Raw genomic sequence first — 40941 nt, forward strand, 5'->3', positions numbered from 1 at the left:
GGCTCGTCGTCGAGATGACTCCCGACGAGGCCACCGCGCTCGGTGACGCGCTGAAGGCGGCTGCGGGCTGATTCGAGGAGTGTCCCGCGCGGCATCCGCCGCGCGGGCGGTTCGTCCTACCCTGAGCCACCGGGCTGCCCGGTGGCTCAGGGTCTTTCCTCGACGGGTGCGTGGTGAAACGTGCCTGTTCACCCCTTCTCGGAGGTACGGTCCAGCGTGCTGGTCATTCGTCTGGTGAGCGGGCCCGCGGGGCCCGACGCTCTCGTCCTGCCCGTCCGCTCCGGAGGGCCGGACTCGCCGGACCCCCCGGACTCCCCGGCCCGACTGGTGCCGACCGCCGTGCCGGTCGGCGACGACGTGCGGGCCGAGGCCGCCGCCGTACTGCCCGTCACCCGGCTCACCGGCGCGGCCGGCGAGGTGCGCGAGCACCTGCGTCCCGGCGGCTCGCCGGCGCGGCTGTGGCTCCTCGGTGTCGGCGACGGCGACGAGCGCGACTGGCGTACCGCCGGGGCAGCGCTGGCCCGCGCGGCGAAGGATGAGACGCAGATCACCATCGCGCTTCCCGGTGAGGCGACGGCGGCGCTACGCGGACTGGCCGAAGGGCTGCTGCTCGGCTCGTACCGTTTCCGCCTGACCGAGGCCGGCGGGCGGTCCGCCCTGGCCGGGGTTTCGGTCCTGGTCGACGACCCGGACGCGCTCGCCGGCACGCTCGCCGCCGCCCGGGCCACCGCCGAGACGACCCGGCTCGCCCGGGACCTCACGAACATGCCCTCGTCCATTAAGAACCCGGAGTGGTTCGCCGCGCAGGTGGCCGAGGCCGCGTCCGGGCACCCCGGCCTGCACCTGCGGGTGCGCGGCCCGGAGGAACTGGCGGCCGAGGGCTTCGGCGGTCTGCTGGCCGTCGGCGGCGGATCCGCGAGCGGCCCGCGCCTGGTGGAGCTGGACTGGCGGCCCGAGGGCGCGCGTACCCACGTGGTGCTCGTCGGCAAGGGCATCACGTTCGACACCGGCGGCATCTCGATCAAGCCGGTGCCGGCCATGAAGCTGATGCGCAAGGACATGGCCGGCGCCGCGGCGGTGATCGCCGCGACGCTCGGCGCCGCCGAGCTGCGCCTGCCGGTACGGATCACCACGCTCGCCCCGCTCGCCGAGAACATGGTCAGCGGCTCGGCGTTCCGCCCCGGCGACGTGATCCGGCACTACGGCGGGCTGACCAGCGAGAGCACCAACTCCGACGCCGAGGGCCGGCTGGTGCTCGCCGACGCGCTGGCGTACGCCGCCCGCGAGCTGAAGCCCGACCTGCTGATCGACCTGGCGACGCTGACCGGCGCGAACGCCGTCGCCCTGGGCAAGCGGCACGCCGCGCTCTACAGCGACAACGACGCGCTCGCCGCCGGCCTGCTCGACGCGATCACCGCGGCCGGCGAGCGGGCCTGGCGGATGCCGCTCGCCGACGACTACCTGGAATACCTGGCCAGCGACGTCGCCGACCTGCACAGCTCGCCGGCGCAGGGCGCCGGTTCGGTGGTGGCCGCGCTGTTCCTGCGGGAGTTCACCGGCGACCTGCGGGACCGGTGGGCGCACCTGGACATGTCCGCGCCGTCCTGGTCCGACGACACGCACGGCGAGCTGGTCAAGGGCGCCACCGGCTGGGGCGTGCGCGGGTTGCTCCGCTGGCTGGCGACGCTGGGCTGAGTCGGGCGTGCCGGGGCACGTGGGGGCCGAGTCAGGCCTTCACCGCGGCGAGCAGGCCGTGGCCGACCGGCAGCAGCGCGGGCACCCACTGCTCCGACTCGCGGATCGCCTTGATCGTCTCCCGCACGGTGACCGTCTCGACGTCGCGCGCGGCCGGGTCGCTGATCCGGCCGGCCGCCAGCGCGCCGTTGAGCGCGAGCACCCCGCCGGGGCGCAGCAGCCGCAGCGCCGCGTCCACGTACGCGGCGAAGCCGGTCGCCACCGCGTCCACGAAGACCAGGTCGTAGGCGCCGTCCGCGAGCCGGGGCAGCACGTCGAGGGCCCGGCCGGTGATGATCCGGGTACGTCCCGACGGAAAGCCCGCCTCCTGGAACAGCCGCCGGGCGATGCGCTGGTATTCGACCTCGACGTCGATCGTGGTGAGCACCCCGTCGGGGCGCATGCCGCGCAGCAGCCACACGCCGCTCACGCCGGTGCCGGTGCCGATCTCCACCACCGCCCGGGCGTTGCCGGCGGCGGCGAGCAGCCGCAGCGCGGCGCCCGACCCGGGCGTGACCGCTTCCACCCCCACCTCGTGGGCGAGGGCGCGGGCCGTGCGCAGCACGAGATCCTCGGGGACGAAAGACTCGGCGAAGTGAAGCGCCTGGGCCGTCGAACTGCCGTGACCGGCGACCGTGGCGATGGGACACCTCCGAGGGGCGGACTGGTGCGAGGGGCGGTATGCACTGTGAGCGTAGAGGCGGGCCGGTACCGGCGCAGCCGCGAGTCCGTCGCCGGGTGCTCACCGACGGCAACCCCTGACCCCATTCGCGCCATCCGTGTAATCCTGGATGGGTCCCGCGCGTCACTGTCGTCCGGCTCCGCCGGCCGCCGGCGCGGGGCCAGCGGGACGGAGTGGGAGGCACCGACGTGACCGACGGCTGGGACTGGCGGCGGCCCGGCGGATCGCCGGCACCGGGTGGGCCGGCGTCCGGACGACCGCCGCAGGACGCCCCGGGTCAGGTGCCGTCGCCGTGGTGGTCCGACGCGCTGGCCGACCCCTGGCGGGACCCGTACGCGCCCGCCGCCGTGGTGGTTCCGGCGACACCGGCGCCCGGTGCGGGGGAGCCGGAGCCAGTCACCGACCCCGATCTGCCGGCCCGGCCGGGGCTGCGGCAGGTGGTGCTGATCTCGCTGGTCACCGCGCTGCTGGCCGGTTCCCTGGGCAGCGCCCTGACGTACGCGTTCCTGCGCGGCGGCGACGTGCCGACGATCGGCGCGCAGTCCGGCCAGGCCCCGGCGCTGGCGCAGCGCAAGCCCGAGTCGCTGGCCGGGGTGGCCGAGCGGGTCCTGCCCAGCGTGGTCACCATCCGCGTGGTCAGCCTCGGCGGCACCAGCGAGGGCTCCGGCTTCGTGGTGACCAGCGAGGGCCACATCGTCACGAACGACCACGTGGTCGCCGACGGCCCGGGCAAGGCCACTGTCGTGTTCAACGACGGCAGCACCGCCGCCGCCACCGTGGTCGGGCAGGACCCGGAGTCGGACCTCGCCGTGATCAAAGTCTCCCGCGGCGGGCTGACCCCGGTGCAGTTCGGCGACTCCGACGCGCTCGCCGTCGGTGACCCGGTGCTCGCCATCGGGTCACCGCTGTCGCTCGCGAACACCGTCACCGCCGGCATCGTGAGCGCGCTGGACCGGACCATGCAGGCCGGCGAGCCGGGCGGGCCGACCCGCTACTACGCGGCGATCCAGACCGACGCCGCGGTCAACCACGGCAACTCCGGCGGCCCGCTGGTGGACGGCGCCGGGCGGGTGGTCGGGGTGAACTCGACGATCAAGTCGCTGGTGGCCGACGGGCAGGAGGCCGGCAACATCGGCCTCGCCTTCGCCATCCCGATCAACCAGGCGAAGCGGATCACCGAGGACATCATCGGCACCGGCAAGGCCCGGCGTACGGTGATCGGCGCCCAGGTCGGCGGCACCGGCGCCACCGGCGGCGGGGTACGCCTCAACGCGGTCGAGCCGGCCGGCCCGGCGGCGGCTGCCGGACTCCGTACCGGGGACGTGGTGCTGCGGCTGGACGGCCATCCGATGACCGATCCGACCGACCTGGTGGCCCTGGTGCGCAAGTACGCGCCCGGTTCGGTGGTGACAGTCGAGTACCGGCGCGGGTCGTCGCGCCAGAACGCGTCGGTGACGCTCGCCGCTGACGCGAAGTAAGCACCCGTCACCCCCTCCCGGATGGTCACCTGACGTGCGTAGTCTTGCCCTCACACGGACGAGGAGGCCGCGGTGTTCGAGAACCTGAACTGGTGGGAGATCGGCGTCCTGCTGCTCCTGGCGCTGTTGATCTTCGGGGACCGGCTGCCCAACGTGATCAGCGACGGCCTCCGGATGGTCCGCAACCTGCGCAACATGGCGCGCAACGCCACCGGCGACCTGAGTCGCGAGCTGGGCACCGACATCCAGCTGGAGGATCTGCACCCCAAGGCGTTCATCCGCAAGCACCTGCTCAGCGAGGAAGACGAGCAGGCGATCCGCAAGCCGCTCCAGAGCATGTACGACGACCTGCGCTCGGACGTCACAGGCGTGCACGACGAGTTGAAGGACGTGGCGAAGGCCGCCGACCTGCGCACCCCGAGCGTGGCGACCAGCACCCCCGCACCCACCCCGACGCCCCCGGCCCCCCGCCCGTCCTACGACGACGCCACCTGACCGCTCGCCCTCTCGCGCGCCGTCGATCATGAAGGTGGCGGCGCGTCGGCGACCGCCAACCTCATGATCGTCCGCTGAAACGGGCGCCGCCCCCTCCCGCATGGCGGGAAGGGGCGGCGGAGAGCGGGAGCGGTGCGGGTCAGCGGCCGGCCGGCTTGAGGCCCAGGGGCTTGCCGAGCAGGGACTCACGGCGCACGGCCAGGCGGTCGGCGACCTCGAACAGCGCCTTCGCGGCCGGGGCGTCCGGCTGGGCCAGCACGATCGGCTGACCGGCGTCGCCGCCCTCGCGTACCCGGGTGTCCAGCGGGATCTGCCCCAGCACCGGCACCTGCGCGCCGATCGTACGGGTCAGCGACTCGGCCACCGCCGCGCCGCCGCCGGCCCCGAAGACCTCCATCCGGGAGCCGTCCGGCATCTCCAGCCAGGACATGTTCTCGATCACGCCGACCACCCGCTGGTGGGTCTGCAACGCGATCGCGCCGGCCCGCTCGGCCACCTCGGCGGCGGCCGCCTGCGGCGTGGTGACGACCAGGATCTCCGCGTTCGGCAGCAACTGGGCCACCGAGATCGCGATGTCGCCGGTGCCCGGCGGCAGGTCGAGCAGGAGGACGTCCAGGTCACCCCAGTAGACGTCGGCGAGGAACTGCTGGAGCGCCCGGTGCAGCATCGGCCCGCGCCAGACCACAGCGGCGTTGCCGGGGGTGAACATGCCGATCGAGATGACCTTCACGCCGTGCGACTGCGGCGGCATGATCATGTCCTCGACGCGGGTCGGCGCACCGTCGGCGCCGAGCATCCGGGGCACCGAGTGACCGTAGATGTCCGCGTCCACCACGCCCACCGACAGGCCCCGGGCGGCCAGCGCGGCGGCCAGGTTGACGGTGACGCTGGACTTGCCGACGCCGCCCTTGCCGCTGGCGACCGCGTAGACCCGGGTCCGCGAGCCCGGCTGGGCGAACGGGATCACCGGCTCGGCGGTGGCGCCGCCACCGCGCAGCTTCGACTGCAGCTCCTGGCGCTGCTCCGGGCTCATCACCCCGAAGGTGATCTCGACACCGCTCACGCCGGGTACCGCGCCCACGGCGGCGGTGATGTCGCTGCGCAGCTTGTCCTTCAGCGGGCAGCCGGCCACGGTGAGCAGCAGCTCCACCCGGACCACGCCGTCCTCGTCGCGCTCGGCGGACTTGACCATGCCGAGTTCGGTGATCGGCCGGCGGATCTCCGGGTCGTTGACGGTGGCCAGGGCGGCCTGGATCGCGTCGGAGACGGTGCTGACGGGTGCTGACATGCCCGCAATGCTACGTCGCGGGTCATCCGCCACCGCCGCTGGCGGGGGCGGTGTGAGCGATTCGATGACCGGTCAGCGGTCGCGCGCGTAGTCGCTGTCCAGCTCGTCCCGGGGCTCGTCCAGCGGCTCGCCGCCGCCCGCCCGCCGGCCCTCACGCTCCTGCTGCCGCCGCTCCAGCTTGCGCCGCCGCTCGGCCGCCTCGTCCAGCTCCTCACCCAGCCGGGTCAGCTCCGAGCGCAGGAAGTCCCGGGTCGCCACGTCACCCATCGCTATCCGCAGCGCGGCGATCTCCCGGGCCAGGTATTCCGTGTCGGCCTTCTGCAGCGTGGCCCGCCGCCGGTCCTCGTCCATCGCGATCCGGTCCCGGTCCGCCTGCCGGTTCTGCGCGAGCAGGATCAACGGCGCGGCGTACGACGCCTGGAGGGAGAGGATCAAGGTCAAGAACGTGAAGGTGTACGGGTCGAAGCGCAGATTCGCCGGCGCCAGCGTGTTCCACAGGAACCAGGCCACCAGGATCAGCGTCATGTAGACGAGGAAGTTCGCCGTACCCATGCCCCGGGCGATGCCCTCGGCCCAGCGGCCGAACGTCTCCGCGTCGACCCGCGGCAGGTGCAGGCTCCGCGGGGCGCGCGGCTGGTCGAGCCGGTCGCCGCGTCGCTGGTCACTCATCGTCGCCGTCCAGGGTGCCGTCGTCGGTGGCGGACGAGGTGGATGCCGCGTCCCGTTCCCGCCAGTCCCGCGGCAGGGAGTGGTCCAGCACGTCGTCCACTGTCACCGCGCCGACGAGCCGGTTGTTCCGGTCCACCACCGGCATGCCGACCATGTCGTACGTGGCCATCCGGCGGGTGATCTCGGGCAGCGGGGTCGACGTGCGCAGCGGGTCGATGTCGTTCACCACGATGCCGCCGAGCAGGTCGGCCGGCGGTTCGCGGAGCAACCGCTGGAAGTGCACCATACCCAGGTAGCGGCCGGTCGGTGTGGTGAGCGGGGCACGGGCCACGAAGACCTGGGCCGCCACGGCGGGGGACAGTTGCACCTCCCGGATCCGGGCCAGCGCCTCGGCCACCGTGGCGTCCGGCGGCAGGATCACCGGCTCCGAGGTCATCACGCTGCCGGCCGTTCCGGAGGCGTAGCGCAGCAGCTGGCGTACCGGGTCGGCCTCGTCCGGCTCCATCAGGTCCAGCAGCACGTCCTGCTCCGGCGGGGGCAGCTCGTTCAGCAGGTCGGCCGCGTCGTCCGGTTCCATCTCCTCCAGGACGTCGGCGGCGCGCTGGCGGTCCAGCGCGGCCAGGATCTCCACCTGGTCGCGCTCGGGCAGCTCGCTCAGCACGTCGGCCAGGCGTTCGTCGTCGAGCGCGGCGGCCACCTCGTTGCGCCGGGCGTCGGGCAGGTCCTGGAGGGCGTTCGCCAGGTCGGCCGGGCGCATGTCCTCCAGGACGGCGAGCAGGTTCGCCGTACCCCGGTTGTCGCCGACCGTGCCCAGGCCGCGGACCCGGTCCCAGTCGACCTGGTGGAGGTGGCCGCGGCGGGTGAGCCGGCCGGTGTGCTCGCGGACGGCGACCCGGCCCAGCGCCCACTCGCCGCCGCGGCTGCACTCCATCGCCACGTCCACCACCGAGCCGGCCTGCCCGCTGTCGAGCTGGACCCGCCGGTCGAGCAGCTCCTGGAGCACCAGCAGCTCGTTCGGGCGCTTCTCGAACCGGCGCAGGTTGAGAGTGCCGCTGCCGAGCACCACCGCGTCCGGGTCGATGGAGGTGATCCGGTTGATGGACAGGAAGATGCGTCGCCGCATCGGCATCTCGGCGACCAGACCGACCACCTCCGGCGGTCGCTGCGTCGCGCGCATCCGGGCCACCGCGTCCCGGACACGGCCGACCTGGTCGCCGTTCGGGTCGAAGACGGCGACTCCGGCGAGTCGAGCGAGGTAGACCCGGTTCGGCGTGCTCACGGGCACCAGCCTAAGGGCCTACTCTCTAACAGCATGTCGACCTTGGGCTACGAGATCGTGGACGTCTTCACCGACCGCCCGTTCGCCGGCAACCCGCTGGCCGTGGTGTTCGGCGCGGAAGGGCTGGCCACCGAGCAGATGCAGGCGCTCGCGCTGGAGTTCAACCTGTCCGAGACGGTCTTCGTGCTGCCCCCGACGCAGGTGGGCGCCACCTACCGGGCCCGGATCTTCACCCCGGCCGACGAGCTGCCGTTCGCCGGGCACCCGAGCGTCGGCGCCGCGGTGACCGCGAGCCGGCGCGGCGTGTTCGGCACCGGCCGGGTCACCCAGGAGTGCGGCGTCGGCGTCCTGCCGCTCGAGGTGACGGCCACCGGCGCGACGCTCACCGGCGGCACGCCCACGCTCGGCCCGGAACTCGACCCGGAGCCGCTGCTGGAGATGGTCGGCCTCGCCGGACCGGACCACGTCGGCCCGCCACCCCGGGTCGCCGGGTGCGGTCTCGAATTCCCCTACCTTCCGGTACGCCCGGACGCGGTGGCCCGGGCACTGTTGAACACGACGGCGGCGCAGCGGTACGGAGTGGAGCACGTCAGCCTTTTCTCCTGGGACGCCGATTCGCAAACCGCGCACGCCCGGGTCTTCGTGCCGGGGCTGGGGGTACCCGAGGATCCGGCGACCGGCTCGGCCGCCCTGGGACTGGGCGTGTGGCTGGTCGCCAGCGGCCTGCTTCCCGGCGACGGCCGCGCGGAGTACACCGTCCGGCAGGGCATCGAGATCAACCGCCCGTCCACGCTCCACTGCACGGTGACCGCCTCCGGCGGGCTGGCGATGGGCGCGACGGTCTCCGGCCAGGTGATGCCGGTGGCCCGAGGCGAGATCACCGTCCCCCCCTTCATCGGCTGAGCCCACCCACCCCCCACCCCATCCCTCCTCCCTCCTCCGCCCCCCGCCCCCCGCTCCGGTGATCAAGGAGTTTGTGCCGGCGAACGGGCCGGGGAAGGACACAAACTCCTTGATCACCGCGGGCGGGGGTGGGGGCGGCGGGGGCGGGCGGGGTGGCGGGGTGGCGGGGTGGGGCGAGTTGGGGTGGGGATGGGGGAGGATGGCGGGGTGAGCGACGAGGTGGACGAGCGGGTGACGCCGCCGCTCGTGGACGAGGCGGTGAAGAAGGCCGCGGTCTGCTGGGTGAGCACCGGCGGCGGCCCGGCGTACGCGCTGTGGTGCCTGCCGGTGGAGGGCACGCTGCTCGTGGTCACCGGCCCCGGCGAGCAGGCCGCACCGGGGCTGGCCGGCAGCGACACCGCCGACGTGACGCTGCGCGGCGATCACGGCGGGCGGATCGTCACCTGGCCGGCGCGGGTGACCCGGCTGCGACCGGGCACCGAGGAGTGGGAAACCATCGCGCCGCTGGTCGCGGCGAAGCGGCTCAACGCCTCCGGCTCCGCCACGGAGCTGGTCGAGCGGTGGGCGGCGCAGGGCTGCGCGCTCAACCGGCTCGCGCCCGCCGGCACCGCAGTGACCGGCGCCGACCTGCCGGACGGCTCGCTCAGTGAGCAGCCCCGGCCGGCGCCTGTGGTGCGGGCCGCCCGCAAGCCGTTCCGCCTGCACCGCGTCCGCCGCCGCTGACCGTGTGAAGCCGTTGACGAGCCGGTCAGGCGACAGGGACCGGGTCGAGCAGGCCGAGCACCTCCGTCAGCGAGGTCATCGACGGCCCGTGGAAGCCGTGGTCGGCGTTGAGCACCACGTGGTCGGCGAGGTCCGGCGCGGCCAACCGGACCGCGCTCAGCCCGGCCCGCTCCGCCCCGGTGAGTTCCTGACTGTCGCCGTCGCCGACGTAGAGGCAGTCGGCCGGCTCCTGGCCGAGCCGGTAACACGCGGCCAGGTAGAGCGCCGGATCGGGCTTGCAGCGTCCGACCCGTATCGAGAAGACCTGGGCGTCGAGCAGTGGCGCGACGGCGAGCTGCGGCAGGAACGCCGGCAGCTCGTGCGTGCAGTCGCTCACCAGCCCGGTGCGTACGCCCCGGTGGCGCAACGCGGCCAGCACCGGCACCGCTTCGGCGCGTAGCCGGGCGCCGGCCCGCACGGCCCGGTGGCGGGTGGCGACGGCGGCGCGTACCGCCGCGTCGGACGGGTGGACGCCGAGCCGGGCGCACACCCACCGCATCGTCGACTCGGCGTCGCCGAAGGATCCGCTGGCCCGTTCGTAGTAGCTGCTGTCCAGCACCTCCACCAGGGACTCGGTGGAGCAGCCGAGCGCCTCGGCGGTGGCGCGGTGGGCGGCTCCGCGCCGCGCGCCGTGGGTCAGGGTGCCGAAGAAGTCGAACAGCACCGCCTGGAACCTGGGCATGAGGGACGCCTCCGGACGTCTGTCAGGGATCGCCGGGACGTGCATGATCGTAACGGTTCGTTGACGGTGCGTGTCTGTCGGGTGTCCGGGTGAGGATTACCGACCGTTCCGCACCCGCCACTCGACGCGTCGGCTGGTCGGCGATCCTCGCCTGGGGCGGCTCTGGCCGGCCCGACGCCGCCGGGCGGCTGAGCCGGTCGGGGCGAAGTCGCGCCGTTCCGGCCACCGGGCGGTCCGGTTTGCACGAAAGTGCTCAGGGTGGGGGCGGACCGGGACGACGCGGCGGAGGCGGGCACCGTCGTCACGCCCTCGGCCGAGTTCCCGCCGCTCGGCGACGAGGACCGGGCGGCGCTCGGCCGGATCGGCGAACGCTGGCGCGGCCCTCGCGACGCCGACGACCTGCCGGTGGACCCGGCGCTCGGGCGGCACGACCGTCACCCGGCGCCGACCCGGTTCGGCCGGCTGGCGCCGATCGACATGTTCACCGTGGCGCAGCCGGGCGAGCTGGTCGCCACCGGGGCGGCCGACCTGCCCGGTGGCCGGGCCGGGCGGGCCGCCACCCGGGTCCGCCGGGCCCTGTTCGGTCCGCCGTTGTCCAGCGCTTCGGTGCTGTACGAGCGGATGCGCAAACTGGTCGCGCTGCCGGTGCTCTCCTCGGACCTGCTCAGTTCCGTGGCGTACGGGCCGGAGGCGATGCTCGCGGTGCTGGTGCTGGCCGGGAGCGCCGCGCTCGGCCTGGCGTTGCCGCTCGCCGCCGTGCTCGTGGTGCTGATGGTCGCGGTCGGCCTGTCCTACCGGCAGACCATCCCGGCCTACCCGCACGGCGCCGGCTCCTACATCGTCGCGGGGGACAACCTCGGGCGTACGCCGGGACTGGCCGCCGCCGCCGGGCTGATGCTCGACTACGTGCTGACCGTGTCGGTGTCGGTGGCGGCCGGGGTGCACGCGGTCACGTCGGCGCTACCCGGGCTCGGCCGGTGGACCGTGCCGCTCGGGGTGCTGGTGATCGCCGTGCTGCTCGCCGGCAACCTGCGCGGCGTACGGACCGCCGGGAACATCTTCGTGCTGCCCACGTACGCGTTCGTGGTGGTGCTGGTCGCGGTGCTGGCGGTCGGGTACGCGAAGGCCGCCTCGCGGGGTTTCGCGCCGCTGCCGCCGCCCTCGGTGCCCGCCGCCGAGGGCCTTGGCGTGCTGCTGGTGCTGCGCGCGTTCTCCTCCGGCGCGGTGTCGATGACCGGCATCGAGGCGGTCTCGAACGCGGTTCCCGCGTTCCGGCCGACCGAGTGGCGCAACGCCCGCACCACGCTCGGCTGGATGGTCGCCATGCTGGTCACGCTGTTCGCCGGCCTGGTCGGGCTGATCCACCTCGACGGCCTGGCGCCCCGGGCGGACGAGACGCTGCTGTCCCAGCTCGGCCGGGTGACGTTCCCGAGCGGGCCCGGGTACGCCATCCTCCAGGCCACCACCGCGCTGATCCTGCTGCTCGCCGCGAACACCGCGTTCAACGACTTCCCCCGGCTGCTGTTCTTCATGGCCCGGGACGGCCACGCGCCGCGCCGGTTCCTGCACATGGGCGACCGGCTGGCCTTCAGCAACGGGCTGGTGGCGCTGGCGCTGACGGCCGCGCTGGTGTTCGTCGCGTTCGGCGGGCACACCGAGCGGCTGATCCCGCTCTACGCGGTCGGTGTGTTCCTCGCCTTCACGCTGTCCCAGACCGGGATGGTGGTGCACTGGCGGCGCCACCGGGGGCCGGGATGGCGTCGCCGGCTCGCCCTGAACGCGGCGGGTGCGGCGCTGTCCGGGCTGGTGCTGCTCACCGCGGCGGTCGCCAAGTTCACCGAGGGCGCCTGGGTGGTGGTGCTCGCCGTGCCGCTGCTGGTGCTGCTGTTCCGCCGGATCCACAGGCACTACGACCGGCTGCACCGCGCGCTGGCGCTGCACCCGCCGCCGTCGGCGCCGCCCGCCGAGGGCGACGAGCTGCCCCAGCAGGTACGCCATCTGGTGGTCGTGCCGGTGGCCCGGCTGAACCGGGCGTCGCTGCGCGCACTGGCGTACGCCACGTCGCTCGGGCGGCCGACGCTCGCCGTGCACCTCGCGCCGGAGGAGGCCGAGGCGGACCGGTTCCGGGACCAGTGGCGGGCCTGGGGCGACCACCTGCGGCTGGAGACGATCGTGTCGCCGTACCGGTCGGTGATCGGGCCGCTCGCGCACTACCTGGAGGCGCTGCACGCCGCGCACCCGGAGCTGACGCTCACCGTGATCGTGCCGGAGGTGGTGCTGCGCCGACGGCGGTACCGGTTGTTGCACAGCCGCGCCGAGCAGCGGCTGCGGGCGGCGTTGCGGGCGCTGCCCGGCGTGGTGGTCACCAGCGTCCCGGTGCACGTGTCGCGGTGACGCTCAGAGGTACCCGGCGAAGTGGTCGGCGACCAGCGCGGCGACCGCCTCGGCGTCCCGGCCCAGGTCCACCTCGATCACGCGTACCCCGAGCGTCCGGGCGCCGGCGACCGCGTCGGCGGCGACCAGCTCGTCGCGCGCGATCCGATGACGCCACGCCCGCTCCGGGTCGCTCACGCCGGGATGCCGGGCCGTCGCCCGCGGCAGCCGTTCCACCTGGTACGCGCGGAACTCCGGCGTCGGCACCAGCACCACCATCTGCCCTGTCGACTCGACGACCGGGGCGACCAGTTCGGGCCGCAGCCCCCAGCCCTCGGCGACCACCCGGCGGCCGCTCACCAGCGCGCTCAGGTCGTCGAGCACCCACTCGAAGCGGCGCGGAAACCCGGCGAGGGTCTCGGCTGCCATCCGCTCCGGGTCCGTCGTCACCCAGGTCGCCTCCGCGTCCGGGCCGTCCGGCGGCTCACCCCGTCGGATCCGGTCGGCGATCCGCCGGTCGTCGTGCCCTCGCGCGTCGTGGCGGTCGTAGAGGTACGCGGTCAGCCCGTACCGCAGTGCCAACGTGACCGCGAGTGTCGTCTTGCCGGCCCACTGCGCGCCGCCGATCCAGAGTGCGCGGCGGGCGGTGGCCAGGGGATCGAAGTCCACGCCCCGACACTGCGCCTCGCCAGCCTCAAGATCAAGTCTTGTTCTCGGCGTCCCCGCGTGATGAAGTGAGGGAGAAGGCGCAGCTCAGACGTCGCGTACCTCCAGCACCCGGGTGGCGGGCGCCGCGTCGCCCAGCTCGGCGCGCAGCGCGACGCGGTCCGGGTCGACCAGGAACGCGTCGAGCCCGGCGCGGGCGGCGAACCGGATGACGTGCACCTCGGTCTCCCCGTCGCCGGTGCGCAGCCGCCGTTCCAACTCGCCGCCGTGCCGGCCGAGCAGCGCCAGCACCCCGTCCTCGTAGCGCCGCCCGGCGTCCATGTCGGCGCTCAGGTCGACGAGCGCGACCAGCAGGACCTCTTGCTCTGTGGTCATATGTCCCCTCGGTGTCGTCAGGCGTCGAGCCCAACCGCCTGCGCGCTGGCGGTCCAGAGCCGCGCGGCGAGCGCCGGATCGGCCGCCTTGGGCCGGGGCCGGTGCGGCTTGCGGTCGGCGTAGTAGCCGCCGTCCGTCAGCCGGGACGGGTCCTGGCAGGCCAGCCACACGAGCGTCTCCGCGCCCTTCTCCGGGCTGCGGAACGGCAGCAGCCGCATGCCGAGCGCCACGATCCGGCTCTCGTTGCCGAAGCGGGTGCGCACCACGCCGGGGTGGAACGCGTGCGCCGGCACCTCCGGCCAGCGCCGCGCGGCCTCGGCGGTGAACAGGATGTTCGCCTGCTTGCTGGTGCCGTACGCCCGGAACGGCCGGTACGAGCGCAGCGCGGAATTGAGGTCGTCCGGGTCGAGCACGCCGCTGCGGTGCGCGTCCGAGGCGGTGACCACCATCCGCCCGATCCGGTCGGCCAGCAGGTTGCTGAGCAGGAACGGGGCGAGGTGGTTGGCCTGAATGCTCAGCTCGAAACCGTCGACCGTCGTGATCGGTTCCAGCACGATCGCGCCCGCGTTGTTGGCGAGCACGTCGATCCGGTCGTACCGCTCGCGCAGCCGTTCGGCGAGCCCGCGTACGTCGTCGAGCACGGCGAAGTCGGCGCGGAACAGCTCCGGCTGCTCACCGCAGCACTCGCGGACCCGCTCGCCCGCGGCGCGCAGCCGGGCCGGGTCGCGGCCGACCAGCACGACCTGGTCACCACGGCGAGCCAGCTCCTCCGCGGCGGCCAGGCCGATGCCGGAGCTCGCCCCGGTCAGCACCACGATCCGACGGTCAGTGAGATCTTCCACAGGTCCATTCACCCCGGTCACGGCACGAGGTTACCGTGGCGTCACCACGCCCTTTGGGATCGTTAAGTTCTCGAAATCCACCGCTGCGCCGGCACCGCGCCGGACGCTGGAAGGAGCGCATCCATGACCGCTGTCGGTCGTCCCCGCCGATCCTGCCTGGCGGTACCCGGCTCCAGCGTCAAAATGCTCGGCAAGGCCCAGGGCCTCCCCGCCGACCAGGTCTTCCTCGACCTGGAGGACGCGGTCGCCCCGCTGGCCAAGCCGGACGCGCGCAAGAACATCGTGGCCGCGCTGAACGAGGGCGACTGGACGGGCAAGACCCGCGTGGTCCGGGTGAACGACCTGACCACGCCGTGGACCTACCGGGACGTCATCGAGGTGGTCGAGGGCGCCGGGGCGAACCTGGACTGCATCATGCTGCCGAAGGTGCAGAACGCCGAGCAGGTGCACTGGCTGGACCTGCTGCTCACCCAGATCGAGAAGACGCTCGGCCTGGAGGTGGGCCGGATCGGCATCGAGGCGCAGATCGAGAACGCGGCCGGGCTGGTGAACGTGGACGCCATCGCCGGGGCCTCGCCCCGGGTCGAGACGATCATCTTCGGCCCGGCCGACTTCATGGCCTCGATCAACATGAAGTCGCTGGTGGTCGGCGCGCTGATCCCGGACTACCCGGGTGACCCGTACCACTACATCCTGATGCGCATCCTGATGGCCGCGCGGATGCACGACAAGCAGGCCATCGACGGCCCGTTCCTGCAGATCCGGGACGTGGACGCGTTCCGTGAGGTGGCGAAGCGCTCGGCGGCGCTGGGCTTCGACGGCAAGTGGGTGCTGCACCCCGGCCAGATCGACGCCGCCAACGAGGTCTACTCCCCGGCGCAGGCCGACTACGACCACGCCGAGCTGATCCTCGACGCGTACGACTACTACACCTCGGAGGCGGGCGGGAAGCTCGGCGCGGTGATGCTCGGCGACGAGATGATCGACGAGGCGTCCCGCAAGATGGCGCTGGTGATCGCCGCGAAGGGCCGTGCCGCGGGCATGTCCCGTACCTCCTCGTTCACCCCGCCCTCGGAGTGACCGGCCCGGGCCGCCCCGAGTTCGCGGGGCGGCCCGCCGGGTTCAGTAGGTCGTGCCGCTGTAGCCGGACGACTCCTGGTTGGCCGCCCAGACAATCAAGATCACGATGGCGGCGGTGGCCAGCACGGCCAGCGCGGTGGCGATCCAGCCGACGATGATGCCCGCGGTGGCGAAGCCCTCGCCGCCCTCACCGCGTTCCCTGATCTGCTTACGGGACACGTGACCGAGGATCGCGCCCACCACGCCGATGTAGCCACCGAGGCCGTAACCGCAGAGGCCGAGCGCGCCGATGATCGAAACGATCATCGCGGCGATGGCCAGGCCGTTCTGCTTCGGTCCGGCGGGGTACCCGTATCCGGGGTAACCCCCCGGGGGCGGGTACGCGCCCGGCTGCGGATAGGCGCCCGGCGGGTAACCGGCCGCCGCGTACGGGTCGGCGGACTTCATGCCGGCGTACGAGTCGGCGGGCGCGTACGGGTCCGCCGGGCTGGGCTGGGCCGGGATGGGGTTGCCGGCCATCGGCAGCAGCGGGTCGGCCGGTGGGCTCGACTGCGGCCCGGCCGCCGAGGGGTCCTGCCAGCCACCGGACGGTGGGGGATAGGTCATCTGATCATCTCCAGGTACGTGGTCGCGCTCAGGGTAGCCACCCGGCGCGCGACACGGGCGTCCCCTTTCGGCCACCGCGTTGCCCGTTCGGTCGGCACCGGGCAGGATCTTCGGCATGGCACTTGACGCGCGTGGGGGTCGGTCGCGACGGGACATGAGCCGGCCGGGGTCGGTGCGACGCCCGCGTGGCGGCGAGCCGGTCGGCGCCGCCGACTCCGAGCGGCCCGCGCCGCTGCCGGAACCGGCCACCATGCGCCTGGACGGCCGGGTCGCGCTGGTGACCGGCGCGGGCAGCCCCGACGGCATCGGGTACGCGACCGCGCGCCGGCTGTCCGACCTGGGCGCCCGGGTGGCGATCGTGTCCACCACGAGGCGCATCCACGATCGCGCGGGCGAGCTGGGTGTCACCGGTTTCGTCGCCGACCTCACCGACGAGTCGGAGGTGGGCGCGCTCGCCGACGCGGTCGCCGAGCAGCTCGGCGACGTCGAGGTGCTGGTGAACAACGCGGGGCTGGCCAGCCGGGCCAGCCCGGAGGTGCTGCGTCCGGTGGCCCAGTTGACGTACGACGAGTGGCGCGGCGAGATCGACCGCAACCTGACCACCGCGTTCCTGAGCAGCCGTGCGTTCATCGGCGGCATGGCCGAGCGGGGCTGGGGCCGGATCGTCAATCTGGCGGCCACCGCCGGGCCGGTGAACGCGCTGCCCACCGAGGCGGCCTACGCGGCGGCCAAGGCCGGCGTGGTCGGGCTGACCCGGGCGCTGGCGATGGAGATGATCGCCGACGGCGTGACGGTGAACGCGGTGGCGCCGGGCATCATCCACACCGCGGCATCCACCATGGCGGAGATCAAGCAGGGGCTCGGTACGCCGGTCGGGCGCCCCGGCACCCCGGACGAGGTGGCCGCGGCGATCGCGTTCCTCTGCTCACCGGCCGCCTCGTACATCACCGGGCAGATGCTCGTGGTCGACGGCGGCAACAGCGTCCGGGAGGCGCAGTTCCGCTGACCGTCAGTGGGTGCTGTTGTCGGAGTTGGCCCAGAACGCCAGGCCGATCCAGCCGCAGCAGATCAGCACGCCGAGCGCGGTGAAGATGTAACTGAGGACCAGCCCCCAGGTGGCGAGCTGGTCGCCGTCCTCGCCGGTCTGCCGGATCTGCCGCTTGGCCAGGTGGCCGCAGACGATGCCGGCGGGCGCGAAGACGAACGCGAAGACGAGCGACAGGATGGCGAGCACGTTCGTGCCACGGGGTCCTGGTCCCTGGCCGGGCGGGCCGTACTGGCCGTAGGGCGGCTGCGGCGCGTACGGCGGCTGCTGGCCGTACTGCTGGTGCTGCTGGCCGTACTGCGGCTGCCCGTACGGCTGGCCGTGCGACGGCGGCTCGTACGGCGAGGGTGGCTGCTCGTCACTCACGCGCGCCCCTTTCCCCAGGTCGACGGCCTTTTCTCTTGCGGACGCTACCCGCAGCGGTGAACCTTTTCACAGCGGTTGTGTGGACTGGTCACCTTGGCGCGGCCGGTCCCGGGGCCGATACTGACCGAGCGTTCAGTTACCCATGAGTAAGGCGCCGACCCCGGAGGCTGAGATGGCCCGACTCGCCCAGACACCCGGACTGACCGACGTGCAGCGGTCGATCCTGGAAACCGTCCGGGAGTTCGCCGACAAGGAGATCATCCCGCACGCGCAGCGGCTGGAGCACGCCGACGAGTACCCGAGCGACATCCTCGACGGCATGCGCGAGATGGGGCTGTTCGGCCTCACCATCGACGAGGAGTACGGCGGCCTGGGCGAGTCCCTGCTGACCTACGCGCTCGTGGTGGAGGAGCTGTCCCGGGGCTGGATGTCGATCTCCGGCATCGTCAACACCCACTTCATCGTGGCGTACCTGGTCTCGCAGCACGGCTCGGCCGACCAGAAGGCCCGGCTGCTGCCCCGGATGGCCACCGGCGAGGTGCGCGGCGCGTTCTCGATGTCCGAGCCCGAGTGCGGCTCGGACGTCTCGGCGATCAAGTCGAAGGCCGTCCGCGAGGGTGACAACTACGTCCTCAACGGCCAGAAGATGTGGCTGACGAACGGGGCGTACTCGTCGGTGGTGGCCACCCTGGTCAAGACCGACACCGGGGCCGACTCGGTCTACGGCAACATGAGCACCTTCCTGCTGGAGAAGGAGCCCGGCTTCGGCGAGACCGCGCCCGGCCTCACCATCCCCGGCAAGATCGACAAGATGGGCTACAAGGGCGTCGAGACCACCGAGATGGTGCTCGATGGCGTCACAGTGCCCGCCTCCGCCGTGCTCGGCGGCGAGGAGAAGGTCGGCCGGGGCTTCTACCAGATGATGGACGGCATCGAGGTCGGCCGGGTCAACGTGGCGGCCCGCGCCTGCGGCATCTCGATCCGGGCGTTCGAGCTGGCTGTCGCGTACGCCCAGCAGCGCCACACCTTCGGCCAGCCGCTCGCCAAGCACCAGGCCGTCGCGTTCAAGCTCGCCGAGATGGGCACGAAGATCGAGGCCGCGCACGCCCTCATGGTCAACGCGGCCCGGCTCAAGGACGCCGGCCAGCGCAACGACGTCGAGGCCGGCATGGCGAAGCTGCTCGCGTCCGAGTACTGCGCCGAGGTGGTCCAGGAGGCGTTCCGGATCCACGGCGGCTACGGCTACTCCAAGGAGTACGAGATCGAGCGCCTGATGCGCGAGGCGCCGTTCCTGCTGATCGGCGAGGGCACCTCGGAGATCCAGAAGACGATCATCTCGCGCGGCCTGCTCAAGCAGTACAAGCAGTAGGACTCATCGTTCCGCCACGCCGGGGGCCGGTTCCGGTGCGGTCACCGGCAACCCCACCGCCAGTGCCTCCGGCGTGGTCCGGAACCGCTCGATCGCGGCGATCAGCCGCTCGGCGCGAGCAGCCGGCGGGACCACAGCCCGTCGCGGTCGGGCACCGCCGCAGCCGCCATCGGGCCGGGATCGGACATGCCCGAAGGGTACGCGCCGTCAGCCGGCCGTTCCGCCTGGCGTACGGGTCAGTCCGGCGGCGGCCCGCTCGACGATGAGGCATCTGTCCTCGACGTAGTCGAGGCCGGCCTCCTCGGCGATCCGGCGTGCCTCGTCCGAGAAGATCCCGAGCTGCAACCACACCGCCGGGGCGCCGATCGCCACCGCCTGCCGGACCACGTCGACCGCGTCCCGGGCCGGGCGGAACACGTCGACCAGGTCGACCGGGTGCGGGATGTCGGCGAGCGTCGGGTACGCCTTCTCGCCGAACAACTCGTCCACCGTCGGGTTGACCGGGATGATCCGCCAGCCGTGCCGCTGCATCTCCAGCGGTACGCGGTGCGCGGCCTTGCCCGGGTCACGGGAGGCGCCCACGACGGCGATCACGGCGGAGTCGGCGAGGATCTGCTGAGCGGAACGCATCCCCCGACACTAGCCCCGCCGGTGCGGGTTCTCTCGGCGGCTAGAGCAGGGAGAGCTGTTCGGCGGCCGGGGCAGGCGGCGGAGTTTCGGGCAGTCGGCGGTTGTCGCCGGTCTCGCCCCGGTGCAGCCCGTGCCGGCGTGCCGCGATCCGCACCCGCGCGGTCACCTCCCGCTGGTACGCCTGCGGCGCGTACGAGCCGGCCTGGTAGAGCTGCCGGTAACGGGGCACCAGGTGCGGGAACTCCCGGGCCAGCCAGCGGGCGTACCACTCCCGGGCGCCGGGCCGCAGGTGCAGCGGCAGCGGCGTCACGCCGGCCGCGCCGGAGGCGGCGATCGCTGCGACAGTGGCGTCGATCGACTCCTCGTCGTCGCTGAGACCGGGCAGGATCGGCGCCATCAGCACACCCACCTCGAAGCCGGCGTCGGCGAGCTGACGGACCGCGTCCAGGCGGCGGCGCGGGCTCGGGGTGCCCGGCTCGGCCGCCCGCCAGAGCGCCTCGTCGACGAACCCCACGGAGTACGACAGCCCGACCCGGGTCACCTCGGCGGCCTGGCGCAGCAGTGGCAGGTCACGCAGCAGCAGCGTGCCCTTCGTCAGGATGGAGAACGGGTTCGCGAAGTCGCGCAGCGCCTCGATGATCTGTGGCATCAGGCGGTAGCGGCCCTCGGCCCGCTGGTAGCAGTCCACGTTGGTGCCCATGGCGACGTGCGCGCCGCGCCAGCGCGGAGCGGCCAGCTCCCGGCGTACCAGCTCGCCCGCGTTGACCTTGACGATGACCTTGCGGTCGAAGTCGGCACCGGCGTCCAGGTCGAGATAGGTGTGGGTGTTGCGGGCGAAGCAGTTGTGGCTGACCACACCGTTGGCGATGAAGTCGCCGGTGCCGGTGGTGATGTCCCACAGCGGAAGCTCCAGGCCCAGATCCTCGACGGCGGTCACCTGGAGCCGCGCCGCGCACTTGAGCGCCATGCCCTCGATCGAGCGCCGGGCGGTGACTGCCGGGTCGGTGAGGTGGAAGAAGCGCAGCCGCTCCGGCAGCCCGCCGGTCAGCCGGAGCTGACGCGCCGCACCCGGCGTACCCGGCACGTCGAGCGCCCAGCGGAAGTCGAACCGGTCCAGCGCGGCGGCCGTGCGGGCCCGGCTCTCGTCGTCCGCGACGCTGATCCGGAACACGCCCCGGTGGCATGTGCCGGCGGCGTCGAACATGCCGGCCAGGTAGCCGAGCGCCCAGTCACCGGTGGTGTCGTCGGGTGGCGCGAACAACCCGGTGACGACCTCGGCCGGGCCGGATGTGCGTACCACAGTGGTCGTCGCCCGCCGGCCGACCCGGCCGGCTGTGGCCCGCTCGACGGTGACCCCGGCGTCGGCCAGGTAGCGCTCGGCACGATCCAGCGCCTCCGTCTCGGCGGTGGCCAGCCGGAAGCGGGCACCGAAGCCGGGCCGGTCGTGGTCGCGGATCAGGGCGTGCAGGTAGCCCCTGTGGTAGTCGGCCGAGCGTTTCGGCGCGACCGCGAACCGGCCGGTGCCCAGCAGGCGGTTGCGGGTGGTCAGGTGAGGACGGCGCCCGCCGCCCCGCATGGTTCCGGTGACGTGCTTCCAGCCGCGTTCGGTGAGGAACCGGTGGTCGCCGCTGGCGACGAGCGTGGTGCCGTCGGCCAGGGTGACCCGGTAGGCCCGCTTCACAGTGGACCACTTGTCGAGCACCGTGGTGACGACGTAGTGGCGGTAGGCGCCGCGCCGGCGGGTGCCGTAGATCCGGTCGCCGGGCTCCAGCTCGCTGATCGCCCTGGTGCGGCCGTCGGCCATCAGGATCGGTGTGTCGCCGCCCAGACAGTAGACGCACGCGTGCGAGCAACCACGGTAGGGGTTGATCGTCCACTCGAACGGCACCCGCGACTGGCCGGGCACCCGGTTGATGATCGACTTGGCGTGCACCTCGTAGAACGTCATGCCGGCGAAGCCCGGGGTGTCGAACGTGCGGGCGACGGCGCCGGGCAGCGCCAGCGGCAGGGGTGGAGCCGCCGGCGCCGCCCGATCGGGAGTCCCCTCGTCCGGGGGAGCGGAGAGGTTGTCCCAGCGCATGGCGTTCATTCGAACATGTGTACGAACAAAGCGCAAGTGATGCTCCGGACACCGCGCGCCGCCGGGGCCCGGGGCGGGTGCAGGATGGAGGCATGGAGACGTCGACCTTCGTCTACGACGGCGACTGCGCCTTCTGCACGAGTTGCGCGCAGTTCATCGAGCGCCGCATCCCGACCGGCGCCCGGGTGGTGCCGTGGCAGTTCGCCGACCTGGCGGCGCTGGGCCTGACGGAGGCCGAGTGCGAGGAGGCGGTCCAGTGGGTGGGCGCCGACGGCTCCCGCGCCGCCGGTCCGGACGCCATCGCCCGGCTGCTCGGCGACAGCGGGCCGCTCTGGCGGTTCGCCGGGGCCGGGCTGCGCCTCGTGCCGGTCCGCGCGGCGGCCTGGCCCGCGTACCGCTGGGTGGCGCGCAACCGGCACCGGATGCCGGGCGGTACCGCCGCCTGCGCGTTGCCGCAGGAGGCCCGGGAGCGGCTGTACGGCCCGACCGGCCGCCCGGGTCCGACCGCCTGACCGGCGTACCCGCGCTCAGGCGGTCGCCGGCGCGGAGGGGGCGGGGGCCGGCGTCACATCGGCGGTCGCCGGCGCGGGGGACGTCGGGGCGGCCGGCGGCGGGCGGCCGAGCAGGCGCCTGACGAACACCACGGGGCGGACCTTCTCCAGCGCCAGGAAGCTGGTCATCGCCGCCAGGTGCGGCGCGAACGAGATGGTGATCGTCGCGATGGTCACCAGGTGGAACGAGTAGAAGAAGCCGACGGTCATCGTCCGCCACCGGGCCGGCAGCACGAACACCAGCGGGCTGAGCAGCTCGAACGCCAGGATGCCGAACTGCGCCACGATCAGCAGGTGCGGCACCTGCGCGATCAGGTCGGCGAGGTCGGTGCCGCGCCGGATGATCGCCTTCGCCAGCACGGAACCGGTCGCCCAGTCCCAGCCGCCGAAGCGGAACTTGGCCCAGGCGGCGAGGAAGTACGTGCAGATGACCGCGATCTGGGTGACCCGCAGCGCCCAGCCGCCCGCCTCGGTACGGGTCGGGTCGCCGTGCCGGGCGCGCCCCGCGGTGGGCAGCACGGCCAGTGCCACCAGGAGCGCGAACCGGTCGTGGTCGACCTTGCCGTAGCTCATCGCCACGATCATCCACTCGAAGTACAGCGCGAAGACCGTCCAGCCGAGCAGCCGGTGCGCCCGGCCGGTGGCGGCCAGCAGCGCGGTGACCAGCAGTGCCCAGAACACCACGCCGACCAGGGCCGGGGTGGGGGTGGGCAGCGGGAGCAGCCGGCCGACGAGCAGCGGCTGGTAGAGGTCGCCGGGAACGTCGACCCGGGTGCGTACCCAGGGGGTGAAGACGACCAGGTCGGCGGCGACGAAGAGGTAGACCAGGGTGCGAAAGGCGGCGATCCGGCCGCGCGGGACCGCCTCGGTCAGCCAGCCGGTCATCGGCCGATCTCCCAGCGCACCGCTGTCTCGTCGGTCCACCTGCCGGTCGGGCGGCCACCCTGGATGTCGAACCAGCGGACGACGATCCGCACCTCGACCAGCTCGGGTGCGCCGGGGTGGCGTTCGGCGTACGCGTCGGCGACGGTGCGCAGCAGGCTCGGGTCCGTGGCGTACCGGCCCTGCTGACCCTCGATCTCGGCCCGGCGGATGCCGGTGGCCTCCTGGCCGAGCGCGACCACCGTCCCGGTGGTGTCGACGCCCTCGACCCGGGTGTCCGGGGCGGGCGCGTTCGGCGGGTCGGAGGTGGAGTACATCCGGAACGGCCCGAACGGGAAGTCGTCGTCGGTGCCGCGCACGGTGCCCAGGAGCAGCAGCGCCAGGCCGAGCAGGGTGGCGCCCACTCGGACCGCGCGCCCGCGGGCGGTCAAGGTCTCCATCGTGTGGTGACGTTACGGGAGTGAAGTGGCCGAAAGTGTCCCTCACTCGGCCATTCCTCACTACCCGTCCCGCCGGTCCGGCGGGCGCGAGGACGCCGCCGGCCGGCACCCCGGAGGGCGCCGGCCGGTGGCGTACGGAACGTCAGTGGTTGTGCTCGGCCAGCTTCTTGCGGACGTCGTCCATGTCCAGCGCCTGGACCTGCTCGATGAGGTTCTCCAGCGCCGACTCCGGCAGCGCGCCCGGCTGGGCGAAGACGATCACGCCGTCACGGATCGCCATGATCGTCGGGATGGAGCTGATGTTGAACTTCACCGCCAGCTCCTGCTGCGCCTCGGTGTCGACCTTGCCGAAGGCGATGTCCGGGTGCTTCTCCGAGGAGCGCTCGTAGACCGGGGCGAAGCGCTTGCACGGGCCGCACCAGTCCGCCCAGAAGTCGAGCAGGACGATCCCGTCGCGCCCGGTCACCTCGTCAAAGTTGGCCGTGGTCAGCTCAACCGTTGCCATTTGCTCTCTCCGATCACCGCGGATTGTCGTACGTCCGGTGGAACCAGGGTCAGTCCGTCCGAATTCCCGGCGCGCGGGTGACGAAACGCTGAGCGCCGGGACGGTGACCCTGAGCACATCGAACCCCATCTGTTCGCCCCGGCCGTGCGGAACGCAAATGCATGCCGCACTTGCGTGACGGGCGGTGATGGGAGCGTTTCCAAGGAGATCACGCTATGTGTCCGCTACGCGCCGGTAACTTCGGCCTTGACAAGCGTCTATGCAGCCTGCGGTGATCGCTTACCGACTGAGTGTCGGTTACTTTCAGTAGTGTTACGAAAAGATAAATGTGACCTCCGTCTCTGTCGGCGGAGGGTGGTCGTACGGCAGAATTCTTCGCATCAGAGCGTGGGCGGCGGGTGCCGGGGAGGGCCCCGCCGCTCATTGCGTCCGGACCTCGGTGACCCCCGGTGTGACATTTCCGCCGGGCGAGCGCCCCGCCCCTCGCCTTAACAAGCGATAAGGCATGCTGTGCCGAACTCCATCGCCGCCCGTGAAGGGGACAAGGATGCAGTTCGGCCGCTACTACGAGGAGTTCGAGGTCGGCGCGGTCTACCGGCACTGGCCGGGCAAGACGGTCACCGAGTACGACGACCACCTCTTCTGCCTGCTCACCATGAACCACCACCCGCTGCACATGGACGCGCACTACGCCGAGTCCGCCTCGCAGTTCAAGCGCAACGTGGTGGTCGGCAACTACATCTACTCGCTGCTGCTGGGCATGTCCGTGCCGGACGTCAGCGGCAAGGCGATCGCCAACCTGGAGATCGAGTCGCTGCGGCACGTCGCGCCCACGTTCCACGGCGACACCATCTACGGCGAGACGACGGTGCTGGACAAGCGGGAGTCGGCGTCGAAGCCCGACCGCGGCGTGGTGGCGGTCGAGACCCGCGGCTACAACCAGGACGGCACCCTCGTCTGCGTGTTCCGCCGCAAGGTCATGGTGCCGAAGAAGGAGTACGCGGCCGCCGCCGTCCCGGACGGCGTCGACCCGGAGCGTCCCAGCTTCCCCGAGCCGCGCTGACCTCACGTCCGTCCGGTCACCGGGCCTCGTTCCCCGTTCGGCGGGGACGGGGCCCGGACCTCGTCCGGGGGCATATGCTCGGGCTGGAGGTTCCCATGAGCCACTCCGTAGCCGGCGAACCGCCCTCCGCCGGTCGCCGCGCCGCACCGCTCACCACCGCCGCCTACTCCGCGGCGGAGTGGGACCTGCTGACCGACCTGCCGGGCCGCGTCCTCGTCGCCGCCGCCTCTCCCGGACCCGGACGCCCGCCGCGCGGTGTGGCCGCCGGTCTGGCCGGCCTGGACGCGGTCGCCGCCGGCCGGGCGTTCGACAGTGATCTCGTCCGCGCCGTGGTGGCCGCGATCTACGCCCGCCACGACGGGGCCACCGAGCGGGACGAGCGCCTGACCGACCTGGTCGACCTGCTGGCCGCAGCCCGGGCCGCGGTACGTGTGCTGCGCCGCCGGGCCGATCCGGCCGACTCGGCGGCGTACCGGCAGTGGGTGGAGTCCGTGGCGGCCCGGGTGTGCCGGGCCGGGGAGAGCGCCCCGAGTCCCGCCGACACGCGTTTCCTCGACCGGCTGGGCGGCGCGCTCGACCTGCGCTGACAGTGACGCCGCCGGGCCGTACCCTCGGCAACCGTGACCGACGACCAGCTCGACGTGGGTGTGGGGCCGTGGCCCGGTGACCCGCCGGACGACCCGCGCTACGACCCGGAGCTGCTCGCCGGCGGGGACCGGCGCAACGTGGTGGACCGCTACCGCTACTGGCGGCGCGAGGCGGTGGTGGCCGACCTGGACCGGCGCCGGCACGACTTCCACGTCGCGATCGAGAACTGGCAGCACGACTTCAACATCGGCACCGTGGTCCGCAACGCCAACGCCTTCCTCGCCGCCGAGGTGCACATCGTCGGGCGGCGGCGGTGGAACCGGCGGGGCGCCATGGTGACCGACCGCTACCAGCACGTCCGGCACCACGCCACGATCGAGGAGTTCGTCGCGTGGGCGCGCGGCGAGCGGCTGCCGGTGGTCGGGATCGACAACCTGCCCGGCTCCCGGCCGATGGAGACGGCGGTGCTGCCGCGCCGCTGCGTGCTCCTGTTCGGCCAGGAGGGGCCGGGGCTGTCGCCGGTGGCCCGGTCGGCCTGCGACGCGCTGTTCTCCATCGCCCAGTACGGTTCGACCCGGTCCATAAACGCGGGTGTGGCCAGCGGCATCGCCATGCACGCCTGGATCCGGTCGTACGCCGGGCCGCCGCCGGACTGAAACCCCGTGGGTCCACCACCGGACGGAAATCCCACGCGCCCCGCTTGACGCCTCGCGGGTCCGGGGCGACGGTGAGGGTGTGACTGTCGCGGTGAGTTGTCCGAAGTGCGCGGGGCCGGTGCGCGAGCCGGACCTGATGCACGCCGAGCACCGGTGCGTGCGCTGCGGCCCGGTCGCGCCGCTGCACGTGCCGGAGCACATCAGCGCCGAGATCATGGCCAGCGTGGTGGAGCGGGTGGCAGCCGATCCCGATCCGGCCGACCGGCTCCGGATGCCGCTGTGGTGTCCGTGGCCGCTCCCGCCGGGCTGGACGCTCACCGGCGTCGCCTGGGCGGGCGACGAGCGGGCGGGCGTACGGGCCACTCTGGTCGCCTGCGCCGGTCCGGCCCCCCTGGACGGTGGGCCGGCCGATCTCATCTTCGTCGCCGAGGAGCCCGGCGTCGGTCTCGGTTCCCGCTTCGCGGGACTGCCCGGACCCGATCCCGGTCCCCAGGTGGAGGAGGCGCTGACCGACCCCGGCCCTGGTCATCCCGAGCGTCTGCCGCACGCGAAGATCCGGGCGGGCGGTCATCCGACTCCACTGTGGCTCGTCCGTTCCGTAACGGATCGAAGCGCGTACGCCGGCGAGGCTCGGGGAATGTGGCTCCATGCGATAGCCTGGCCGGCGAGCGCGGGTCACCTCCTCGCGGAAGAGGTCGTGTTGCACGACCTCACCGAGTGGACACCGCCCGAACTCGTGTATGGCGCACCGTCTCCGTACCTGCACGGGCGGGCCTGACCGGCTCGCCACGGCGAGTCGGAGAGAGCGGACGCAGATATTCACGGTAAGACACCATGCTGATACTCTGGGTGCCGCTGCGGTAAACGGACCCGGCGCCGCGCGAGAGGATGGCCCGCTATGGTCAAGAAGGTCCTCACCTGGGCCGGCATCGCATTCTTGATCTTCTTCGTTGCGTACCGGCCCAACTCCGCCGCCGACGTCTTCAAGTCTCTCGGTGGCGGCATCATGGACATCGCGCAGGGGTTCGGCGACTTCTTCACCAACCTCGTCGCCTAGCCGCCGATGGGAAGCCCTTCCGGTCCACCCTTCGACCCGGACGACCCCGACCGGGCGCGACGGGAGCGTGACACCGAGCCGATCCCCCGGATCGACCCGGACGACCCGGCCGGTTACGGCCCCGGCCCGTACGCGGACGCGGACGACGTCGGTTACGGCAGCGCCTACGCCGCCGAGGGGCGGTCCGGCCGGGCCTGGGCGCGGGATCCGGACGGCTTCCCGGACCAGCCGATCTCCGAGGAGGAGCTGGCCGGGCTGCGGTCCGACGCCACCGGCATGGCACCCCGCCGGGTGCTGCCGCTGGAGGACGAGCCCAGTTCGCTCGTGGCGCGCTACCTCTTCCCCACCGAGCGCTACCGGGGCGAGTGGAAGCGGCACTGGATCCACCTCACCACCCCGATCATCGTCGGCGTCGCGGCCACGTTCGTGCTCGGCTACCTCTCCGGCTTCCTCGCCGGGCGGGACGTCGGCGCGTTGACCACCGTCGCGGTGCTGCTCTGGTTCGCCGTGATGGGCTGGGTCGCGTGGAAGGTCGCCGACTGGTGGTACGACCGGTTCATCCTGACCAACAAACGGGTGATGGTGGTCAACGGCATCATCACCCGGCAGGTCGCGATGATGCCGCTCACCCGGGTCACCGACATGAAGTACGAGCAGAGCCCGACCGGCCGCGCCCTCAACTACGGCACGTTCGTGCTGGAGTCCGCCGGTCAGGAACAGGCACTCCGGGTGATCAAGAATCTGCCCAACCCGAACGAGCTCTACCTGCGTGTGGTCGAGGAGATGTACGAGCCGCAGGCGGTCGAGGCGCGGTTGGGCAAGGAGGCCGACGAGGCCAAGGCCGACGACGGAGCCTGAAACTTTTCGTCCGAACATCGGATGAACTGCACACCTTCCGCCATCGACCCGACCGGCGTGGCCGTGGCATTCTGCCAGGCAGGACGGGGGGAGATGACTGTGGTGAGCAGAGACCCGCTGGAGGAGGAGTTCCGCGAATTCGTCGCGGCCCGGTCCGGCGCGCTGCTGCGCACCGCGTATCTGCTCGCCGGTGACTGGGCCACCGCCGAGGACCTGCTCCAGACCGCGCTCACGAAGACCTACCTGGCGTGGAAACGGCTCGGCGGGATCGACGCCATCGAGCCGTACGCCCGCCGGGTCATGGTCAACACGTCCACGAGCTGGTGGCGGCGCCGCTGGCACGGCGAGCGTCCCACCGAGGTGCTGCCGGAGCGCGCCGGCGTCGACGAGATCGAACAGCAACTCGACCGGGACGCGCTCTGGCGGCACCTCCAGGCGCTGCCGGCCCGGCAACGGGCCGTGCTGGTGCTGCGCTTCTACGAGGACATGTCCGAGGCGCAGACCGCCGCGCTGCTGGAGATCTCCCCGGGCACCGTCAAGAGTCAGACCTCCAGGGCGCTCAACACGCTGCGCCGCCGGCTGGGCTCCGAGGCGGCCCTGAGCCTCCCCACGCCGGCCGACGCGCCCGCCGGGACTCCGTCCGCCCCGGCTCCGGCCGGCCGGTCCGGCCGCGCCGTCCATCCGACCACGGGTGCCGAGCCGGCCCGAGCACCGGCGCCCCGGTCCGCCGCCCGGGTGCCCCGGCCGGTCCAGTCCCCGGCCCCGGTCCGTCCCGCGCCGGTCCGCCCCGCCGTCCCGATCGCGGCGGAGAGCCGATGAGCGGCCCCCGGCACGACTGTGACAACCGGACGGGCAGCCCGGAGCGTCCATTCCCCGTGAGCGACGACGAGCTGGAGCGGGCGCTGCGGGAGACGCTGACCCGCCGCGTCGCCACGTCCCGCCCGCTGACCGCCGACCCGGCGGGGGAGGTCCTGCGCCGGGCGCGGCGCGTGGGCCGGCGGCGTACGCTCAGCGGCCTGGCGCTGGCCGGGGTCGCCACCGTGTCCATCACCTTCGGGGTGGTCCAGTTCACCGCGCCGGGCGGCGACGGCGGCACCCCCACCGTGGTGCTCGGCGATCCGCCCGTCCTCGCGCCCTCCCCGCTGTCCACCGAGCCGCCCTCGGTCACCCGCTACGGGCCGATCCGCGCCGAGCTCGACCTGCTCGTCGGTGACCGGCTGGACACCAGCGGCGGCGAACGGCGTCAACTGACCGGCGTGAGCGGCGTCGAACGGGCGCAGCGGATCCACGACGAGGAGGGCTGGCTGCTCACCTCGGCGGCCACCGCCGCCGGCCGTACCCTCTGGTGGGCTCCGGTCGACGGCACCGCGCCGCAGGTCATGCTGGCCGCCGCGGACGCGGTGGCCGTCTCGCCGGACGGACGCCAGGTCGCCTGGCGGGACGGCCCGGACGTGATCGCCGCCGGTGTGGTCGCCGGTCAGCTCATCGCGTCGGTCCGGACCGCCGCGCCGGAGGGCGCCGTGCCGGTCGGCTTCGCCGGCGACGCCGTGCTCATCCAGCAACCCGGTGGCGGGGGGATGAGCGTCTGGAACCGCGCGCTCGGCGGGCAGCCGGGGCCGGTGAACCAGGACGTACGCGTCGTCTACGGCACCCGCCCCGACGGCCGGGCGGTCGGCCTGGTCGCCGCCGGCCCGGACGGCCAGCCGTGCCTGGGTCTACTCGACCCGGCCCGGGACCTCGCCCCGGTGCGTGTCGCGTGCGGCCCGAGACTGGCCACCGACGGCCGTGGCGCCCTCTCCTTCGACGGCCGGTGGCTGCTCGCCAACGGCACGGCGCGCACCGCCCTCCTGATCGACCTGGCCGATCCGGCCAGCCCGGCTCTCCACCCGGCCGGCCCGGTGCTGGCCGGCGGGGTGGCGTGGACCCGGGCCGGTGTGGCGCTGCACGTGGACGCGAACGGCGGGTTGGTCCGGGTCAAGCCCGATCGGGTGCTGGCCGGTGACCGGCCCACGGGTTCACCTGTCGAAGGACTGGCGCCGCACGAGCGTCCGGTGGTGGTGGCCGGCGTCCCCACGGCGCCGGACGGGGCGTAGCGTCGGGCGGGTGAGCGTCCCCGCCCGCATCGACCTGCACACCCACTCCACCGCCAGCGACGGCACCCTGACCCCCGCCGAGCTGGTCCGGGCCGCCGCCGACGCGGGGCTGGACGTGGTGGCACTCACCGACCACGACACCACCGCCGGCTGGGCGCCCGCCGTCGCCGCCCTGCCGCCGGGCCTCACCCTGATCCGCGGCGCGGAGATCTCCTGCCGCTGGTTCGGCGCCGAACCGGCGGTCCCGCTGCACCTGCTCGCGTACCTGTTCGACCCGGCCGAGCCGGAACTGGCCGCCGAGCTGGCCCGGGTCCGCCGGGCCCGGGAGGAGCGCGGCGAGCGCATCGTCCGGCTGCTCCAGGCCGACGGGATCCGGGTGAGCTGGACGGAGATCCTGGCCGGAGCGGGCGGCGGCACCGTCGGCCGTCCGCACATCGCGCAGGCGCTGATCCGGGCCGGTCTGGTCGCCACCACCACCGAGGCGTTCGGGCCGGACTGGCTCGGCGAGCGGTACCGGCTGCCGAAGGACGACATCGAGGTGTTCCGGGCGGTGGCGCTGGTGCGGGCGGCCGGCGGCGTGCCCGTCTTCGCCCACCCGAGGGCCAGCCGGCGCGGCCGGATCGTGCCGGACGAGCTGATCGCGGACCTGGCGGCGGCCGGCCTGGCCGGGCTGGAGGCCGACCACGAGGACCACGACCCGGCCGAGCGGGCGCACGTCCGAGGGCTCGCCGCCGACCTGGGACTGCTGGTCACCGGCTCGTCCGACTTCCACGGCACGCACAAGACGGTACGGCTCGGCGCGTACACCACCGGCCCCGAGGCGTACGAGCGGATCGTCGCGCTGGCCCGCGGGGTGACCCCTGTCGCTTCAGGCTGAAGCGCTCCGACGGCACGGCTACCGTGTCCGCGTGGATCTCAAGCTCTTCGGCGAGGTCTTCGTGACCCTGCTGGTGATCGTCGACCCGCCCGGAATGATGCCCATCTTCCTCGCGCTGACCGGGCCGCTGCCCGCGCGCGACCGGAACCGGGCCGCCTGGCAGGCCGTGGCGCTGGCGCTCGGAGTCATCGTGATCTTCGCGGTGGCGGGGCAGACGATCCTGGCGTACCTGCACGTCGACCTGCCCGCGCTCCAGGCGGCGGGCGGCCTGCTGCTGATCCTGGTCGCGCTGGAGCTGCTGACCGGCAAGGCGGACGACCCGAGCAACCAGGTCACCTCCAACATCGCGTTGGTGCCGCTCGGCACGCCGCTGCTGGCCGGGCCGGGCGCCATCGTGGCGACCATGCTGTTCGTGCAGCAGGCCGGCGGCGCCGTCGACTACCTCGCCATCGGGCTCGCCATCGTCGCGGTGATGGTGACCGTCTGGGTGGTGCTGCGCTTCTCCGGCGGGATCGTGAAGGTGCTGCGACCCGGCGGCATCGAGGTGCTGACCCGGATCGCCGGCCTGCTGCTGGCCGCCATCGCCGTGCAGCTCATCGCCGACGCGATCGCCGCGTTCGTGACCCAGTACCTCAACAACGCCTGAGCGGGTCCGTCCGGTGTCGTACCCGGATGGCAGGATTCAAGCGTGCGACGACAGGCAGCAGCCAGCGGTTCCCGGGCTCCCCGGCCCCGCGCAGAGCAGTCCGAGCAGCTCGGCTTCGAGGGCATGCCGGAGCGCCTGTTCGTCTGCACGCCCAGCAAGCTCGGCGCCTACGCGGACTGTCCCCGCCGCTACCGCTACGCCTACGTGGACCGCCCCGCCCCGCCCAAGGGCCCGCCGTGGGCGCACAACTCGCTCGGCGCCAGCGTCCACACCGCGCTGAAGAACTGGTACGCGCTGGCCCCCGACCGCCGCCGCCCCGAGGTGCTCGGCACGCTGCTCAAGGGCACCTGGGTCCGCGAGGGCTACCGCGACGACGAGCAGGAGCGCGACGCCTTCCGGCGGGCGCTGACCTGGCTGGAGAGCTACGTGGCGGGCCTCGACCCGGCCGACGAGCCGGTCGGCGTGGAACGCGTTGTCGCGGTCAAGACCGCTGTGCTCGCGTTCAACGGCCGCACCGACCGAATCGACTCGCGCCCCGGCCCGGACGGGCGGCCCGAGCTGGTCATCGTCGACTACAAGACCGGCCGCACCGGGCTCGACGCCGACGACGCGCGCGGCTCGCAGGCGCTCGCGCTCTACGCGTACGCGGCCGAGCGGGTGTTCCGCAAGCCATGCCGCCGGGTCGAGCTGCACCACCTGCCCACCGGCACCGTGGCCGCGCACGAGCACACGCCGGAGTCCCTGCACCGGCAGCTCACCCGCGCCGAGGACACCGCCCGCGACATCATGACCGCCGAGCGCGCGGTGGCCGACGGCGCCGACCCCGACGAGTCGTTCCCCACCGAGCCGGGTCCGAGGTGCGGCTGGTGCGACTACCGGCGCACGTGCCCGGCCGGCGCGCAGACCCCGGGCAAGGAGCCCTGGTCGGCGGTCGAGCGGTTCGCCGACCCGGACTGACCGGGGCTCACCGTCAGGCCGCGGCCAGGCGGGCGGCGCGTTCCTTGGCGGCCTGCTGCAACGGCCCCTCCCGGTAGCGCCGCGGCACCGCGGCCAGCGCCAGGCGCAGCGCCCGCGCGCTCAGGTCCGCCGACAGGGCGGTGGTGGGCAGGCCCAGCCCGCCGTAGAGCCGCAACGCCCAGGGCGGCAGCATCCCCAGCGCGGTGGCGGCGATCCCGAAGTACGCCCAGCGCGGCGGGCCGAGGTTCAGGCCGACCCGCGCCGGCAGGCTGAGCTTCCACGGGATCGGCGGCGCGGTCAGGAACAGCGCGGTCTCGGCCGCCTCCCGGGTCATCCGCAACTGCGGGCGTACGTCCCGGTAGTAGTCGGCCACCTCGGCGGCGGTGCCCGGTACGTCGTCCGGGTCCAGCCCGACCAGGGCCGCCGACCGTCGCTGCTCGGTGTAGTAGCCGTCCACCTCGTCGTCGGTGAGCGCCAGACCGGCCCGCCGGGCGGTGCTCACGAACGACTCGACCTCGGTGACGTGCACCCAGCGCAGCAGCTCCGGATCGTCGACGCGGAACTCCGCACCGGTGAACGGGTCGGTGGCGCGCATCCGGGCGTGCCGCGTACGCAGCCGCCGCCCGGCCGCCTCCGCCTCGGCGGTGGTGCCGTAGATCGTCGTGCCCACGTACGTCGCCGTACGGACCAGCCGGCCCCACGCGTCGGTGCGGTAGTTGCTGTTCTGCGCCACGCCGGCCATCGCGCGGGGGTGCAGCGCCTGGAGGTAGAGGGAGCGCAGGCCGGCGACGATCAGGATCGGTTCCTCGTGCACCTTCCACGTGACCGATCCCGGACCGAAGAGGCCGAGGTCTTCGGTGTCCACCGATCAAGAGTGCCACGCCGGGCGTGGCACTCCGGTCAGTCGTCGGCCGAGCGGCGGGACTGGCAGGCCGGGCAGAGACCCCAGAAGGTCACTTCCGCCTCGTCCAGCACGAAGCCGTGCGCCACGTTCGGGTCCAGACAGGGGGCGCTGCCGACCGCGCAGTCCACGTCGGCGATCTCACCGCAGCCCCGGCACACCACGTGGTGGTGGTTGTCGCCGACCCGGGCCTCGTACCGCGCGGGGCTGCCGGCCGGCTCGATCCGGCGGGACAGGCCGGCCCGGGACAGGGCGCCCAGCACGTCGTAGACGGCCTGGGTGGAGACCGAGTCGATCCGCTGGCGGACCCGCCGGGTGATCTCGTCGACCTCCAGGTGACCGCCGGCGGAGAGCACGTCCAGCACGGCGAGACGCGGCCGGGTGACGCGTAGGCCCCTCGACCGGAGCAGCTCCTCACCTGTGGACACGCATCCATGACAGCACGGGCCGGGCGGGCCGACAAGCGAGCGTCGTTCACCCGTGGCCGGGGCCACAGGTGAACCGTTGCCGCCGCGCCCGCGTGTATCGAAACAGGCGGTGTCACGCCGTACGCTGGGCCCGCTAACCACCCACTCGCCGGAGGTGTCGCGGTGTTCAGGGAAATCAACGGTCTACCGCTCCACGTACTCGTCATCCACGCGGCGGTGGTGCTGGTGCCGCTGCTGGCACTGCTCGCCGTCGGGTACGGCGTGCTGCCCCGCTGGCGGCCCCGCCTCGGCTGGGCGGTCGCCGCGCTCGCCGTGGTCACCCCGATCGTGGCCTGGGTGGCGACCGAGTCCGGCGAGGCACTGGAGGAGGCCCTGCGCGCGAAGGGCTACCCGCCGGACCGGCTCCAGCAGATCCACGAGCACGCCGAGTACGGCGACACGCTGTTCTGGTTCGCGCTCGGGCTCGGCGTCGCGGCGCTGCTGCTCGTGCTGTCGACGAGCCGTTTCGTCGCGGACCGGAAGCTGCCCCGCTGGCTGCCGGTGGCGCTCACCGTCGTGGTGGCGGTGCTCGCGGTCTTCGCGATCGTGTACGTCTACCTGACCGGGGACAGTGGCGCCAAGATGGTCTGGGACGGCGTCGTCTGACCGCCGCGGGTCAGAACAGCACCCGCGAGCAGAGCAGGCAGGTGAGCAGCACCAGCACCACCGCGACGGCCGCCCCGATGCCGTAGGTGAGCCGCTGCGCCCGCTGCTCCGCCTGGTCCATCGCGGCCATGTCCTGCGGCGGCAGCCGGCGGGGCGGTGACGGCTGCACGTGTACCGGTGGCCGCCAGCCGGGCGGCGGAGGCGTACTCGGCGGCGGTCCCGCGTATCCCGAGGGCGGCTTGCCGCCGGGCGACCCCGGCCACGCTCCGCCGGCCACCGTCCAACCGCCTGCCGCCTCCGCTCGTGCCCATGGGCTCTCGGTGGCCGCCTCGCGTGACCACGGGCTGGCGCTGCCGGCCGCCTCCGGCTCGGGCGGCCCGAAGGCCCCGGCCGGCTCGGTGGTGCGGTCCGGGTCGCCGGCGCCGGAGGGGCGGGCTTCGGGGCCGGCCGAGTGGGCGTCCGGGCCGCTGCCGGGAACCGCCCGGGAGGCGTCCTCCCCGGCCGGTGCCGGTTGCTCCGGGCGTCGCCAGGTCTCGTCGTCGGGGCTGCCACCGCTCGGCGTCGTCACGCCGTCCGACGCTACCAACGCCCCGGCGGGTCGGCCGCCCGACGCGTCGATCACCGGCACCCTCGGTCGCGCCCGACGTTCCGAAGCCGTCCGGGGGCCACGGGTGGGCGCGGGCGTCACCGCCGGGCTCGGCCGTCCGGCCCGCCACGTTCCCGGGGATCGGGCCGGCGGCCGATTCGGCGGTATCGTTGCTGCTCGTGACCGACCCCGCCATCCGGGCACCGCGCGATGACGACGACCGCGTGGTCGACCTCAGCGACGACTTCGTGGTGCTGCCCGAACAGACGAGCGACGACACCGACCGCGGTTGGGGTGAGCGCCCCGGCGGCAACGACGACTGGCTGCTCGCCGAGCGCCCCCCGCACTGGGGCTGACCGCGTCGTGCCGGGCTGATCGCCGGGGCTCGGGTCAGCCGCGTACCACCACTGCGAAGCGGCTGCCCTCCGGCAACCCGACCGCCCGCCGCGCCTGTGCCGGCGGCAGCGCCAGGTAGAGCGCCGACGAGCCGTCGACCGCCCCGGCGGCGCCCACCACGTCGAGCACCAACGCGCGCGGGGCCAGCAGCGCCGGGTCGGGCGCACCGCCCGCCGGCACGACGAGCAGGTCGACCCGGGCACCCGGGCGCAGCACCGCGAGTGCGGCCGGCTCGGCCAGTCGGATCGGCACGCCCACCGTGCCGGCCGGCAGGGCGCGGATGCCGCCGGAGGGCGGCGCCGACGCCGGGGCGGCCGGTGGGATTCGGGGCGGTGGGCAGGACTGCGGCGTCTGGAGCACCGCCGCCGCCAACCCGAGCAGCACCGCGACGAGCGTCACCCGCAGCAGGGTCCGGCGCCGGGGCAGCCCGCGCCAGCGGACCGGACGCAACGTCGCCTCGCCACCAGTCACCGCTGCCTCCCGCCGCCGGCCGACCATCCGATCCGCAGGCTAGGACCGGATCAGGTCGCTCGCCGTCCCACGGCCCGTCGCTGTGGATAACCCGCCGGCCTGTGGAAAACCGTTCCCCGTGCGGGCCTGCCGTCACCAGGGACGGTGGCCGCTGCCGGACGGGCTGATGCGGCAACCTCGCCGAGCGGGCGAGCGTCTGCCGCGAACGGGAGACGGCCACACGGAACGTGGCCGCCCCCGAGAAGGGGACGGCCACGTGCCGGTACGAAGCAGGTCAGGAGGAGCTGGACGCCGCCGGCGCCTTGCCGGCCGTCGAGCCCGACCCGGAGCCGGACGACGAAGAAGACCCGGACGACGAGGACGACGAACCGGACGACGAGGACGAGGAGTCCGACGACGAGGAGGACGACTCGGTCTTGGCCGGCTTGCCCGACGAGGTCGAGGAGGCGTTGTCGGAACCGGACGAACGGGAGTCCGTGCGGTAGAAGCCGGAGCCCTTGAACACGATGCCCACCGAGTTGAAGAGCTTTCGCAGCCGCCCCTCACACGCCGGGCACTCGGTCAGCGGGTCGTCCGAGAAGGACTGCACCGCCTCGAGCTGGTGGCCGCACGCGGTGCAGGCGTACTGGTACGTGGGCACGTTCTCCTCCGGATCTTGGCACGGCCGGTTTGGCACTCGTGGTCTTCGAGTGCCAATGGTGCGTCATCACCCCCGGGTTCGTCCAGCGGAAGCGCCCGGGCCCACACCCGGTACCGCCACCAACCCGTCCGCCGGGGTGATCACGCAGTGCACCGGGCGGTCGTGCGGCAGGGCGGGCACCGCCTCGACCAGCTCGCCGTCGTGCAGCAGCGCCACTGTCGGCACGGTGGCGGGCACCCGGGCCAGCGCGCGGTCGTACGAGCCGCCGCCCCTGCCCAGCCGGATGCCCCGGCGGTCCACCGCGACGGCGGGCACCACCACCAGGCCGGCTCCGGCCACGGCGGAACGTCCCCGGGGTGGCGCGGTCGGCTCGCGCAGGCCCCGACCGGCGGCGCGCAGTGACTCCGGGCCGGTGTACGGGGCCCAGTCCAGGTCCAGGTCGTCGCGGAGCACCGGCAGCAGCAACTCGGCCTCGGGCGGCAGCGCGGCGCGCAGCACGTCCGGCAGGTCGTCCCCGCCGGGCTCGGAGGAGACCGGCACGTACGCGCTCATCCTGGCCGGCCGCAGCCGGCGTACCAGTGTCACCAGCTCGGCCTGGACGGCCGCCGCCGCCACCGCGCGCTGGACCGCGGACATCGACCGGCGGGCGGCGAGTAGCGCGACGCGCATCTCCCGCTTCGCATCGTGCGCTTCATCCGAAAATTCCGGCACGCAACACTCCTGACGCAACGCTTGCCTAATGGTCGCTCTGTGTCAGCATCGCACCAAGAGGGCGGACCTTCCGGGGGGAAGATTGACGCTACGCGGGCGGTTGACGGCGGCTTTCCTCGCGGTGGTCCTCGGCCCCGTCCTGCTCGGCGCGTTCTTCGTCGGGGCCACGCTCAGCGCCGTCGACCGCAGCCGCGCCACCGAGCGGCTGGGCCTGGCGGCGGCCGGTGTGCGTACCTCGGTCGACGCGCTCTGCCAGCAACTACGCGCGGCGGCAGACGCGGTCGCCCTGGTCAGCGACCCCGCTCTCCGGCCCCGATCGGCCGACCAGGTGGTCGCGCGGGGCCTGGCCGCCGCCGTGCTGATCGCCGACGCCGCCGGCCGCACCACCTACGCCACACCGGGCGGGACGGCCGGGCGCTGGCAGGACTGCGCCGGCCCGCCGGCCACCCCCGTCGCCGCGCTGTCCGCCCAGGTCCGGCTCCGCGACCAGGCCGGCACCGACCTGGGCGCGGTCGCCGCCGCCCAGCCCGTCGACCGGGCGTTCGTGGCGCGGCTCGCCGCGGTGACCGGCGTCGGGGTCACCCTCCTCGACGACCCCGGCGGCATCACCCAGACGACCGAGGACCAGGGGGTACGCGCAGCGGTGCTGGCCGCCGCCGGAAAGGCCGACGGGAATCGGGTGACCGGGACCGGCGACGGCCGGTACGTGCGCCGGGTCGGGCCGTCTCCCGGTCAGCCGCTGCCACTGGTGCTGTCGGTGCCCGGCGAGCGCACGGCCGGTCTGTACGGGGCGCTGATCGCGGCCGGCGCGCTCGCCGCCCTGCTCGCCGTGCTCGCCGCCTGGCGGCTGGCCCGGGTCACCACCCGGCCGCTCGGCGAGCTGGCCGGTGCGGTCGACCGGGTGGCGCGCGGCGACCTGAGCGCCCGGGTGCCGGTGCGCAGCCGCGACGAGATCGGGCGGCTGGCCAGCGCGTTCAACCGGATGACCCGGGAGACCGGCAGCTACGTGGCGGCGTTGACAAGCAGCCGCGACCAGCTCCGCAACCACCTCGCGGTGCTCGGCGACACGCTCGCCAGCACGCACGACCTGCAACGCATCCTGCGGGTGATCCTGGACAGCGCGATCGGCGCCACCGGCGCCCGGGCCGGTGCGGTGCTGCTGGTCGACGGCGACGGCGTACTCGTCGGCCGGTGCGTGGAGGGACTGACCGGGCGCTGGCCCACTGCCGACCCGGCCGACCCGGCGACGCTACGGGTGCCGGTCGGCGCCGGGGTGCTCGGCGCGGTGGCCGCCACCGGCGAACCGCTGCGCGGACGGTGGACGCCACCTGACACACCGACCGGGGAGCCGTCCTGCGAGACGTACGTGGCCGTGCCATTCGCCACCCCCGGCGCCACCGAGCCGCGCGGCCCGGACCGGCCCGGCCACCCGCCCGCCGACGGCGACCCGCCCGGCTCGCCCTGCGCGGCGCTCGGCGTGCTGGTGCTCTACGACCGGCTCGGCGGGCACGAGTTCCACGACGACGACGTGGTGACGCTGCGGACGTTCGCCGGGCACGCGGCGGTCGCCGTGGAGAACGTCCGGGTGCACGAGGAGGCGCAGCGGCTCTCCCTCACCGACCCGCTGACCGGGCTGTGGAACTACCGCTACCTGCGCGAGTCGATCCGCCGCGAGGTGGAACGGGCGAACCGCTTCGGCCGGATGCTCAGCGTGCTCGCGCTCGACCTGGACCGGTTCAAGAACGTCAACGACACCTGGGGGCACGCCGCCGGGGACGCCGTGCTGGTCGAGTTCGCCCGCCGCGTACGCGGCGTGATCCGCGAGGTGGACCTGGCGTTCCGGCAGGGCGGCGAGGAGTTCGTGGTGCTGCTGCCGGAGACCGACGCCCGGGGCGCGGCGATCGTCGCCGAGCGGCTCGGCGCGGTGGTACGCGACCAGCCGGTGGCGGTCGAGGGCAGTGGCGACGAGCCGGTGCGGGTGCCGGTGACCGTCTCCATCGGCATCGCCGTCTACCCGGACCACGCCGCCGACGGCCAGCAGGTGCTCGACGCCGCCGACGACGCGTTGTACGCGGCGAAGGCCGCCGGACGCGACGGCTACCGGCTCGCCCCGGCGCCCGATCCGGTGCCCACCCAGGAGATCCCGGTGGTGGCCGCCGGCCTCAGCCCGCCGGACGGGCTGCCCCGGGCCGGCTCGGCGGACCCGGCGGGCACCGTCAAGGGCGGCGCGTCTTCCGGTCCTCACCCGCCGCGGCAGAGCCGTGGCCGATAGTCTCGCGGCATGTCGGAGCACTCAGCGAACCCCTCAGCGGCCCCCGGTCGCTCCCGTGCGGTCAAGGCCGTGATCCCGGCCGCCGGCCTGGCCACCCGGTTCCTGCCGGCCACCAAGGCGGTTCCCAAGGAACTGCTGCCGGTCGTCGACCGGCCGGTGTTGCAGTACATCGTCGAGGAGGCCGCCCAGGCCGGCATCGACGACATCCTGCTGATCACCGGTCGCGGCAAGACCTCGATGGTGGACCACTTCGACCGCCGGCCCGACCTGGAGGAACGGCTCGCCAAGAAGCCCGAGCTGCTGGCCGAGGTCAAGCGCACCGAGGAGCTGGCCGCGATCTACACCGTCCGCCAGCCGGAACAGCTCGGTCTCGGCCACGCCGTCGGGTACGCCGAGTCGCACGTCGGTGACGCGCCCTTCGCGGTGCTGCTCGGCGACGAGTTCGTCAAGCCCTCCGAGCCGCTGCTGCCGGCCATGCTGGAACTCCAGGCCCGCACCGGCGGTGTGGTGCTCGCGTTCTTCGAGGTCGACCCGGCCGAGACCAGCCGCTACGGCATCGCGTCGGTCGAGCCCGCCGAGTCGGAATACTCCGACATCGCCGAGGTCGTCAAGGTCACCGGCATGGTGGAGAAGCCCAGCCCGGAGGAGGCCCCCAGCAACCTGGCGGTCCTCGGCCGGTACGTGCTCCCCGGGAAGATCTTCGACGCGATCCGGCGTACCGACCCGGGCAGCGGCGGCGAGATCCAGCTCACCGACGCGATGGAGCTGCTGCGTACCGAGGGGGTGCCGGTGCACGCGATCGTCTACCGGGGCACCCGCTACGACACCGGCATGCCGCTGGGCTACCTCCAGACCGTGGTGCAGATCGCCGCCGAGCGGGACGACCTGGGCGCCGAGTTCCGCAAGTGGCTCGTCGAGTTCGTCAACAACGGCGACGAGACGGTCACCGCCGCCGTCCTCAACAGCATCCGCGACGCGTCCGGCGGTGCCGATACATGACCGCGACGGCCGACGCCGAGGCGGCCGCGAACGAGTTGACGCCGCTCGCCGACTACCTGGGCAGTGTGCTGCGCAGGTTACGCGCGCTGCCTCCACTCGACCTCGACCTGACCCAGGCGTACGGCAACGTGCTCGCCGAGGACGTGGTCGCCCCGCACTCGTACCCCGCCTTCGACCAGGCGGCGGTGGACGGGTACGCCGCGCGCTGGGAGGACATCTCCGGTGGGAGTCGGGGGGGGGGGGGGGGCGCCCCCCCCCCCCCCCCCGGCGGGCGCCCCACCCCCACCCCCAAGCCGGGGGGGGTGAAGCGGGCGG

47 protein-coding genes and 2 pseudogenes (1 of these 49 running past the window's edge) are annotated in these 40941 nt (G+C 73.6%); 28 read left to right on the forward strand and 21 right to left on the reverse strand.

From position 1 onward, the window contains the following. Together AB0B20_RS18085 and AB0B20_RS18090 are read left to right on the forward strand one after the other, a co-directional pair. Positions 1-71, forward strand: partial view of a DUF3117 domain-containing protein gene (locus AB0B20_RS18085; RefSeq protein ID WP_013283866.1) — the 3' portion only. 97 nt of this gene lie to the left of the window's left edge; the window shows 71 of its 168 coding nt (coding positions 98-168); its start codon lies beyond the left edge, outside the window; the stop codon is at positions 69-71. Positions 72-216: 145 nt separating this feature from the next. Next, the gene (locus AB0B20_RS18090) at positions 217-1695 is read left to right on the forward strand and encodes a leucyl aminopeptidase family protein (protein WP_357471842.1); all 1479 of its coding nucleotides are present in this window, start codon (positions 217-219) and stop codon (positions 1693-1695) included. Between the two features lie 31 nt (positions 1696-1726). Here the strand turns inward: AB0B20_RS18090 and AB0B20_RS18095 are convergent, their stop codons facing one another. Continuing rightward, positions 1727-2299 (reverse strand): O-methyltransferase, encoded by a 573-nt coding sequence (locus AB0B20_RS18095; RefSeq protein ID WP_357381262.1) that lies wholly within the window; start codon positions 2297-2299, stop codon positions 1727-1729. A gap of 290 nt (positions 2300-2589) precedes the next feature. Between AB0B20_RS18095 and AB0B20_RS18100 the strand changes: the two genes are divergently transcribed. Both AB0B20_RS18100 and AB0B20_RS18105 read left to right on the forward strand, forming a co-directional pair. Next, the gene (locus AB0B20_RS18100) at positions 2590-3894 is read left to right on the forward strand and encodes a trypsin-like peptidase domain-containing protein (RefSeq protein ID WP_357381264.1); all 1305 of its coding nucleotides are present in this window, start codon (positions 2590-2592) and stop codon (positions 3892-3894) included. Between the two features lie 72 nt (positions 3895-3966). Continuing rightward, complete coding sequence (locus AB0B20_RS18105; protein WP_357381266.1) at positions 3967-4389, forward strand: preprotein translocase subunit TatB; 423 nt, start codon at positions 3967-3969, stop codon at positions 4387-4389. A 139-nt stretch (positions 4390-4528) separates the two neighbouring features. On the opposite strand, the gene AB0B20_RS18110 is transcribed toward AB0B20_RS18105, so the two are convergent. The 3 genes from AB0B20_RS18110 to AB0B20_RS18120 form a co-directional block, all read right to left on the reverse strand. Beyond that, entirely contained in the window at positions 4529-5677 is a 1149-nt protein-coding gene (locus tag AB0B20_RS18110; RefSeq protein WP_357381268.1) for a P-loop NTPase, read from the reverse strand. Between the two features lie 72 nt (positions 5678-5749). Beyond that, positions 5750-6346, reverse strand: coding sequence for a DUF1003 domain-containing protein (locus AB0B20_RS18115; RefSeq protein WP_357381270.1), 597 nt, complete (start codon positions 6344-6346; stop codon positions 5750-5752). Further along, positions 6339-7625: a CBS domain-containing protein gene (locus AB0B20_RS18120; RefSeq protein ID WP_357381272.1), complete on the reverse strand. Its 1287-nt coding sequence runs from the start codon at positions 7623-7625 to the stop codon at positions 6339-6341. The genes AB0B20_RS18115 and AB0B20_RS18120 overlap by 8 nt, the downstream gene beginning before the upstream one ends. 33 nt (positions 7626-7658) lie before the next feature. Between AB0B20_RS18120 and AB0B20_RS18125 the strand changes: the two genes are divergently transcribed. Together AB0B20_RS18125 and AB0B20_RS18130 are read left to right on the forward strand one after the other, a co-directional pair. Beyond that, the gene (locus AB0B20_RS18125) at positions 7659-8528 is read left to right on the forward strand and encodes a PhzF family phenazine biosynthesis protein (RefSeq protein WP_357381274.1); all 870 of its coding nucleotides are present in this window, start codon (positions 7659-7661) and stop codon (positions 8526-8528) included. Positions 8529-8717: 189 nt separating this feature from the next. Next, positions 8718-9251, forward strand: coding sequence for a hypothetical protein (locus tag AB0B20_RS18130; RefSeq protein ID WP_357381276.1), 534 nt, complete (start codon positions 8718-8720; stop codon positions 9249-9251). A 25-nt stretch (positions 9252-9276) separates the two neighbouring features. Here the strand turns inward: AB0B20_RS18130 and AB0B20_RS18135 are convergent, their stop codons facing one another. Next, positions 9277-9972, reverse strand: a complete 696-nt coding sequence (locus AB0B20_RS18135; RefSeq protein WP_357471847.1) for an HAD family hydrolase — start codon at positions 9970-9972, stop codon at positions 9277-9279. A 258-nt stretch (positions 9973-10230) separates the two neighbouring features. On the opposite strand from AB0B20_RS18135, the gene AB0B20_RS18140 reads away from it, so the two are divergent. After that, entirely contained in the window at positions 10231-12366 is a 2136-nt protein-coding gene (locus AB0B20_RS18140; RefSeq protein WP_357471850.1) for an APC family permease, read from the forward strand. Between the two features lie 3 nt (positions 12367-12369). Here the strand turns inward: AB0B20_RS18140 and AB0B20_RS18145 are convergent, their stop codons facing one another. The 3 genes from AB0B20_RS18145 to AB0B20_RS18155 form a co-directional block, all read right to left on the reverse strand. Beyond that, the gene (locus AB0B20_RS18145; protein WP_357381282.1) at positions 12370-13014 is read right to left on the reverse strand and encodes a hypothetical protein; all 645 of its coding nucleotides are present in this window, start codon (positions 13012-13014) and stop codon (positions 12370-12372) included. Positions 13015-13098: 84 nt separating this feature from the next. After that, on the reverse strand, positions 13099-13386 hold the full coding sequence (locus AB0B20_RS18150; RefSeq protein ID WP_357381284.1) for a hypothetical protein: 288 nt from the start codon (positions 13384-13386) through the stop codon (positions 13099-13101). A 17-nt stretch (positions 13387-13403) separates the two neighbouring features. Further along, positions 13404-14228 carry an SDR family NAD(P)-dependent oxidoreductase gene (locus AB0B20_RS18155; protein WP_357381286.1) on the reverse strand — a complete coding sequence of 275 codons (825 nt, stop codon included), beginning with the start codon at positions 14226-14228 and terminating at the stop codon, positions 13404-13406. 123 nt (positions 14229-14351) lie between these two features. On the opposite strand from AB0B20_RS18155, the gene AB0B20_RS18160 reads away from it, so the two are divergent. After that, the gene (locus tag AB0B20_RS18160; RefSeq protein ID WP_357381288.1) at positions 14352-15308 is read left to right on the forward strand and encodes a CoA ester lyase; all 957 of its coding nucleotides are present in this window, start codon (positions 14352-14354) and stop codon (positions 15306-15308) included. 42 nt (positions 15309-15350) lie between these two features. Here AB0B20_RS18160 and AB0B20_RS18165 read toward each other — a convergent pair whose 3' ends face one another. Beyond that, positions 15351-15914, reverse strand: a complete 564-nt coding sequence (locus tag AB0B20_RS18165) for a DUF4190 domain-containing protein (RefSeq protein WP_357381290.1) — start codon at positions 15912-15914, stop codon at positions 15351-15353. A gap of 154 nt (positions 15915-16068) precedes the next feature. Between AB0B20_RS18165 and AB0B20_RS18170 the strand changes: the two genes are divergently transcribed. Further along, on the forward strand, positions 16069-16920 hold the full coding sequence (locus AB0B20_RS18170) for an SDR family NAD(P)-dependent oxidoreductase (protein ID WP_357381292.1): 852 nt from the start codon (positions 16069-16071) through the stop codon (positions 16918-16920). Positions 16921-16923: 3 nt separating this feature from the next. On the opposite strand, the gene AB0B20_RS18175 is transcribed toward AB0B20_RS18170, so the two are convergent. Further along, a complete protein-coding gene (locus AB0B20_RS18175) occupies positions 16924-17325 on the reverse strand; it encodes a DUF4190 domain-containing protein (RefSeq protein WP_357381294.1) in 402 nt (133 codons plus the stop codon). Between the two features lie 172 nt (positions 17326-17497). On the opposite strand from AB0B20_RS18175, the gene AB0B20_RS18180 reads away from it, so the two are divergent. Beyond that, positions 17498-18694 carry an acyl-CoA dehydrogenase family protein gene (locus tag AB0B20_RS18180; RefSeq protein ID WP_357381296.1) on the forward strand — a complete coding sequence of 399 codons (1197 nt, stop codon included), beginning with the start codon at positions 17498-17500 and terminating at the stop codon, positions 18692-18694. Positions 18695-18901: 207 nt separating this feature from the next. Here AB0B20_RS18180 and AB0B20_RS18185 read toward each other — a convergent pair whose 3' ends face one another. Together AB0B20_RS18185 and AB0B20_RS18190 are read right to left on the reverse strand one after the other, a co-directional pair. Continuing rightward, entirely contained in the window at positions 18902-19324 is a 423-nt protein-coding gene (locus AB0B20_RS18185) for a CoA-binding protein (RefSeq protein ID WP_357381298.1), read from the reverse strand. A gap of 40 nt (positions 19325-19364) precedes the next feature. Then, on the reverse strand, positions 19365-21413 hold the full coding sequence (locus tag AB0B20_RS18190) for an intein-containing Rv2578c family radical SAM protein (RefSeq protein WP_357471854.1): 2049 nt from the start codon (positions 21411-21413) through the stop codon (positions 19365-19367). Positions 21414-21496: 83 nt separating this feature from the next. Between AB0B20_RS18190 and AB0B20_RS18195 the strand changes: the two genes are divergently transcribed. Next, entirely contained in the window at positions 21497-21916 is a 420-nt protein-coding gene (locus tag AB0B20_RS18195; RefSeq protein ID WP_357381302.1) for a DUF393 domain-containing protein, read from the forward strand. Positions 21917-21931: 15 nt separating this feature from the next. Here the strand turns inward: AB0B20_RS18195 and AB0B20_RS18200 are convergent, their stop codons facing one another. The 3 genes from AB0B20_RS18200 to trxA all read right to left on the reverse strand — a co-directional run bounded on the left by AB0B20_RS18200 (position 21932) and on the right by trxA (position 23782). Next, the gene (locus AB0B20_RS18200) at positions 21932-22840 is read right to left on the reverse strand and encodes an MFS transporter permease (protein WP_357471856.1); all 909 of its coding nucleotides are present in this window, start codon (positions 22838-22840) and stop codon (positions 21932-21934) included. Beyond that, positions 22837-23277: a hypothetical protein gene (locus AB0B20_RS18205; RefSeq protein WP_357471859.1), complete on the reverse strand. Its 441-nt coding sequence runs from the start codon at positions 23275-23277 to the stop codon at positions 22837-22839. Before AB0B20_RS18205 ends, AB0B20_RS18200 begins: the two co-directional genes overlap by 4 nt. 142 nt (positions 23278-23419) lie before the next feature. Continuing rightward, complete coding sequence (gene trxA, locus AB0B20_RS18210; RefSeq protein WP_269702434.1) at positions 23420-23782, reverse strand: thioredoxin; 363 nt, start codon at positions 23780-23782, stop codon at positions 23420-23422. A gap of 547 nt (positions 23783-24329) precedes the next feature. Between trxA and AB0B20_RS18215 the strand changes: the two genes are divergently transcribed. The 11 genes from AB0B20_RS18215 (at position 24330) to AB0B20_RS18265 (ending at position 32577) form a co-directional block, all read left to right on the forward strand. Further along, on the forward strand, positions 24330-24845 hold the full coding sequence (locus AB0B20_RS18215) for a MaoC family dehydratase (protein WP_013283894.1): 516 nt from the start codon (positions 24330-24332) through the stop codon (positions 24843-24845). Between the two features lie 95 nt (positions 24846-24940). Continuing rightward, positions 24941-25432, forward strand: a complete 492-nt coding sequence (locus AB0B20_RS18220; RefSeq protein WP_357381308.1) for a hypothetical protein — start codon at positions 24941-24943, stop codon at positions 25430-25432. 33 nt (positions 25433-25465) lie between these two features. Further along, positions 25466-26089 (forward strand): RNA methyltransferase, encoded by a 624-nt coding sequence (locus AB0B20_RS18225; RefSeq protein ID WP_357381310.1) that lies wholly within the window; start codon positions 25466-25468, stop codon positions 26087-26089. A gap of 79 nt (positions 26090-26168) precedes the next feature. Then, the gene (locus AB0B20_RS18230; protein WP_357471862.1) at positions 26169-26867 is read left to right on the forward strand and encodes a DUF6758 family protein; all 699 of its coding nucleotides are present in this window, start codon (positions 26169-26171) and stop codon (positions 26865-26867) included. A 120-nt stretch (positions 26868-26987) separates the two neighbouring features. After that, positions 26988-27146: a hypothetical protein gene (locus AB0B20_RS18235; protein ID WP_013283898.1), complete on the forward strand. Its 159-nt coding sequence runs from the start codon at positions 26988-26990 to the stop codon at positions 27144-27146. A 6-nt stretch (positions 27147-27152) separates the two neighbouring features. After that, entirely contained in the window at positions 27153-28004 is an 852-nt protein-coding gene (locus AB0B20_RS18240) for a PH domain-containing protein (RefSeq protein WP_357381314.1), read from the forward strand. Positions 28005-28097: 93 nt separating this feature from the next. Continuing rightward, positions 28098-28823, forward strand: a complete 726-nt coding sequence (locus AB0B20_RS18245) for a SigE family RNA polymerase sigma factor (protein WP_357381316.1) — start codon at positions 28098-28100, stop codon at positions 28821-28823. A gap of 56 nt (positions 28824-28879) precedes the next feature. Beyond that, positions 28880-30097 (forward strand): hypothetical protein, encoded by a 1218-nt coding sequence (locus AB0B20_RS18250; RefSeq protein WP_357471865.1) that lies wholly within the window; start codon positions 28880-28882, stop codon positions 30095-30097. Between the two features lie 10 nt (positions 30098-30107). Further along, a complete protein-coding gene (locus AB0B20_RS18255; RefSeq protein WP_357381320.1) occupies positions 30108-30974 on the forward strand; it encodes a PHP domain-containing protein in 867 nt (288 codons plus the stop codon). Positions 30975-31005: 31 nt separating this feature from the next. Further along, positions 31006-31620, forward strand: a complete 615-nt coding sequence (locus tag AB0B20_RS18260) for a MarC family protein (RefSeq protein WP_013283903.1) — start codon at positions 31006-31008, stop codon at positions 31618-31620. A 42-nt stretch (positions 31621-31662) separates the two neighbouring features. Continuing rightward, the gene (locus AB0B20_RS18265) at positions 31663-32577 is read left to right on the forward strand and encodes a PD-(D/E)XK nuclease family protein (protein ID WP_357471868.1); all 915 of its coding nucleotides are present in this window, start codon (positions 31663-31665) and stop codon (positions 32575-32577) included. A 13-nt stretch (positions 32578-32590) separates the two neighbouring features. Here the strand turns inward: AB0B20_RS18265 and AB0B20_RS18270 are convergent, their stop codons facing one another. Both AB0B20_RS18270 and AB0B20_RS18275 read right to left on the reverse strand, forming a co-directional pair. After that, positions 32591-33442, reverse strand: a complete 852-nt coding sequence (locus AB0B20_RS18270; protein ID WP_357381325.1) for an oxygenase MpaB family protein — start codon at positions 33440-33442, stop codon at positions 32591-32593. A 35-nt stretch (positions 33443-33477) separates the two neighbouring features. Continuing rightward, on the reverse strand, positions 33478-33906 hold the full coding sequence (locus AB0B20_RS18275; protein WP_357381327.1) for a Fur family transcriptional regulator: 429 nt from the start codon (positions 33904-33906) through the stop codon (positions 33478-33480). Between the two features lie 162 nt (positions 33907-34068). Between AB0B20_RS18275 and AB0B20_RS18280 the strand changes: the two genes are divergently transcribed. Next, on the forward strand, positions 34069-34551 hold the full coding sequence (locus AB0B20_RS18280) for a DUF2231 domain-containing protein (protein WP_357381329.1): 483 nt from the start codon (positions 34069-34071) through the stop codon (positions 34549-34551). A gap of 10 nt (positions 34552-34561) precedes the next feature. On the opposite strand, the gene AB0B20_RS18285 is transcribed toward AB0B20_RS18280, so the two are convergent. Then, positions 34562-35119: a hypothetical protein gene (locus AB0B20_RS18285; RefSeq protein WP_357381331.1), complete on the reverse strand. Its 558-nt coding sequence runs from the start codon at positions 35117-35119 to the stop codon at positions 34562-34564. A gap of 197 nt (positions 35120-35316) precedes the next feature. On the opposite strand from AB0B20_RS18285, the gene AB0B20_RS18290 reads away from it, so the two are divergent. Further along, positions 35317-35493 carry a hypothetical protein gene (locus AB0B20_RS18290; RefSeq protein WP_192580693.1) on the forward strand — a complete coding sequence of 59 codons (177 nt, stop codon included), beginning with the start codon at positions 35317-35319 and terminating at the stop codon, positions 35491-35493. Between the two features lie 34 nt (positions 35494-35527). Here the strand turns inward: AB0B20_RS18290 and AB0B20_RS18295 are convergent, their stop codons facing one another. Beyond that, positions 35528-36004, reverse strand: coding sequence for a flagellar biosynthesis protein FlgA (locus AB0B20_RS18295; RefSeq protein ID WP_357381334.1), 477 nt, complete (start codon positions 36002-36004; stop codon positions 35528-35530). Between the two features lie 227 nt (positions 36005-36231). Between AB0B20_RS18295 and AB0B20_RS18300 the strand changes: the two genes are divergently transcribed. Further along, positions 36232-36489: a hypothetical protein gene (locus AB0B20_RS18300; protein WP_357381815.1), complete on the forward strand. Its 258-nt coding sequence runs from the start codon at positions 36232-36234 to the stop codon at positions 36487-36489. A gap of 14 nt (positions 36490-36503) precedes the next feature. On the opposite strand, the pseudogene AB0B20_RS18305 reads toward AB0B20_RS18300, so the two are convergent. Further along, positions 36504-36680, reverse strand: a pseudogene (locus AB0B20_RS18305) (FmdB family zinc ribbon protein); the annotation flags it as partial. Between the two features lie 30 nt (positions 36681-36710). Further along, the gene (locus AB0B20_RS18310) at positions 36711-37313 is read right to left on the reverse strand and encodes a 5-formyltetrahydrofolate cyclo-ligase (RefSeq protein ID WP_357471872.1); all 603 of its coding nucleotides are present in this window, start codon (positions 37311-37313) and stop codon (positions 36711-36713) included. Positions 37314-37437: 124 nt separating this feature from the next. Here AB0B20_RS18310 and AB0B20_RS18315 point away from each other — a divergent pair, with 124 nt between their 5' ends. From AB0B20_RS18315 to AB0B20_RS18325, 3 genes and pseudogenes are all read left to right on the forward strand, one after another. Further along, complete coding sequence (locus AB0B20_RS18315) at positions 37438-39627, forward strand: diguanylate cyclase (protein ID WP_357381338.1); 2190 nt, start codon at positions 37438-37440, stop codon at positions 39625-39627. Between the two features lie 9 nt (positions 39628-39636). Then, a complete protein-coding gene (locus AB0B20_RS18320) occupies positions 39637-40626 on the forward strand; it encodes a UTP--glucose-1-phosphate uridylyltransferase (RefSeq protein ID WP_357471876.1) in 990 nt (329 codons plus the stop codon). Next, a pseudogene (locus tag AB0B20_RS18325) lies at positions 40623-40941 on the forward strand (hypothetical protein); the annotation flags it as partial. The gene AB0B20_RS18320 and the pseudogene AB0B20_RS18325, both read left to right, overlap by 4 nt.

This window comes from Micromonospora sp. NPDC049151 (assembly GCF_040648395.1).
GTDB lineage: Bacteria > Actinomycetota > Actinomycetes > Mycobacteriales > Micromonosporaceae > Micromonospora.

Coding starts and splice junctions, on each gene's coding strand:
- AB0B20_RS18165 (WP_357381290.1), bottom strand. CDS start 15,914: ATGACCTATCCCCCACCGTCCGGTGGCTGGCAGGACCCCTCGGCGGCC.
- AB0B20_RS18235 (WP_013283898.1), top strand. CDS start 26,988: ATGGTCAAGAAGGTCCTCACCTGGGCCGGCATCGCATTCTTGATCTTC.
- AB0B20_RS18215 (WP_013283894.1), top strand. CDS start 24,330: ATGCAGTTCGGCCGCTACTACGAGGAGTTCGAGGTCGGCGCGGTCTAC.
- AB0B20_RS18125 (WP_357381274.1), top strand. CDS start 7,659: ATGTCGACCTTGGGCTACGAGATCGTGGACGTCTTCACCGACCGCCCG.
- AB0B20_RS18195 (WP_357381302.1), top strand. CDS start 21,497: ATGGAGACGTCGACCTTCGTCTACGACGGCGACTGCGCCTTCTGCACG.
- AB0B20_RS18200 (WP_357471856.1), bottom strand. CDS start 22,840: ATGACCGGCTGGCTGACCGAGGCGGTCCCGCGCGGCCGGATCGCCGCC.
- AB0B20_RS18245 (WP_357381316.1), top strand. CDS start 28,098: ATGACTGTGGTGAGCAGAGACCCGCTGGAGGAGGAGTTCCGCGAATTC.
- AB0B20_RS18190 (WP_357471854.1), bottom strand. CDS start 21,413: ATGAACGCCATGCGCTGGGACAACCTCTCCGCTCCCCCGGACGAGGGG.
- AB0B20_RS18240 (WP_357381314.1), top strand. CDS start 27,153: ATGGGAAGCCCTTCCGGTCCACCCTTCGACCCGGACGACCCCGACCGG.
- AB0B20_RS18205 (WP_357471859.1), bottom strand. CDS start 23,277: ATGGAGACCTTGACCGCCCGCGGGCGCGCGGTCCGAGTGGGCGCCACC.
- trxA (WP_269702434.1), bottom strand. CDS start 23,782: ATGGCAACGGTTGAGCTGACCACGGCCAACTTTGACGAGGTGACCGGG.
- AB0B20_RS18135 (WP_357471847.1), bottom strand. CDS start 9,972: ATGCCCAGGTTCCAGGCGGTGCTGTTCGACTTCTTCGGCACCCTGACC.
- AB0B20_RS18180 (WP_357381296.1), top strand. CDS start 17,498: ATGGCCCGACTCGCCCAGACACCCGGACTGACCGACGTGCAGCGGTCG.
- AB0B20_RS18110 (WP_357381268.1), bottom strand. CDS start 5,677: ATGTCAGCACCCGTCAGCACCGTCTCCGACGCGATCCAGGCCGCCCTG.
- AB0B20_RS18170 (WP_357381292.1), top strand. CDS start 16,069: ATGAGCCGGCCGGGGTCGGTGCGACGCCCGCGTGGCGGCGAGCCGGTC.
- AB0B20_RS18220 (WP_357381308.1), top strand. CDS start 24,941: ATGAGCCACTCCGTAGCCGGCGAACCGCCCTCCGCCGGTCGCCGCGCC.
- AB0B20_RS18115 (WP_357381270.1), bottom strand. CDS start 6,346: ATGAGTGACCAGCGACGCGGCGACCGGCTCGACCAGCCGCGCGCCCCG.
- AB0B20_RS18130 (WP_357381276.1), top strand. CDS start 8,718: ATGGGGGAGGATGGCGGGGTGAGCGACGAGGTGGACGAGCGGGTGACG.
- AB0B20_RS18150 (WP_357381284.1), bottom strand. CDS start 13,386: ATGACCACAGAGCAAGAGGTCCTGCTGGTCGCGCTCGTCGACCTGAGC.
- AB0B20_RS18310 (WP_357471872.1), bottom strand. CDS start 37,313: ATGCGCGTCGCGCTACTCGCCGCCCGCCGGTCGATGTCCGCGGTCCAG.
- AB0B20_RS18320 (WP_357471876.1), top strand. CDS start 39,637: ATGTCGGAGCACTCAGCGAACCCCTCAGCGGCCCCCGGTCGCTCCCGT.
- AB0B20_RS18185 (WP_357381298.1), bottom strand. CDS start 19,324: ATGCGTTCCGCTCAGCAGATCCTCGCCGACTCCGCCGTGATCGCCGTC.
- AB0B20_RS18160 (WP_357381288.1), top strand. CDS start 14,352: ATGACCGCTGTCGGTCGTCCCCGCCGATCCTGCCTGGCGGTACCCGGC.